Here is a 55580-nt window from a genome sequence, read left to right as displayed (position 1 = left end):
GCGATGGCGCTGCTGCCGATGGGCCTGCACGTGATCCATCGCCGCCGCGCCGCGCTTGAGGCCGCCCTCGGCCGCGAGCCCGCGCCGCCTTGAGCGACGCCGCGACACTGCGTTGCATCGGCGGGCTTTGTTTGCGCGTTTGCGCTCACACTTCCTTATCGCACCGGGCGGGAACATCTGCGGCTTCGCCGCGGCGGAATCCTCCGCCGGCCCGGCTCATCGAACAGCAATCGCTACTGGAGAGAACATGGAACTTGGCATGGTCGGTCTCGGCCGCATGGGCGCCAACATGGCCGAACGCCTGGTCCGCGGCGGGCACACCGTCGGCGGTTTCGATCCCGGTCCGGCCGCGCGCGAGCAGGCCGCCACGCGCGGCATCGCGCCGGCGACCTCGCTGGCCGAACTGGTCGCCGCGTTGCCCGCGCCGCGCGCGGTGTGGCTGATGGTGCCGGCCGGGCAGGTCGTCGACGCGACCCTCGCCGAACTGCTGCCGCTGCTGTCGCCCGGCGATACCGTGATCGACGGCGGCAATTCGAACTACAAGGACACGATGCGGCGCGCGGCCGAACTGGCCGGGCACGGCCTGCACTATGTCGATTCGGGCACCAGCGGCGGCGTGTGGGGCCTCAAGGAAGGCTACAGCCTGATGATCGGCGGCGATGAGGCCGCGGTCGAACGGCTGCGGCCGATCTTCGAAACCCTTGCGCCCGCCGCCGATCGCGGCTGGGGCCGGGTCGGTCCGAGCGGCGCCGGCCATTTCACCAAGATGGTCCACAACGGCATCGAGTACGGATTGATGCAGGCCTACGCCGAAGGCTTCGCGATCATGGGCCACAAGGCCGATTTCGGCCTGGACCTGCACCAGATCGCGGAAATCTGGCGCCACGGCAGCGTGGTGCGTTCGTGGCTGCTGGACCTGAGCTCGGACGCGCTGGGCAAGAACCCGAGCCTGGACGGCATCGCGCCCTACGTCGAAGACTCCGGCGAAGGCCGCTGGACCGTGGCCGAGGCGATCGACCTCAACGTCTCGGCACCGGTGATCACCGCCTCGTTGCTCGAGCGCCTGCGTTCGCGCGACAAGGATTCGTTCGCCGACAAGCTGCTGGCGGCGATGCGCAACGAATTCGGCGGGCATGCGATCCGCAAGGAATGACGGGGTAGTCGCGAGGGCTTTGTCGCGGGCGCTTACGCAACAGCAGGCGCTTGCGACAACGCGCGGCTTCGAGGTCCATGTGGGAGGGCCTTCAGGCCCGACGCGCTTGTTTCAGCGCCCACGTTGAGCGGGGTGTGGGATCGCCAGGCTCTGATCGAAAAGCATCGGGCCTTCAGGCCCTCCCACAGAAGACCTCGGACCCCGCTTGGTCTACGGGTCGCGCCGGTCTTCTCCGGGCTGCCGCATCCACTCGCACGGCTTCACCCAGCCAGGCAACAGCGCCGCGATCGCCGATTGCGCGACCTATGACCTAAGACCTTGGTCGATCTGCGAAGCGGCGCAAGCCACTTTCACGCGCGCGGTCACGGCCGCTCAGGTACGCGCGCAGCCGGGCGCGCTAGCCTGGGTTGCGTTCGTTGCCCGGCATGCGCGGCAACGCGACGCACTCCTTCGCCGCCACACCGGATCGGGTTTTCATTCGCTCATCGTCGAAACGCCGCGCGCGCAGCGCGTCGGCGGACGCCGGGCTGTGCGGCGCCGTCCCGCTTCGTTCCCCACTTCGGAGACGTCCCATGACCACCGTCACCTCCCCCACGCGCCGGCCGCCCTTGCGGCGCTGTATGCAACTGCTCGCCCTGGTCGCCGCGACCGCGGCCGGCGCGGCGATCGCCGCGCCGAACTACCCGTTCGGCAGTCATCGCCAGGCGTATGTGAGCGGCACCTTGAGCCCGAGCGTCGGCCGTGCTTCGGCCGACCAATCCACCGCGTCGTTCTACGGCACCTGGAAACAGCGCTATCTCAAACCGGCGTGCAGGTCCGGCGAGTACCGGATCAAGGCCGACACCGGCGACGCCTACACGGTCTCCGAAGGCCAGGGCTACGGCATGCTGATCACGGTGATGATGGCCGGCAACGATCCGCAGGCGCAGACCTACTTCGACGGACTGCATCGCTACAACCGCGGCCATCCCAGCAACAACGACGCCGATCTGCTGGCCTGGGCGCAGGACGTCAACTGCAACAACGTGGTCGGCGCCGATTCGGCCACCGACGGCGATCTCGACATCGCCTATGCGCTGCTGCTGGCCGACGCGCAATGGGGCTCGGGCGGCGCGATCAACTACGCCAGCGAGGCGCGCAAGGTGATCGCGGCGATCCGTCGCAGCAACGTGCATCCGACCAGCAAGCTGGTGAACCTGGGCGACTGGGTCGACAGCAGTTCGCCGAGCTACTACAACTCCACCCGCAGTTCGGACTGGATGCTCGGCCATTTCCGCGCGTTCGGCGCCAAGCTCGGCGACAGCTACTGGACCGGCGTGCTCGACGCCCACCAGAACCTGATCACCCGCATGCAGAGCAGCTACGCGCCCAATACCGGCCTGCTGCCCGACTTCATCGTCAACACCAACACCACCGCCAAGCCGGCGCCGGCGGGCTTCCTGGAAGGCGACCACGACGGCCACTATTCCTGGAACGCGGGCCGGGTGCCGTGGCGGATCGGCATCGACGCGGCGGTCAGCGGCGACACCCGCTCGCGCGCGGCCGCGCGCAAGCTCAGCCAATGGATCCGGGTCAAGGCGGGCAACAATCCCAACAACGTCAAGGCCGGCTACAAGCTCGACGGCACGGTGATCGACAACTACAACGAAGTGTTCTTCACCGCGCCGTTCGCCGTCGCGGCGACCGTCGATCCCGACGCGCAGGCCTGGCTCGACAAGCTGTGGACCTACATGGCCAGCGGCGCGCCCGGCGATTACTACGGCGACAGCGTCAAGCTGCTGTCGATGCTGGCGGTGTCCAACAACTGGATCAAGCCCTGAGTCCGGCCGCGGGCGGCGCTCCGGCGCCGCCCGCATCGGCGCGGTCGAGCCTGGGCGCTGGCCGGTTCTGCGCGTTTGTGCTGCGGTGCGTCACGAAGCAAGCGAATTTTGCAAAACTTTCGTATCGAGTTAGGTCAAAAGTCTATGGAGTGTGTCTCGGGTCTCCATTAGGATCGAATCGCCGGCACGGTTGGGGCCGTCGGCGTCAGTGGATCCAAGGAGTGCCGCGAGGCGCCGGCCGGCGTCTCGCCTGCGGCCGTGCGGCCGCGACCAACGAGGCAAACGGACATGCGCGCCATCCTATTGGGATTGATGTTGTTCATCGCAATCGCACCCGCGGTCGGCCAGACCCTGCCGGGCGAACCCTTCGACGTCCAGACCGTGCTGGACGAACAAAAGCAGATCGACCGCGACATCGACGCCGGCAACGGGACGTACGCGCGACTGGACGAGATTTCGATGCAGGAACTGCGCGAGCGTCAGCGCAAGCTGGTCGGGCTGCTCGAAGGCCACCAGTACGAGGATCTCGACGAAACCCAGCGCAGCCGCGCGCGCACCCACATGATCTTCATCAAATACCTCGGCAAGACCGACGACGATCAACTGGTCTGCGTGCGCAAGCGCGCCACCGGCAGCAACCGGGTCGAGCGCATATGCAAGCTGGTGGCGCAACAGCGCGACGAAACCAAGAACAGCAAGGACCAGGCCATGCAGATGCTGCAGAACCGCACGATCGCCCCGTGCGGCCCAGGCTGCTGAGGGCGTCGCGTCGCCATGGCGCGGCGGGCCGTTCCGCCGCCGCGTCCATCTTCACCGTGTTCAACCCACGAAGGACGGGCCTTCGTCCTTCACTTCCGCTCGTTTCCAAATCCAGATCGAGAGCCATTGCCATGCGTAAGATTTTTCTGTCCGTCGTGTTGACGGCTTTGTGCGCCACCGCCACCGCGTTCGCCGCTCCCCCGGCGACGCCGTTCGACGCACAGGCCGTGCTCGAACAACAAAAGACCATCCGCGCCGACATCGATGCCGGCAAGGGCGCCTACGGCAAGTTGAATCCGGCCACTCGCCAGGAAGTCCGCGAGCGCCAGGACAAGCTGAGCAAGCTGCTGGAAAACCGTCGCTACGAAGACCTCAGCCCGGCCGAGCAAGATCAGGCGCGGGTCGACATGGCCTGGATCGAATACGCCGGCAAGACCGACGACGATCGACTGGTCTGCGAGCGCGTGCGCACCGTCGGCAGCAACCGGGTCGAGCGCATCTGCAAGACCGTGGCCCAGCGCCGCGAAGAGAAGAAGAGCAACAAGGACAGCGCCGATCGGGCGTTGCAGAACCGCAATCTGTCGCCGTGCGGGCCGGAAGGCTGCAGCTGATGGAAACCGATCGCCGCGCGAGGCTGAGGCCCGCGCGGCGATCGGCCGTTTCAGGCGCGCGGTTTCGGCCGCGCGACCGCGACCGCGCCGACGGCGTGGGTCTTCAATCGCAGCAGCGGCACGGCTGGCCGTTGCCCGGGCTCCAGCCCGGCAGTCCGCCGCAGCGGTCCTGGCAGACTTTGTAACTGCACAGGGCCTTGTCCGGCGGCGCCGACGAAGCGGCCTGCACGCCGAATCCGAACCCGAAAGCGGCCAGCGCGAACGCGGCCAGATAGCCGAGCGTTCTGGATTTCATGGGTGATCCTCCTGCCGTGGCGAGTGAGCCGGCGAACCGAGCAAGGCGCCGATCGCGGCTGCCGGAGCGCGGGCGAGCGCTCGCGCCGCGGCCACTGTAGGTCGGGCGTTGCGCGCGAACTGCCCAATACATCACCAATGGCGGCGAGGGTGACAGTTGTAAGGTTTTCGCCATAGCGCGCGACGCCGGGTGTGAAAGTCGGGTCGCCTGCATGAGGTTCGTGTACTTGAACCGGGGTCATGCAGGAAGATCGCGATGGGCATTCGTCGGCGTGGATCGAAAAGCGTCGGGCGTGAAAGCCCTCCCACACTAAATCGCGTGGCGTCGAAGTCTTTTGTGGGAGGGCTTTCAAGCCCGACGCTCTTCGGTCAGTTCGCAACGAAACCCACAACCCCTCTCGATCGGCTCGCCTTGAAGCCACGCATTCGGCAGATTTGCCTGCGGTTGCGCGATCGCGCGATCATCGCCGCATCCCCCGCCGCACGAGTGCCGCCCCGTGACCTCCGCACTGCACCGCTCGCTGCGCGCCGCCGCGCTGTCGTCGCTCCTGTTCGCGGCCGGCTGCGCCTCGGTCCCGCCGCACAATCCGCTCGCGCAGTGGCAGCCCTCGCCGAACTACAACCAGCGGCGCGCGCAGTTGATCGTGCTGCATCACACCCAGCAGGACAGCGTCGAGCAATCGTTGCAGACCTTGCGTACGCGCAATTCGCAAGGCCAGGTCAGCGCGCACTACCTGATCGGTGACGACGGCCGCATCTATCAGCTGGTCGCCGACGACCAGCGCGCCTGGCATGCCGGCGCCGGTCGCTGGGGCGACATCTCGGATCTCAATTCGGCCTCGATCGGGATCGAACTCGACAACGACGGCACTGAGCCATTCTCCGAAGCGCAGATCGCAAGCCTGATCCGCCTGCTCGCCGACCTCACGAAGCGGTTGAGCATCCCGCCGTATCTGGTCGTCGCGCACGGCGATATCGCGCCGACGCGCAAGACCGATCCGAGCGTGTTGTTCCCGTGGCAGCGCCTGGCGCAGGCCGGTTATGGCCTGTGGCCGCGCGCGCCGCTGAGCGAGCCGCCGGCGGGTTTCGATGCCTGGGCGGCCATGCGGATGGTCGGTTACGACCTGCGCGAGCCCGGTGCGGCGCTGGCGTCGTTTCATCGTCACTTTCGCGGCAATGAGGCGCGTGAGTGGCAGGCCGGCGATGCGGAGATCTTGTTCGACCTGCAACGCCAGTTGATGGCGCTGCCGGAGGGTGCGCCAGCGCCGTTGCCGGCACCGCCGCTGCGTTGAAGCGCAGTGTTGGTTTAGGGATGGTTCGCAGCGATCTGATCGAAGAGCGTCGGGCTTGAAAGCCCTCCCACAAGAGATGCGCAGCTTCGAGGTTTTTTTGTGGGAGGGCTTTCAAGCCCGATGCTCTTCGATCAGCGCTCGAATCACTTGCACGACGAGCAGTTCCGCGACCGATTCGTGCTGCGCTCCATCAAGCCGCAGCGATCGCCTCGATCTCCACCAACCACCCCGGATTCACCAATCCCACCACCTGCACTCGCGTGCGCGCCACCCGCTGCGGTTGCTCGGGCGTGCCGAACCAGCGGGCATAGGCGCGCGAAAAGCCCTCGCTGTCCATGCGCCCGCCCAGCGCCGGGTCGCCGACCACGTACACCCGCAATTGCACCAGGTCGCCCATTTCCAGCCCCAGGCGCCGCAGGCTGCGCTCGATTTCGCGCAGACAGCCGTCGGTCTGTGTATATGTATCGCCGAACGCGGCGATGCTGTCGGCCGGCGCGTCGCGGTCGATCACCGGCGGCGTATGCCCGCTGAGCAAGAGCATCGGGCGACCGGCCGGCACTGTCGCGCCGACCAGGAACGGCAAGGCGCCGCCACTGGACAGCATGCGATCGCCCGATTGCGGGCCTTGCGCGTGATCGTCGTGGTCGAAATCGTGACGCTGCACCGGTTCGCGGGTGGCGCGCTCGAAACCGTTCATGCGGCCATCTCGTACGGCGTGTTGGCGCGGGCATCGCGCAAGGCCAGCGCCCACCAGCTCAGGCGCGACAGCAGCGTGGTCATCGCCTGGTGCGCGGCCTGCGGTTCGCGCAGTTCGCCGTCGGGGCCGAACTGACGCCAGGCGTGTACCAGGGTGACGCAGTCGCGCAAGGTCACCGCGTGCAACTCGCCGTACACCTGACGCAGTTGTTCGATCGCGCGCAGGCCGCCGGAGCTGGCGCCGTAGCTCACGAACGCGACCGGTTTGGCCTGCCACGGCTCGTAGCAGGCATCGATCAAGGCCTTCAGCGGCGCTGGATAGCCGTGGTTGTACTCGGGGGTGATCACCACGAACGCATCGGCGGCCTGCAGGCGTTGCCGCAGCGATTGCAACTGCGCCTCGTCCTGGCGGTTGATGCGGCCCGACAGCGGCCAGTCCACCGGATCGATGGCTTCGATTTCGAAACCGCCGTGACCCAGGATGCGGCGCTTGGCCCAGTCGGCGACCACGTCGCAGAAACGGCCTTCGCGGGCGCTGCCGTAGATCAGCGCCAGGCGGAGATTGGGGGTCATGCAGGCATTCCACAGAAAGGGGATGCGAGCAGGCTAAAACCTCAATCTAGGTTCAGGTCAAGCGAACGAGTGCCGGCGGGCCGCATCCGCGCCGTCGCGGCGTGGATGCGGCGAGGCGTGCGACGCCGATTCAGGCGGTTGTTTCGGGCTCGCGCCGCAGCTTGTAGATCACCGCGCCGATCACCAGCGCGACCGCAGCGGCGATCAGGTTGGCGGTGCTCGCGCTGGCCAGCAGGCCGAGCGACAACACGATCGCGGCGATCGGGATCAACGGCCCGCCCGGCAGATGCAGCGCGCCTTCGCGGCCGTCGTGGCGCTTCTGCAGCACCAGCACCGACACCGCGGTGCCGATGTAGGTGCATAGCCGCGCGACCACCGACAACAGCGCCAGTTGCTGGAACGAACCGGTCAGCGCCAGCGCCAGCGCGATCACGCCGATGAACAGCACCGCGCGCGCCGGCGTGTGGAAGCGCGGATGGATCGCGCCGAGCGAGCGCGGGCCATAGCCGTCCTTCGACAACGCCAGCAGATAGCGCGGCCCCATCATCACCGTGTTGCTGTTGGTGCCGAGGATCGAGATCGCCGCGCCGATGGTCAGCACCAACGCCAGCCCGGTGCCGCTGAAATGCGCGGCGGCCTCGGCCAGGGGACTGGACGATGCCGCGATCCCGGGCAGCGTTCCCAGCGCGACCAACTGCACGGTGAAGTAGATGATCGTGACCAGCACGATCATGGTCAGCAGCGCGAACGGCACGTCGCGGCGCGGGTTGCGGTATTCGCCGGCGGCGGCGGGCAGGTTTTCGAAACCGGCGTAGGCGAACAGCAGCAACAGCGCGGCTTCGCCGAGGTTCTGCACCGGGAACGGCGCATCGCTGTGCAGCAGGCTCGGGTCGAAGTAGAACGCGCCGATCGCCACGAACAGCACCAGCGGCACCAGCTTGCCGATCGCCAGGGCGACGCCGGCGCGCGCGGCGGTGCGCACGCCGAGCACGTTGATCAGCACCAGCAGCGCCAGCGACCCGGCGACCACGAACACCCGCGCCGGCCCGGCCTTGGCCGCGGGCCAGAACAGCGCCACCGCCTCGGCCAGGCCGTTGCTCAGCGAGGCGGCGGTGGAGATGCGGGTGAGCAGCAGCATCCAGCCGACCTCGAACCCGGCGAACGGCCCGAACGCCTCGCGCGCATACAGATAGCCACCGCCGGGTTGATCGAAATAGCTGGCGGCCTGGGCGTAGCACAGCACCAGCAGCGCGACCGCGAACCCCGCCAGCAGCACCGCCCACAGACTCGCCGGCCCGAGCAGCAGCGCGGCCGAGGCCGGCAGCAGGTAGATGCCGCTGCCGATCACGTCGTTGATCGACAGGCCGACGATCTGCCAGCGGCTGACCGCGCGCACGGTGCCGGGCGTTTCGCTGAGGGTGGAGGGGGACGGGACGGACGCGTGCGGCGTCGGCTGGCTCGGCGGCTGGCTCAAAAGGTGATTCCCCTCGCTCGGTGGCGTGCGGCGTTGGCTGCGCCGGTGTGCCTGCACCTTAGAGGGTGTGGGCGCAGGGTTTCAATGTGCGTTGCGCAAACCGCCGCGGCGGCTGCGCGCATGAGGCGGCGGATTCCGGGTCTGTTCCAGGCGCGGGCGAATTCCCTGCTCGGCCGAGGAATTGCGCTGCGGTATGTGTCGGGTACCTGCGTCGCCGGGCGAGGGCGGTCGACCGGCCTGCTTTGAACCGAACCGCGACACAGGCCGCCGCCACCTGAACACGTTCTGCGCAATCGTGAACGCCGGACCGCGGCCCTGACCTGTGGCGCTGGCGCCGGCCGCGCGCGGCCCTAGAATCGCGCCCCATGATCCCCCGTTCGCCCCGCCTCGCGCGCATCGTCGCGGCCGTGCTGCTGCTGAGCCTGATGGCCGGCGCGCAGGCCCGCACGGTGTACCGCTGCGTGCGCGACGGCACGGTCAGCCTGGCGACCGCGCCGGAGCCCGGTTCGCGCTGCACCGCGCGCGAGATCGACGACAACGCGGTCAAGCTGCCCAACCTGTGGGGCGAGATGGGCGTGATCAACGGCAATCTCTACGAGCGCCAGCAGGACGGCAAGACCGTCTACAGCACGCGCAAGCTGCCCGGTTCGGTGCGGGTGATGGGCTTCACCGTCGAGACCCCGCCGGGCGAGCCGGCGCATCCGGGCCTGGGCACGGTCGGCAAGCCGCAACTGGACAAATTCCCCAAGCAGTTCAGCGCCGCCGCCAAGGCCAACGGCATCGACGATGCCTGGCTGCGCGCGATCGCGCATGCCGAAAGCGGCTTCAACGACAAGGCGGTGTCGAGCAAGGGCGCGCAGGGCGTGATGCAGCTGATGCCGGACACCGCGAAGGAATACGGCGTGGTCGATCCGTTTTCCTCGGCCGAATCGATCAATGCCGGCGCGCGTCATCTCAAGTCGCTGATGCGTCGCTACAACAACGACCTGATGCTGGTCGCGGCGGCCTACAACGCGGGCATCGGCACGGTCACGCGCTACGGCGGCGTGCCGCCGTATCGCGAAACCCAGGAATACATCGCCAAGGTGCAGGCGCTGCATCAGCGTTATCAGTTGGCGTTGGGGACGCGCAAGCCGGTGTTGAAGGCGGCGCAGTAGCAGCGGCCCTCATCCGGCCCTTCGGGCCACCTTCTCCCGCTAGCGGGAGAAGGGAGGGTTGCATGCTTTTCTCGATTCTCGATTCTCGAATCCCGATTCCCGAATCGAAAATCCAAACCCTCGAACAGCAAGCCCCTCTCCCGCTTGCGGGAGAGGGGTTGGGGTGAGGGCCAGGTGCAAAGCCCCTCAGATAGGCGTAAGCCGCAACAACCGCGCATTGGCCCCATCCTCCAACAGCCACACATCGCCGTTGGGCCCTTGCTCGACTTCGCGAATGCGCTTGCCCATCGGATAGCGCTCGGCCTCGGCCGCGGTGTTGCCGTTGAAGCGCACCCGCACCAGCGCCTGCGATGCCAGGCCGCCGATCAGGCCGCTGCCGTTCCAGGCCGGGAAGCGCGTTCCCGAATAGATCACGAACCCCGCCGGCGCGATCACCGGGTTCCACCACGCCTCGGGCGCGTTGAGATCCGGGCGCGTGCTGTGGCGCGGGATCGGCGTGCCGTCGTAATGGTCGCCCTGCGACACGATCGGCCAACCGTAGTTGGAGCCGCGCTCGATCAGGTTGAGTTCGTCGCCGCCCATCGGGCCCATCTCGTGGATCCACAGCTTGCTCTGCGCATCGAAGGCGATGCCGAGCAGGTTGCGGTGGCCGTAGGACCACACCGTCGCGGCGACGCCGCCGCGGCTGTAGAAGGGATTGTCGGTCGGCACGCTGCCGTCGTCGTTGAGCCGGATCACCTTGCCCAGCGGCGAATTGAGATCCTGCGCCGGATCGAACTTCTGCCGTTCGCTGGAAGTGATCCACAGCTTGCGGTCCGGACCGAACGCGAGGCGATGACCGTAGTGATTGCTGCCGCTGACTTTCGGCTGACGCCACAGCACCTGCAGATTGCTCAGCGAGCCGCCGGTGCTGGTGAGGGTGAGCTTGGCGCGCGCGACCGTCGCGCCGGCGGTGCCGCTGGTGCTGCCTTTCTCGGCGTAGCTGATGTAGATCAGGCCGTTGGTGGCGTACTGCGGATGCACGATCACGTCGCCGAAGCCGCCCTGGCCGCCGTAGGCCACCGCCGGTACGCCGGTGATCGTCTGCGCGGTGCCGCCGATGGTCAGCACCTTGAGCACGCCGCGTTTTTCGGTGACGAGCAAACGGCCGTTGGGCAGGAAGGTCATCGCCCAGGGTTCGTTGAAACGCGCGACTTCGGTCGCGGTGAACGGATTGGCCTTGGCGGCCTGGGTGATGGCGTCGGCGGTGTCGTTGTCCTGCGCGGTGGTATCGGGCCTGGCCGCCGCCGGCGCGGCGAACGCGGCCAGCAGCGCGGTGGAGCACACGATGGAGAGCGTCGAACGTTTCATCTGCGTTTCTCCGGGAATCGATGGCGTGGGGTTGAGGCCGGCCGAGCGTGCCATCGAAGCCGCGGCGGTCTTGCGACCGGTTCGGCAATTCGCGGCGCAGGCGTGAACGCTGCCGCGATTCGCAACCGCGATCACGTGAACAATGGGGTGTTCGCGCTAGGAAATCGTAAGCGCGCCGTGCAGGGAACACGACGCAGTTCTCATGCGCGACATCGCGCGCATCGTGCAGCGCGATGCGGCACGGACGCGTCGGTGCCGTGCGGTGTGTGCATGGAAGCGTGGGCGGCACACGATGTGACTATCGAGCGGTGTCGGATTGCTCGTTTCAGACCATCGCGGCTTCAAGCCATCGCGCTGAGCGCATCGAACGGCAGCACCTGCACGTCGGTGGTGTTGGCGAGTACGCGCGCCTGCGCTTGCGCGAGCAGTTCGCGATCGCCGTCGATGATCACCAGGATGCGGCCGCGCTGGATCAGCGCATCGAACTTGCGCCGGATCGGATCGGGCAACGCCGAGCCCATCAACGCCGACGCCCAGCAACCCAACAGGCCGCCGGCCACCGTCGCGGCCGCTGCGCCGGCGAGAGTCAGGCCGATCGGCGTGATCACCACCGCAGCCAATCCGGCGAGCAAACCGGCGGCGCTGCCGTAGCCGGCGCCGCGCACCGCCGCGGGCATCAGGTCGGTGTCGGCTTCCTTGCGCTCGTTGGGGATCGATGCCAGTTCGATATCCGAACGCGCGATCAGCAGGATGTCGCGGTCGTCCACGCCGGCTTCGCGCGCCGCGTCCATCGTGGCCTGCGCGGCGACGAGGTCGGGCGTGCTGAATACATGACGGGTTTTCATGACGCTCTCCTGGGCGCTCGCGTGCGGACAGCGAGCGCCATCTGGCCGCGTCGGCGAACGACGCGGATCGCCCGGACCGGCGCGACGGACGCCGACCCGGGCCCTGCACCGAGCATGAGCCGGATCGGGTTAGTCGGCGGTGATGGCGCGCGTTGCGCGTGTGGTCGTCGTGGTCGTGCGGCCGTTGCTGCGCCGCCGCAGAACCTCGGGCATGGGGCCTCGGTCAGTCGGCGCATGGCGTGAGCGACGTCACTGGACGCCCTCGCGCTGCGCCACCATGCTGTGCTCCATTCCTGCCGACCCCGCGAGGCGCGCGATGTTGCCCAGTGTCGAAGTTGACTGTCCCTATTGCGGCGAGCCGATCGAGTTGATCGTCGACGATTCCGCTGGCGATCAGCGCTACATCGAGGACTGCCAGGTGTGCTGCCGACCGATCGTGGTCGCGGTCAGCGTCGATGAAGACGGCGAGCCGCGGGTGGATGTCTACGCCGAGGACGAGGCGTGAGCCACGCACTCGCCTGCGTCGAAGCCGCGTCGTGGCTCGCGCCGCCTGCCGCCGCGGCGACCGCAGGCCGAACGAGGCGGGCTTGAGCGCGACGCCGCCCGCGGCGCGCGCAACAAGCCGCGTTCGCAGCGATCCGTCCGGACGGCTGAGCACGCGCGAGCTCAATCGTGCGTTGTTGGCGCGGCAGTCGCTGCTCGAACGCAGCGCGGTCTCGCCGCTGGCGATGATCGAACAACTCGTCGGCTTGCAGGCGCAGGCGCCGAATCCGCCGTACCTCGGGCTGTGGACGCGGCTGCACGCGTTCGCGCTCGACGATCTGACCCAGGCCATGCGCGCGCGCCGGATCGTGCGCGCGACCATGATGCGCGGCACCTTGCATCTGGTCGGCGCCGAGGATTACCGCGCGCTGCGGCCGGTGCTGCAACCTGTGCTGAAGCGCCTGTCGTTGCAGAGCGCGCATGCCAAGGCCTTGCGCGGCGTGGAACTGGGCGAACTGCGCAAGGCCGCTGTCGAGGCGTTGCGCGCCGGAGCGCTCAGCGCGACCGCGCTCGGGGAGGCCTTGCGAGCGCACTGGCCGTCGCACGACACCGCCGAACTGGCGAAGCTGGTGCGCAGCATCGAGTGTCTGGTGCATGTGCCGCCGGCCGGGGTGTGGGATTCGCACCAGGCCGCGACCTTCGCGCTCGCGCACGATTGGCTCGGTGCGCAGATCGCCGAAGCGGCCGATGAAACCGCCGCCGACGCGATGCTGCTGCGTTATCTCGGGGCGTTCGGGCCGGCCAGCGCGCGCGACGCGAGCGCGTGGTCGGGCCTGACCGGCACCCGCGAACGTTTGCAACGCCTGCGTCCGCGGCTGCGGGTGTTTCGCGACGAAGCCGGCACCGAGCTGTTCGATCTGCCCGACGCGCCACGGCCCGCGCCCGATACGCTGGCGCCGGTGCGGCTGGTGCCCGAGTTCGACAACCTACTGCTGGCGCATCGCGACCGCTCCCGCATCTACGACGAAGCGTTGCGCGGAGCGATCTTCACCCGCAACGGCCTGGTCGCCGCGACGGTGTTGATCGACGGCTTCGTCGCCGGGGTGTGGAAACTTCAGCGTGAGCGCGATACCGCGACGATCAGCATCGATACGTTCAAACGTCCCAAGGCCGCGGATCGGGCGGCCTTGCAGCACGAGGCCGAGTCTTGCCTGCGGGTTGCGGCGCCCGGGTATTCGCGGCATGAGGTGCGTTTGTCCGTGGCCGGTGCATAACGGTCGAGCCGGGCCTTCGGTGCGCGGCGTGTTGTGAGCGCCTGCGCTCGATGCGGCGCCTGCTTGTGTCGCGTCGGATCAGAAAGCATCGGGGCTCAAGCCCCTCCCACAAAAGAACGGTAAGCCCACGTGACCCGAGGGCCACGCGTGGGCTTTTGTGGGAGGGGCTTCAGCCCCGACGCTCTTGTTTCATATCGCCGCAAACCCTCATTCCGATCGACTCGCTCCGCTTGCTTGCCCGAAACCCATCGCACTCGTTGACAGCCAAGTTCGTAAAGGTTGTGTTTCATTCAGCGAAAACATCGCAACCACGCATTCGCAAATTTCCGCCGCATGTCACGTTTTGCAGCGCTTTCGCCCCGCGCCGCGCCGCGGCCCTAACGCGCGCGCCGCGCCGTGTGGTTAAGCGAACGTAGCTTTAACACCCGCGTCCGCCGCTTTGTTCAGACGCGCGGCGGCAAGGTTGGGGTCGTGCGGTAAGCGCCCTGCGCAACAAGCGACGCCGATCGACGGCTCGCACCGCGCAGCACAGCACACTCATTTCAGGAGACACGACTCATGAACTTCACCAACCGCAAGTCGCTGATCGGCACGTTGGCTCTGGTCGCTTCGCTGTCCGCGCCGATGGCGTTCGCCCAAACCGCCGAACAGGCGCCGCCGACCGAAGCGGCGACCCCGGCCAGCGCCGCCCAGGATGCGGGCGCGGCCACCGATGCTGCGCAGTCCACCGCCGCCGCGCCGCAGAAGAAGAGCTGGTCCGACGTCGACGGCGACAAGGACGGCAACCTGAGCAAGACCGAAGCGGCCGCCGTGCCGGCGCTGGGTCAGGTGTTCGATCAGGCCGATGCCGACGCGAACGGTTCGCTGACGCCGGACGAGTACAAGAATTACGTCGCCAAGGTCCAGTCCAGCGGCGGCAGCAAGAAGGGCGGCTGATCCAGTCGCGCCCTTGGGGTGTAGGTTTTACCTGCGTTGTGGGGAGGGCGGCTTCGGCCGCCCTCTTTTTTTGCGGCTCGGGTCAGCCGAGGCTACGATTCGTTTTGGCTGCTGGCTTTTGTGGTCAAGGGCAGCGGCAAAAGCAAATCTCCCCTGGCCCCCCTTTGCAAAGGGGGGGAACCCGGCTTGGGGTGGCGATGAGTCCTCGCTTATCGCAATCGTCGGGCATCGCTTAGCGGGGATGACCGCGATCCGGGCGTCAACTCGGCAACCGCTGCAATGCGCGCGGGCGCATAATGCCGCCCATGAACTCCCGTACCCCCGTGGCGGATTCGCGTATCCGCATGATCGGTTTCGATGCCGACGACACCCTCTGGCGCAGTCAGGACTACTTCGATCAGGCCCAGCTCGATTTCGAACGCATCGTCGGCGGCTATGTCGACCTGCGCGATGCGCGCCTGCACGAGCGCCTGTACGAGATCGAGAAACGCAACATCGGCATCTTCGGCTATGGCGTAAAAGGCATGGTGCTGTCGATGATCGAGGCCGCGGTCGAGATCACCGGCGAGCGCATCAGCGCCGCCGATCTGCACCGCATCGTCGAACTCGGCAAGGACCTGCTGCGTCATCCGGTCGAAATGCTGCCCGGCATTCCCGAGGCGGTGGCGCAGATCGCCGCCGAGTTCGAGGTGGTGCTGATCACCAAGGGCGACCTGTTCCACCAGGAAGCCAAGGTCCGCCAGTGCGGCCTGGCCGACCTGTTCCGGCGCATCGAGATCGTCAGCGAGAAAGACACCCAGACCTATGCGCGGCTGCTGCGCGTGTTCGACCTGCCGGCCCAGCGCTTCGTGATGATCGGCAATTCGCTGCGTTCGGACATCGCGCCGGTGCTCGCGCTCGGCGGTTGGGGCATCCACATCCCGTACCACACCACCTGGGCGCACGAGAACGAGGCCGAGATCGCCGCCGATGCGCCGCGGCTGCGCCGGGTCGACCAAGCCGCCGACCTGCCGCAAGCGGTGCGCGAACTGGCGCGGGTCGCGGCGGCCTGACCTGCGCGGAATCGCCTGGCGCCGGTCGCGTACCGGCGCGCGGCCACGGCAACGCCGGCTGAGCGGCGTCGGCGCGGGGGCGAATCATTAAAAACCGGTTCACTGTCGCAGGCTCACAGTCGCAGCGTGCCTGCCGACGATGCAGGCTTCTCAGGAGACCCGCCATGACCGCCTTGTCCCGCTGGCTTGCCCCCGTCGTACTCGCCCTGGGTTTGGGCGCGGTGGCGATGGTGCCGGCGCCGGCCCGCGCCGATGATCAGCTGGCCCGCGTGATCGTCGACATCGCCGACGTCATCGTGCGCAACAACACGCCGTACTACCGCTACGGCAATTACGGCTACGCCGATCGGCTGATCGTGGTCAACGACCGCTGGGGCCGCCCGACCTATTACCGCAACGTCCCGCGCTACGTCGGCTATCGTCCGGCCCCGCCGCCGCGTTATTACGGCTACAACAACGGTTACAACAACAATCGCTACTACGACCGCGATTGCAACCGCCACGGCAAGTGCCGCGTGACTTACTACGATGCGCGCCGCGATCGCCGCGACGATTACCGTCACTACGACCGCTACGACCGCTACGACCGTCATGATCGCGACGACCATCGCGGCCGCCACGACAACGGCCGCTGGCGCGATCGCCACGACGATTGATTGTCGACCGCCAGACGGTGTATGTACGACGGCGCCCTTGGGCGCCGTCTGCACTTGGGTCGGCCGCGTACTGATGGCCGCGTCGGCTTCGCCGCGATGCGGTAATCGGCCGGTCGCCTTTGCGTCTGATTTGTGCGGCGCCGGATGGTAGCCTGCCGCTTCCCGGCGCCGTGCTACGGCGTTCCCTGATTCCACCCCGAACGATTCCGCCTCGAGGTCCGCCATGCGTTCCATCGCCGCATCCGCCGTCCCTTCCGCCCGTGGCCCGCATCGCATGATCCTGGCCGCCCTGCTGCTGGCCGCGATCGGCCTGCCGGGCGCCGCATCGGCGCGCGACACCATCACCTGCAAGCTCAAGTTCTCGATGTCCGGCTGGTCGGTGTTCTACAAGACCTCCTCCGGCCGCGGCACCATCAGCTGCAGCAACGGCCAGAGCGCGTCGGTGAAGATCAGCGCCAAGGGCGGCGGGCTGACCGTGGGCAAGTCGCGCATCGATCACGGCACCGGCGAATTCGCAGGCGTCCACAACCTCAACGACACCCTGGGCAGCTACGCCACCGCCGAAGCCCACGCCGGCGCGTCCAAGTCGAGCAAGGCCCAGGTCATGACCAAGGGCGATGTGTCGCTGGCCCTGGCCGGCACCGGCCAGGGCTGGGACCTCGGCGTGGCCTTCGGCAAGTTCACCATTTCGCGATGAGCCAAACCCGGCGCGGCCGCGGCCTGAGCGCCGGGGCCGCTGCCGTCGCCACGACGATCGCGCGCGCATCGTCGAGGTGGCTGCCGAATGAATAGCGATGCGCGCCGCGCTTTGATCCGGGCCGGCCGGTCCCAACGTTCTAGACGACCCGGACCGCCACTCGCGCCGGACCGTCCCAGGAGCCCGCCATGACCGACAAGCTCAAGACCCGATTCTTCGCCTTGGCCGCGTCGGTCGCCGCGTTGCTCGGCACGCCGGCGCAGGCGCAGGAGCTGCCGGCGGGCTGGGACCCGCGCAGCGGCGATGTCTGGGTGGACGTGTGGCTCGGCGATATCAGCCGCTACGCCGCGCGTTATCGCGAACCCTTCGTCGACGAGATGGTGCGTTACTACGGCGCGCCGCGCGAACTGGTCGGCGATCTGCTCGATCAACGCCACTGGACGCCGGGCGACGTGTACTACGCCTGCGCGATCGCGCAGGTGCTGGGCCGGCCGTGCCGCTATGTGGTCGACGAATGGGATCGCGAGCATGGCCAGGGCTGGGGCGAGGTCGCGCAGCGGCTGGGCGTGAAACCGGGCTCGGCGGAGTTCCATCGGCTCAAGCGCGGTTTCGTGCCGACCTACGATCGCTGGGGCCGGCCGATCACGATCGATACCGAACTGCACCGCGATTTCCCCAATCGGCCGTACCGCGATTACCCGCCGCCGAAGGCGCCGGTCGTGGCCAAAGCCGAGAAGGGCAAGGCCGACAAAGGCAAAGCCGAGACGGGCAAGGCCAAGGGTGCGGCCGCTAAAAGCCATGCCGCGAGCGAGGGCGCCGCCAAGCGCCAGGGCAAGCCGGCCACCCGCGAGGCCAAGCGCGACTGAGTCGTGCGGGTAGCGTTCGCGACAAATACGGCGGCCGCGAGGTCGCCGTTTTCGTTCCGGCGCCGGCTTCTTGCCGACGTGCATTGCGCTGGTTTGGAATCTGCTCAGACGGATCGGCGATGCTTCTTCGTCCGCCGAAACGGCGCCTCCCGCCCAGGTGGCGGCCGCAGTTTTTGGATACGACTTTGGTACTGCGTCCAGCCGCAGCCGACGCGGCTATCATCGAGGTATGAACCACTCCGCCTCCCACTCCGATACGCCGCCGATCGAAATCGTCGGCAATGTCCGCATCGTCGATTTCCAGCCGCGCTGGCGCGGCGATTTCGCCCGTCTCAACATTGAATGGCTTGAGCGCTGGTTCGTGGTCGAGCCGATCGATCGCGAAGTGCTCAACGATCCGGAAACCCATCTGCTCGCCGGCGGCGGGCGCGTGCTGTTCGCGGTCGACGATGCCGATCGCGCGCTCGGCACGGTGGCGCTGCTGCGTTACGACGACGGGCTGGTCGAGCTGACCAAGATGGCGGTCGAGCCCGGCCTGCGCGGCGGCGGCATCGGCCGCAAGTTGATGGCCGGGGCAATCGCCGCGTTCCAGGACATGGGCGGACGCGAATTGTTCCTCGAATCGAGCCATCGCCTGGGCCCGGCGTTGAAGCTGTACGAAAGCGTCGGGTTTCGCCATCACCCCGCGCCGCGTCCGGGCTCGCATTACCAGCGGGCGGATGTGTACATGATCTGGGAGTCGCCGGCGGCGCCCTGATTCGCTAGCGAGCCTTCGACTGTAGGAGCGGCGCAAGCCGCGACCGCGAAACATCGCTTGCGCCGTGGCCGAGAGGTCGCGATCGCGGCTCACGCCGCTCCTGCAGGGGATTGCATGAGGTCATACGCCGATTTGATCGTTTGGCGTTGTCGCACGCGATCGGGTTGGGTGGTGTCCGACTGTAGGAGCGGCGCAAGCCGCGACCGCGAAACATCGCTTGCGCCGTTACCGAGAGGTCGCGGTCGCTGCTTGCGCCGCTCCTACAGGGGGTTGCATGAGGTTATGCGCCGATTGGATGGTTTGGCGTTGTCGCAGGCGATCGGGTTGAGCGGTGCCCGACTGTAGGAGCGGCGCAAGCCGCGACCGCGAAACATCGCTTGCGCCGTTATCGAGAGGTCGCGGTCGCGGCTCGCGCCGCTCCTGCAGGGCCGGTGTGGCTACACGACGACCTCGTCGGCCTGGCGCTGCTGCAACTCCCACATCTGCGCGTAGATGCCGTTCTTCGCCAGCAACTGCGAATGGGTGCCGCGTTCGAGGATGCGGCCGGCGTCCATGACCAATATCTGGTCGGCATCCATCACCGTCGACAGCCGGTGCGCGATCACCAACGTGGTGCGGCCGACCGCGAGCCGGTCGAGTTCGGACTGGATCGCGCGCTCGGACTTGGAGTCCAGGGCCGAGGTGGCTTCGTCGAAGATCAGGATCGACGGGTTCTTGAGCAGGGCGCGCGCGATCGCCACGCGCTGTTTTTCGCCGCCCGACAGCTTGAGCCCGCGTTCGCCCACCGGCGTGTCGTAACCGTCGGGCAGGCCGACGATGAAATCGTGGATGTGCGCGGCGCGCGCGGCGGCCTCGACCTGCGCGTCGTCGGCGTCGGGCCGGCCGTAGCGGATGTTGTAGCCGATGCTGTCGTTGAACAGAACGGTGTCCTGCGGGACGATGCCGATCGCGCCGCGCAGCGAGGACTGGGTCAATGCACGCAGGTCGTGGCCTTCGATCTCGATCGCGCCGGAGTCGACGTCGTAGAAGCGGTACAGCAACCGCGCCAGGGTCGATTTGCCCGAGCCCGAATGGCCGACCACGGCCACGGTGGCGCCGGCCGGGATGTCGAAATCGATGCCTTGCAGAATCTCGCGACGCGGGTCGTAACCGAAGCGCACGTTGCGGAACGCCACCCGCGGCCGCGCCGAGGCCAAGGTCTGCGCATCGGGCGCGTCGCGCACGTCCTGGCGTTCGTCGAGCAGGCCGAACAGCCGCTCCATGTTGGTCAGCGCCTGCTTCACTTCGCGGTACATCATGCCGAGCATGAACAACGGCGCCGACAACTGCAGCAGATAGGCATTGACCAGCACCAGGTCGCCGACCGTCATCTCGCCGCGCGCCACGCCGCGCGCGGCCAGCCACATCATCGCGGTCACGCCGAGCGCGACCACCAGGCTCTGGCCGAGGTTGAGCACGGCCAGGGTCTTGATCGAGAGGACCTGGGCGTTCTCCAGCTGGCGCAGGTTGTCGTCGTAGCGCCGGGCCTCGTGGTCTTCGTTGTTGAAGTATTTGACCGTTTCGTAATTGAGCAGCGAGTCGACCGCGCGTTCGTTGGCGTGGGTGTCGGCCTCGACCTGAGCGCGGTAGTAGCGCGTGCGCCATTCGGTCACCGAGAACGTCCACAGCCCGTACAGCAGCAAGGTCGCGATCGCGATCGCGGCGAAGCGCCAGTCGTAGATCCACACCAGCACGGTGGTGACCATCGCCACTTCGAGCAGCACCGGGATGATCGTGTAGATCGTCCAGTCCAGCAGGTCGGCGATCGCGCTGCCGCCGCGCTCGACGTCGCGGGCGACGCCGCCGGTGCGGCGGGCGAGGTGGAACTTCAGGCTCAGTCCGTGCAGATGCTGGAACACCTGCAAGGTTACTTGGCGCGAAGTGCGCGCCATCACCCGCGCGAACACCACCTGGCGCAGTTCGGTGAACAAGGTCACGCCGATGCGCGCGGCGCCGTAGGACAGCAGCAGGCCGACCGGCAGCAGCAGCGGGGTCAGCGGTACGTTGAGGCGGTCGATGAGCTGCTTGAGCGCCATCGGCACGTACAGGTTGAGCAGCTTGGCCGCGAATACCATCGCCAGGGCGATCGCGATCCGGCCCAGGTAGGGGCGCAGGTACGGCGCGAGCGCGGTCAGCACCGACCAGTCGCCGCGGTGGCCGGCGGCGCGCGCGAGCGGGGTGACCTCGGCGCTGGTGGCGGCGGGGTCGGCGGAGGAATGCGCAGCGACGGCGGTCGGATCGACCGCGGGCGGTTCGGCGGCGGGCGGACCCACCGGTGGCGTGGCGGACATGCGGTCCTTCGCGAAGCGGTTCGCGCGGTATCGGGCAGGCGAGCATAGGACCTCAAGCCCGCTTCAGGTCAAGGCCGCTCAAGTCGGGTGGTATGTCGGCGGGTACGGAAACTGCGGCCGACCGCGGTCGAATGTGCCTGCCGGGCATGGCATTCTGGTCCGGTCCGCGCGGCACGGACGCAGGCCGGCGCAGGTGCGCCACGGCCCCTGCGGCCGCTCGCGCCCTTCCTGCTAAGGAGTCGTCCAGGCATGAAAGCCTCATTCGTCGTCGTTTTGAGCCTGCTGTTGCTGGGCTTCAACGCCAGCGCCCAGAACCGGGCCAGCCGGCTGCCGTATCCGTACATCGAGCCCGACGCGGGCGCCGACGAGCCGCCCAAGGTCCAGGCTTGTTTCCTGCTCTACGACCTGAGCGCCGGCGAAATCCGCCGCACCCCGTCGCCGGCCTGCAAGCGCCGGGTCACGCCGGCGGCGACCTTCGACATTCCGCACGCCCTGGCCGGGCTCGACGGCAGCATCGTGCGCGCCGGCCAGCCGCTCGCGGGCAGCGGCACCCATTCGCTCGACACCGCGCTGATGTATTCGTCGACCGAGTACTTCCAGTTCATCGCCCAGCGCCTGGGTGACACCCGCGAACGCGAGTACATGAACCGCTTCAACTACGGCAACGCCGACACCAGCAGCGGTTCGACCTTCTGGATGGGCGGCTCGCTGCAGATTTCGCCGGACGAACAGATGCTGTTCCTGCGCCGCTTCTTCAGCGAGCAGTTGCCGGTCAACAAGCAGGCCATGGCCGATGTGCGCGCCGGCCTGCGGCAACCGCCCGGGGCGATGATCGGCAATTACGGTGCGGTCGCGATCGGGCGTTTTCCCGCGCGCGTCGACACTTCGGTGGTCGCCAAGAGCGGCTCGGCGGTGATGGCCGGCAACGAAGCGGTGCGCTGGCAGGTCGGCCAGATCACCCGCGGCACGCGCTCGTTCGTGTTCGTCAGCTGCGTGACCGGTCCGTTGAACCTGCCCGAGGGCGCCGCGGCGACCTTCGCCGCGAACGAATTGCGCGCGGCCAACGTGCTGTGATCTGCGCGGCAGCCGCATTCGCCGCTGCCGTGTTCACTCGATCGACCGGGCGCCGCGACTGAGACATCCGTCGCGGTGTGCGCCCATGCGTGGATTGCCGTTGGCGCACATAAGGCGCCCGCGATGTTTCAGGTTTGAACCGTATTTGCCGCGATCGACGCCGCGCGTCGCCCGGTTGCGTCGTCGCTGCGCGGTTTGGTGACGCGTTTCATGGACCTGTGTCCGTCGCAACGGGTAACCCTGATCGCGCAGCCGCAGGCTGCGGCACAGGGACGGCCCGCAGCCTGGTGGACAACGCCTCGTCGGTTCGCGTCCGTGCCTCTTTCGACCTAACAGGAGGTTTAGTCATGGGTGCTACCCGCCTCGATTTCGAAAAGACGGTGCTCGAAAAGCCGAAGTACATCCCCGCCACCGAAGCGCTGCGCGTCAGCAGCGCCGCGTCCGGCGTGGATTTCAAGGTTGCGATGAGCGAGCTCAATGCGCCGACCGCGCAGGAGCAGGCGTTCCTGGACGAGTTCGCCAAGTAAGCGCTGAACCCGCATGGCGCGCGCACTGTCGCGCGTCATGCGTTCGCTCTCATGCACCGCATGCACCATTGGCGAGGAACAAGGAATGATTCCGTACGAACGAGAGCGCAGCCTGGACGAGGCCAACCGGATCATCCACGCCTGCATCGCGCGGCGCGGCTGGACCGCGGATACCGGTGAGTTCGGCCATGGCCTGGTCACGATCAAGTGCGCCCTGCACGATGCGCAGGGGCGACTGCTCAGTCGCGGTTCGGGCAAGGGCGAGCCGGCCGCCTCGTTGACCGGCGCCTTGTACGAAGCGGTCGAACACTACTACTGCCGCGCGTCCGCGCTGGCCACCGCGCCGCGGTTCGTATCCGCGCGCGAACTCGCCGACGACCCGCGCTGCGCCGGCTTGCCGTTCGTGTCCGAGTTCGCCGATCAATCCCAGCGGCATCTGGCGTGCCGTCAGTACGCGTCGTATTCGGGTCGCCCCGATCTGGACGTGCCGTTGTTCATGGTGTTTCCCGACTATCCGCCCGCGCCGGAGTTGCGCGATCCGCGCGACGATTTCGACTACCACAGCGCGACCCGCTACAGCTCCAACAGCGGCACCGCGATCGGCGCCAGCTTCGAGGAGGCCGCGCTGCACGGCATCGGCGAGATCGTCGAGCGCGATGCCTGGGCATTGTTCATGCTCGCGCATTACCTCGGCGCGCCGGCGCGCTACGGCCGCTTGATCGAGCCGTCGTCGCTGCCGGCCGAGCTTGCGCGCATCCACGACTTGGCGCAGCGCCGGCTCGAACGCCGCGTGTTGCTGATCGAGGTGACCAGCGACCTGGCTTATCCGGCCTTCATCGCCACGACCGAAGAGCGCTTGCCCGAGGAAATCGTGTTTCCGCACGGCTGCGGCGCCTCGCCCTACGCCGCGCATGCGGCGACGCGCGCATTGACCGAGCTGACCCAATGCGTCGACATCAAGGAAAACGCGCCGCATCTGGTCGAACTCGATCAACTCGCGTTGGACCTGCTGCTGGATTACCCCAAGCTGCGCGCCTGCGTGATGGGCGAGATCGATCCGCGACGCCTGCATCATGCGCACTGGGACTATCCGCAGTTGCCGTGGCAGGCCCCGAAGCAGTTGCTGCCGCAGGTCGTGGCCGATCTGGAAGCGCGCGGCATCGGCCTGTACCACGCGATCAATCACCGCGAAGGCGACGAGTTCTGCGTGGTCAGCAGCGTGTCGATGGAACTGGAGCGCTTCTTCCTCGCCAGCACCGGTTTGTTGATGGCGCCGGGGCGGCGCGGGCGCGAGTGTCTGGCGCGTCAGGCGTTGGCGGCGCAGGCGCAGTGCGAGGCACAGCCGCAGGAGGCTTGATCGCCTGGCCTGGTCGCCGTGTGACGCGCCCGGGTCAAGCCCCGGCGCGCAATTGCTCCCAGTCGAGCCCGAACCGCGCCAGGTACTTGCGCAACCGGTCGGCGTCGTTGCTGCTGGCCTTGAGCGAGCGCGACACCGCGAACAGCTCGCGCCCGGCCTGCGAGAGGTTCTTCGCCTGCCGGCATACGCGCAGCACGTCTTCCAGCTGCACCCGGTCGAAGCGATCGAGTTGCGCCGCGCCTTCGCCGAGCAGCTCGTCGAGCAGCGAGCGCTGCGCGTCCGCGCCGTGCCACTGCCGGCGCAGGCGTTCGATTTCCTCGTCGACGAGATCCAGACGGATGCGGCCGCCCTCGGCCAGGGTCGCCAACCGCATCACCGACGCGCCCAGGTCGCGGAAGTTGCCGCCCCAGGTCGCTTCGCCGCTGCGCGCGAACCTCAGATAACGTTCGCGCGCTTCGCGATTGAAGGTCACGCGCTGGCGGTTTTCGCGCGAGTGACGCTCGAGTTCGAAATCCAGGTTCGGCTCGATGTCCTCGGCGCGCTCGGCCAGGCCGGGCAGGCGATAGGTCCAAAGATTCAGGCGCGCGAGCAGGTCGTCGCGAAAACGGCCCTCAATCACCGCGACCTGCAGATCGCGGTTGGTGCCGGCGATGAGCTGGAAATCGCTTTCGACTTCCTTGTCGCCGCCGACCGGCAGGAACCGCTTTTCTTCCAGCGCGCGCAGCAGCATCGCCTGTTCGTCCTGGCCGAGTTCGCCGATCTCGTCGAGAAACAACAGGCCCTGGTGCGCCGAACGCAGCAGGCCGGCGCGATCGGTCGAGGCGCCGGTGTAGGCGCCCTTGATATGGCCGAACAAGGTGCTCATCGCGCCGTCGCCGCGCAGGGTCGCGCAGTTCAATTCGACGAAGCGGCCGGGCAGTTGGTGCTTCTGCTTCTTCAATTCGAACACGCGCCGCGCGAGCTGGCTCTTGCCGGCGCCGGTCGGGCCCATCAACAGCATCGGCGACTTCGAACGCGTGGCCACGGTCTCGATCTGTTCGATCATGCGGTTGAAGGCGGGATTGCGCGTGGCGATGCCGCTCTTGAGCAGGTCGCGATCGTGCAGCCGCTCCTGCGCAAAGCGCTGCGCGATGCGGTCGTAGCGCGACAGGTCCAGATCGATCACCGCATACGTGCCCGGCGCCTCGCCGGTCTGTTTGCGCGGCGGCGCGGTCTGCAGCAGGCGGCCCGGGAACAATCGGCTTTCGGTCAGCAGGAACCAGCAGATCTGGCTGACGTGGGTGCCGGTGGTGATGTGGACGTAGTAGTCCTCGTCCTCGGGCTGGAAATCGTAGGCGCGCACGAAGTCGTGCAGCACGCCGTAGACGGATTCGAACTCCCAGGGATCGGCGAGGAAGGTGTCGTGGCGTCGCACCTGGGTTTCCGGCGAAACCTGGGCCAGATCCTGCGCGACCAGGTGGGCGAGCTTGCCGAAGCGGCGCTCGTCGACGATCAGCTCCAGCCGGTCGAGCAGGAAGTCCTCGTGCATGCCCAGCGACACGGTAGGGCGCCATTTTTCCCAGCGGCCCGGGCCGGAGGCCGCGTCGAGTTGGGTGCCGAGCATGCCGATGACGACCTGGCGCTTCATGGAGATATCTTCATGGATAAATTTATATCTGAAAGTATAGATAAATCTTTACCGGGTTTCGGGGTTGGTGGCCTGTTAAAACTATAAATTCCTATTAATTCAGATGGTTAATGGCTGTCCCGGGAACTTGGCACGGCGCTTGCTCTAGTACAGGCAAGTCCCAACCCGGAATGCCCCGATGGCCAACCTCAACCTCTTCGCCTCGACCCGCGGCCCGGCGCTGCCGGCGGCCACCTCGTGCAACGAGGCCGGCGGCCTGGCCTATGCGCGCCGCCCGGAGTCGGCGCTGGCGCTGTACGCCGCCACCGGCTGCTTGAACAACACCTTCTACGCCAGCGCCGAGCAGCAGCTCGATCACGTGTTGAGGTTGTGCGCGCAGGTCGAGCCGGCGTTCGTCGCCAAGACCGCGATCTACACCCGCCAGCGCGGCCATATGAAGGACATGCCGGCGCTGTTGTTGGCCAGCCTGACCAGTCGCGACGGCGAAGCGTTCGAGCGCGCGTTCGGCCGGGTGATCGACAACGGCCGCATGCTGCGCAACTTCGTCCAGATCGTGCGCAGCGGGCAGGTGGGTCGCAAGTCGCTGGGCTCGCGTCCCAAGCGCCTGGTGCGGCAGTGGCTCGACCGCGCGTCGGTGGACCAGCTGTTGAGCGCGGCGATCGGCAATCAGCCCTCGCTCGCCGACGTGATCAAGATGGTCCACCCCAAGCCGGCCGATGCCGAGCGCGCCGCGTTGTATGCGTGGTTGCTCGGCAAGCCGGTCGACGAGGCGGCGCTGCCGGCCAAGGTGCGGGCGTATGAGGCGTTCAAGCGCTCGCAGTCCGCGTCGATGCCGAAGCTGCCGATGCAGTACTTCAGCTCGTTGCCGTTGACCGATGCGCAATGGATCTACCTGGCGCGGACGGTGTCGTGGCAGACGTTGCGGATGAACCTCAACACGTTCCAGCATCATGGCGTGTTCAATGGCTCGAAGGTGGTCAAGGAGATCGCCGAGCGCATGCGCGATCGCGATGAAATCCGCAACGCCCGCGTGTTTCCGTACCAGTTGTTGAGCGCGTACCACGCCGCCGCCGGCTTGCCGGTGGAAATCGTGGAGGCCTTGCAGGACGCGATGGAGATCGCGACCCGCCAGGTGCCGGCGCTGGAAGGCGATGTCGTGGTCGCGGTGGACGTGTCGGGTTCGATGGCTTCGCCGGTCACCGGTTACCGCAAGGGGGCGACCACCAAGATGCGTTGCGTCGACGTGGCGGCGCTGGTCGCGGCCTGCATCCAGCGCAACCACAAGGGCGCGCGGGTGATGCCGTTCGACACCGAAGTGCGCAAGCTGCGCTTGAACCCGCGCGACAGCGTGATGACCCAGGCGACGCAGTTGGCGGGCTTGTGTGGCGGCGGCACCGCGGTCAGCGCGCCGTTGGCGCAGTTGAATCGCGACAAGTCCCGGGTCGATCTGTTGGTGCTGGTGTCCGACAACGAAAGCTGGCGCGACACCCGCAACGGCGGCGCGACCGCGACGATGCGCGAGTGGGCGCAGATCAAGGCGCGTTGCCCGGATGCGCGGATGGTCTGCATCGACTTGCAGCCGACCGCGACCAGCCAGACGGTCGAGTCGTCGGACGTGTTGCATATCGGCGGCTTCAGCGACGCGGTGTTCGACCTGTTGGCGGTGTACGCGGCGCAGGGCGGGGCGGCGACGCGATGGGTGGAGCGGATCGATTCGATCACGCTGTAAGCGGCAACAGGGCGGTGCCGCGCGGCGCAGGGAGGCGCCGCAACGCGAACGAGGGATACGTTCGCGCGGACGGACCAGGACGGTCCGTCGGCCGCACGCGCCATGGAGGTGCGATGCGGTGCAGGAAGGGCCGGCGGACAATAGGGTCCGCCGGCCGGCCCAGGTTTTTGGTTTGTCGATGTATCGCGAATGCTTGACGAAACTACACCTATCACGTGCCAGGTCGTGGGTTCGAATCCCACCCGTCGCAGGACGGTAGCTCAGTGGATAGAGCAGGAAAACGTTTCGTCGTTTCTAGTCGTGATATGTCGATTTTTTCTAGGCTTTACGAATCTGCCAGTTCGTCATTCCCGCGAACGCGGGGATCCAGCGACTTTCGTGCAGGTCGCGTTAAAGACACTGGATTCCCGCGTTCGCGGGAATGACGATCTGGAAGATTACGGGAAAAGGCTATTCATCGGTCTGCGACACGCTGCAACCGTTTTACCGCTGTATCGCGAATGCTTTGCGGAACTACATTGATCTGTTGTCGCGGGTTCGAGTCCCGCCCGTTGCGAGACGGTAGCTCAGTCGGGTAGAGCACAGGATGTTCCGCGTAAACCTGGTCGCGATGCATCGGCTTTTGCTTCAAACGCGTCACGATGCGAATGCGGGCGGAACTACAACCTTCCAAGTTCAATGTTCCGCTTCTACTGGTCGCATCGTGCCGCGCCCTTTACCGCCGCGAGCGGTCGTCATGCCCGGGCGCTGACCAGCGCTGGCCGCATGCGCCGCGACGCTGCATCCTTCACCTTCCCGTCGTCCAGGAGCGACGGCGGGAGCGAGGGCCGCAAGGCCCGCAACACAGAGAGCAAGACCATGAACGCCAATACTCACGCCACCGTTCAATACGACGTGATCAACGACCCGGGCTCGGTGCCGATCAAGCACTGGACCCGCGGCGTGCCGCTGGAAGACGAGGCGCGCCGCCAGTTGCAGAACATCGCCAAGCTGCCCTTCATCCACCGCTGGATCGCGGTGATGCCCGACGTGCATCTGGGCAAGGGCGCGACCGTGGGCTCGGTGGTGCCGACCGTGGGCGCGATCGTGCCGGCGGCGGTCGGTGTCGACATCGGCTGCGGCATGATCGCGGTGCGCACCACGTTGACGGCAGAGGACCTGCCGGACCGGTTGGGCGAGGTGCGCGCCGCGATCGAGAAAGCGGTGCCGCACGGCCGCACCGTCGGCCGCGGACTGCGCGACAAGGGCGCCTGGGCGAATCCGCCCGAGGCTTCGTTGCAGCGATGGTCGGGTCTGCATGAAGGTTTCGATCGCATCGTCGCCAAGCACCCGAAGCTCGAGCGCAGCAATCATCTGAATCACCTGGGTACGCTCGGCACCGGCAATCACTTCGTCGAGGTTTGCCTGGACGAGGAGAACCGCGTGTGGTTCATGCTGCACTCGGGCTCGCGCGGGGTCGGCAACGCGATCGGCAGCCATTTCATCGAGTTGGCCAAGCAGGACATGCGCCGCTGGATGATCAATCTGCCCGACCAGGATCTGGCTTACTTGCCCGAAGGCAGCGATCACTACAACGACTACGTGCATGCAGTCGAGTGGGCGCAGCAGTTCGCGCGCAGCAACCGCGAGATCATGATGAAGCATGTGGTCGACGCGGTGCGCAAGGTGATCGCCAAACCGTTCGAGGCCCAGGCCGAGGCGGTGAACTGTCACCACAACTACGTCAACCGCGAGCACCATTTCGGCAAGGACGTGCTGGTGACTCGCAAGGGCGCGGTGAGCGCGCGCAAGGGCGAGCTGGGCATCATCCCGGGCAGCATGGGTGCCAAGAGCTTCATCGTGCGCGGGCTGGGCAATGCCGACAGTTTCCACAGCTGCAGCCACGGCGCGGGCCGGGTGATGAGCCGCACCGAGGCCAAGAAGCGCATCAGCCTGGAAGATCACGCCAAGGCGACCGCGCACGTGGAATGCCGCAAGGATGCCGAGGTGGTCGACGAGTCGCCGGCCGCCTACAAGTCGATCGACGCGGTCATGGCCGCGCAGAGCGATCTGGTCGAGATCGTGCATACGCTGCGGCAGGTGGTGTGCGTCAAGGGCTGAGGCCGTCGCACGGATGAGATTCGACCGTGCGTGGATCGGCGATGCCACACGAGTGGCTTTGGCCGTTCGTTGAGAAAACAAGACAAGCAAAGGAGTACGGGCGTCCGCAAGGCCGCCCCGAGTCATGGATCGCAAGATGGAATTGATCGAAATCAGCGGGATCGAGGGCGGCGGACAGCTGCTGCGTACCGCATTGAGTCTGAGCCTGTGCACCGGCACCGCGTTCGAGATGCAGCACATCCGCGCCAAGCGTTCGCGCCCGGGCTTGATGCGCCAGCATCTGACCGCGGTCGGCGCGGCCGCGCAGATCGGCTGCGCGCACGTCGACGGCGCGCAATTGGGCGCGACCACGCTGCGTTTCATTCCCGGCGCGGTCAATCCGGGGCGTTACCGTTTCTCGATCGGCACCGCCGGGTCGGCGACCTTGGTGATGCAGACGGTATTGCCGGCGCTGTGGTCGTGCGACGGGCCGTCCGAGGTGATCATCGAGGGCGGCACCCATAACCCGCTGGCGCCGTGCGCGGACTTCATCGCGCAGGCGTATCTGCCGGCGTTGCGGCGCATGGGCGTGGACACCGAATTCGCCTTGCTGCGACATGGGTTCTTCCCGGCCGGCGGCGGTGCGTTGCAGCTGCGCGTGGCGCCGAACGCGCAGCTGCGCATACATGCATTCGATCGGCGCGACCCGGCGCCGCAATTGGAGGCGACCGCGTTGTTGTCGGCCTTGCACGACCAGATCGGCCAGCGCGAGTTGCAGGTCGTCGCCGAGCGTTTGAGCCTGGCGCCCGAGCATCAGCACCTGCGTCGCGCCGCGCTCGCGCAAAGCCCGGGCAATGTGCTGATGCTGCGCGTGCAGGGCGAGCAGCACACCGAGTTGTTCAGTGCCTTGGGCGAGCGCGGTCTCAGCGCCGAGCAGGTCGCGATCGGGCTGGTCAAGCAGGTGTCGGCGTATCTGGCGTCGTCGGCCGCCGTCGCCGAACACCTGTCCGATCAGTTGCTGTTGCCGATGGCGCTGGCCGGCGGCGGCGAGTTCACCACGGCCTTCATCAGCGATCACTTGTCGAGCAACGCGTGCCTGATCGAGAAGTTCCTGCCGGTGGAGATCGACTGGGTGCAGGTCGATCGGCAGTGCTGGCGCGTCACCGTGCGTTCGTAACCGGGCTGCTGCGCCGCGAACGCGGCGGTGCGGCGTTGGTTGGTCGCGGCCATGCTGCCGCGCTCAGTAATCCGCCGGATTCGAACTGAAACTCACCGGCACGTTCACGCTCACGCAACCGCCGACCGGCAACACCACGCCGGTCACCGAGACTGCGTTGCCGCCGACCGCGCCGCCGCTCACGGGGCAGGTGCCCAGGACCGCGCCGCTGCCGGCGCAGCTCCACGGGCCGCTCAGGGTCACGCCGGCGGGCAGCGGGTCGGTGATGGTCGCGCCGTTGGCCGGGTCCGGGCCGCTCTGGTTGCAGGCGGTGATGATGTAGGTGGCGCTGCCGCCGGGGGTGAAGGTGCCGACGCCGTCGGTCTTGCTGATGCGAAGGCTCACCGACGGACGCACGATCGGCGTGCTCGTCGGCGTGGGGTCGGCGCAGGGCGTGGCGAGCGGGCAGTTGGCGTCGCCGCCGCCGGCCACGCGTGCGGTGTTGACCACCGGTCCGGTGGCGGCGAAGGCGACGGCGACGTTGAAACCGAAGGTCGAATTGGCCGCGGCGGCGATCGCGCTGGCGCTGGTGCAGGTTAGGGTGTTGGAGGCCGCGATGCAGGCCCAGTTGGCGGCGTTGGCGCCGCTCAGCGCGACCGCGCCGTCAGCCACGCTCAGGCCGGCGGGCAATGTGTCGGTGACGGTGAGCGCGCCGGTCGTGGCGATCGTGCCGCTGTTGCTGACCGCGATGTTGTAGGTGCCGGTGCCGCCGGCGGTGAACTGGGTCTGCGCGGTGGTCTTGTCGACCGCCAGGTTGATGCAGTCGACCGCGAAGTTCGCGCTGGCGGTGTTGTTGGCCGCGTTGATGTCGCCGAAGCGGTCGGTGTCGGAGAACAGCGCGCTCGCGGTATTGGTCACGGTGGCGTTGCAGGCGGCGTTGTTGGCGACCGTGCCGGTCACGGTGTAGGTCAGGGTGCCGCCCGGCAGCAGGCTGTAGCCGCCGGTGACGGCGATGTTGCCGGTGCCCGACGGGGCCGGGCAGGTGGAGCCGGCGCTGGCCACGCAGGTCCAGGCGGTTCCGGTGAGCTGGCTGGGAAAGGTGTCGGTGATGTCGGGCGCGTCGGTGCCCGGGATCGACGGCGCCTGGTTGCCGGCGACCACCGGGTTGATGTCGAGGTTGCTGACCACGACTGTGTACGTCACCGGTTGGCCGCGGCGCACGCGCGCGGCCGAGACGGTCTTGGTGATGCCGATATCGGCCGGCACCGAGGCGCTCATGTTGCGTACTTCGTGGACGTTATTGAGGCCGCCGGTCGAACCGGCATAGCCCATGCGCAGGTTGGCCGGGGCGAGGTAGTTGAAGTTGACGTTGCTGAGCACCGTGGTCGGGGTGCCGCCGTTGACGCCGATCGACACGGTCACCGTATAGCCCGGCTGCGGCGTATTGGGCAGCAGCGCCACCATCATGTGTTCGGCGGCCGGCCGGGTGGTCACGCTGGGCGTGTCGATGCCGCCGCTGACGGCGGCGTTGGCGAGCCAGCGGTTGTTGTCGGTCACCGGTCCGCGCAGCACCACGCGTTGGGCCTGACTGCCGGGGCTGCTGCTGTTGGCCGGGCAACCGCCCAGTACGCCGGGCAGCGAACCGGAAAAATTGCCGAACTCGTCCAGGCCGATGCCCAGGTAACCGCCGTTGCCGCCGCAATAGCCCAGGCTGCCGCCCGGCTGGGCGCCGACCATGGTGCCCAGCGCGTCGTACAGGAAGAACGTGGTGCCGTCGGCGCCGTTGCCGCCCCAGTTGACGTAGTCGAACTCGACGATCACGCCCTGCGAGGACGGGAACGAGCCGCCGGTGTACAACGCCAGGCCCTGCTGGTTGTTGCTGTTGGTCGACAGGCGCAGCCAGCCGCTGCCGTTGGCGTCGTTGACGTTGTTGGGGATGGCGCCGTAGCCGCCGGTCAGGATGCCGCTGTCGTTGATGCCGGCATTGTTGGTGCCGGTGATGGTCCAGCCCGGCTCGGTGTTGTTGCGGAAGGTCGAGGACACCTTGAACTGGGCCTGGGCGGCGGACATGCACGACAGCGCCGCGGCCACGGTGGCGATGATCGGCAGGCCGATCCGGCGGTTTGCCTCCGATCTGGACATGCGGCTCCCCCGGGCGCGATCCGGCATCCCCCATGGACGCGTCCGGCACGCACTCAAAATCCGCTTGTTTCGATGAAATTAAGATCAAAAACGACACCGAAAATGTCGTGTTTTTGCGGTTTTCGGGTGCTTAGTCGCAAATCGCGAGTCCCGCCGCGGCCGGCGGCGATGCCCGGGGGGCCGCCGGCTGTCGGCAGGTCGCCGCGGCCCTAGCCATTACAATAGCCGCGATGATCCCCACGCCCGCCATTCCCGCCGCGCAGTTGCGCCTGTCCGTCGCCCCGATGATGGACTGGACCGATTCCCACTGCCGCGTCTTCCACCGCACTCTGGCCCCGCATGCGCGGCTGTACACCGAGATGGTCCACGCCAACGCGGTCATCCACGGCGACCGGGCGCGCCTGCTGGCGATGGAGCCGGTCGAACATCCGGTCGCGTTGCAGCTCGGCGGCAGCGAGCCGGCGTTGCTGGCGCAGGCGGCGCGGATCGGCGCCGAGCGCGGCTTCGACGAGATCAATCTCAATTGCGGCTGCCCGTCCGATCGGGTCCAGGCCGGACGCTTCGGCGCCTGCCTGATGCGCGAGCCGGCGCTGGTGGCGGCCTCGGTCGCGGCGATGGTCGAGGCTTGCGACGTGCCGGTCACGGTCAAGTGCCGGCTCGGGGTCGACGACGACCACCGCTTCGAAGTGTTCCTGGCCTTCGTCGACGAAGTCGCCGCGGCCGGCTGCCGGATGTTCGTGGTCCACGCCCGCAACGCCTGGCTCAAGGGCCTGTCGCCGAAGGAAAACCGCGAAGTGCCGCCGCTGCGCTACGACTGGGCCTATCGGCTCAAGCGCGAGCGCCCGGCGCTGCAGGTGGTCGTCAACGGCGGCATCGCCACGCCGGACGAGGCGACCGCGCACCTGCAGCACACCGACGGCGCGATGCTCGGCCGCGCCGCGTACCACGAGCCCTACGTGCTGCATCGGCTGGACACGGCCTGGTTCGGCGGCGAACTGCGCAGTCGCGCCGAACTGCTGCGCTCGCTGCGGCCTTATGTCGAAAGCCAGCTCGAACGCGGCGTATTCCTCAAGCACATCACCCGGCACATGCTCGGCCTGTTCCACGGCGAGCGCGGCGGCCGTGCGTTCCGGCAGGTCCTCAGCGAAGGCGCGCACAAGCCCGGCGCGGACTGGTCGCTGATCGAGCAGGCGCTGGCGGTGACCGAGTCGTTCGCCGCGCGCGACGCCGCCTGAGCGGCTCCACGCCATCATGATCACCCGCGACCACGCCGCCTTCTTCGCCCACGCCCGCGCGTTGCCGGCCGATTTCGGCGCGGCGACCGCGCGCGCCGCGTTCCTGGTCGCGCCCGACGGCTTCGCCCGCGCCGAGCAATCGGCCGGCGACAACCGCTACATGGCCCAGGCCGACGCGTTCGACCCGGGCCGGGCCAGCGCCCAGCACCGCGAACTGCAACGCGCCTTGTCGGCGGTGCTGCCGACGATCTGCTTCGCCGGTGATCCGGACACCCCGGACGCGCTGTTTCCGAACAACGTCTTCGCCACCAGCGCCGGCGCGGCCACCGGCCCGCGCTGCGTGATCGGGCGCATGCGCCACCCGGTGCGCCAGCGCGAAGCGACCCGGGCCGACATCCGCGCCTTCTTCACCCAGGTGCTGGGCTACGCCGAAGTGGACCTGTCGACCCAGCCGCATCCGTGCGAACTCACCGGCGCGCTGGTGATCGACCGCGCCCGCGGACTGGGCTACGCCGGCCTGTCGGAGCGCTGCGACGAGGCCGGCGCGCGGCTCATGCATCAGGCGCTGGGGCTGCGCGCCACCTTGCTGTTCGACCTGGCGCCGGGCGAATACCACACCAATGTGGTGCTGGCGGTGCTGGCCGGCCGCGCCGCGCTGGTGTGTCCGGGCGGATTCGCCGATGCTGGCGTGGCCGAGGCGATCGCCGGCTTCCATGCGCCGCACGGCTGGCTGCTGTCGGCCGCCGAACACGCGGCGTTCGCGGCCAATTCGATCGCGCTGTCGCCCGACAAGGTCTGGATGAGCGCGGCGGCCGGGCGTTCGCTGTCGCCGTCGACCCGGGTCGGGCTGGCCAACGCGGGCTTCGCCGTGGCGACGGTCGAACTGGACGCGATCGAGGCCGGTGGCGGTTCGCTGCGCTGCTGCGTCGGCGAAATCTACTGATCGGGTCGACGATGGGCGTGGCGCTCCGACCGGTTTTCGCCGCGACAACGTGTGACGGCGGTCGTACCGGCCTGAATGGCGGCTGGGACCGTTCGGAAAAGTTCAGATCGGATTCACCGCTACGTTTCGAAAATGCCTGCACATTGCGATTTGCGCACATTATTGTTCCGCTGGGGTCAACTTCGTCGTCATGAGCATCCGGTCCGCCCGCGTCCTGTCCCTGCTGCTGCTCGTCGCCTCGTCGGCGGCGGTCGGCCAGGCCATGGCGCAGCAGCAAGACGACGGCGGCCGGCCCTGGCGCGGCCACGACCGTCGCGAGGACCATCGCTCCCTGTCCGACGCGATCCGCCGGGTCGAACGCGAAAGCGGCGGCGGCCAGGTGCTTAGCGCCGAACGCATCCCTTTTGACGGCCGTGACGTAAATCGGGTCAAAGTGGTCGATTCCAGTGGCCGGGTCCGTGTTTACATGGACGACCCCCAGCAGCGTGGGCGCCGCGACGACGATCGCCCTACACGCCGCGACGACAACGATAACGACTAACCTTCGCTCCGACGGTCCAAACGATCCGGTCGGACCGACTTCATCAAGGGAGTGCCCATGCGAATTCTGCTGGTCGAAGACGAAGCGCCTCTGCGCGAGACCCTGGCCGCGCGCCTGAAGCGCGAGGGCTTCGCGGTCGATGCCGCGCAAGACGGCGAGGAAGGCCTGTACATGGGCCGCGAGGTGCCGTTCGACCTGGGCATCATCGATCTGGGCCTGCCCAAGATGTCGGGCATGGAGCTGATCAAGGCGCTGCGCGACGAGGGCAAGAAATTCCCGGTGTTGATCCTGACCGCGCGTTCGAGCTGGCAGGACAAGGTCGAGGGCCTCAAGCAGGGCGCCGACGATTACCTGGTCAAGCCGTTCCACGTCGAGGAACTGCTGGCGCGCCTCAACGCGCTGGTGCGCCGCGCCGCGGGCTGGAGCAAGCCGACCCTGGAATGCGGTCCGGTGATGCTGGACCTGGCCGCGCAGACGGTCAGCGTCAACGGCACCAACGTCGACCTCACCAGCTACGAGTACAAGGTGCTGGAGTACCTGATGATGCATGCCGGCGAGCTGGTCTCGAAGGCCGATCTCACCGAGCACATCTATCAGCAGGACTTCGACCGCGACTCCAACGTGCTGGAAGTGTTCATCGGCCGCCTGCGCAAGAAGCTCGATCCCGACGGCGCGCTCAAGCCGATCGAAACCGTGCGTGGCCGCGGCTATCGTTTCGCGATCCCGCGCAGCGGCGACTGATACCGGAGTACCACCGGAGCCTTATGCGGCCCGCGTCTTTTCCTGATGCGGGCCGCGTTGCCCGCCCGATGCCATGAGCTGGGGACAGCCGCGCTCGCTGCGCGCGCGCCAGTTGCTGGCCGCAAGTCTGGGCCTGTTGGCCTTCCTGGCCCTGGCCGGTTACGCGCTCGACCGCGCGTTCCTTGAGACCGCCGAAAGCAATCTGCGCCAGCGTCTGACTAGTTACGCGTTGGCGTATGCGGCCGACACCGATTTCGGCCGCGGCGGCGAAATCATCCCGCCCTACGATCCGCCGGACCCGCGTTTCGACCGGCCCGGCAGCGGCCTGTACGCCGAAGTGATCCTGCCCAACGGGCACTGGGATTCGATGTCGGCGCAAGGCCCGGTGCTGCCCGACGGCGGCATGCTCAAGCCCACAGAGGAAACCTTCGAAGGCCCGTTGCCGGTCACCGAGATCAGCGGCCGCACCGGCGAGGCGTATCGCTATGGGCGCGGCCTGATCTGGAGCGTCGACGGCGACGCCAAGTCCGAATTCCAGTACACGATCTACATCCTCGAAGACACCAGCGCGCTGCGCCATCAGGTCGCGGTGTTCCGTCAGGCGCTGTGGCGCTATCTCGGCGGTGCCGGCGTGATCTTGCTGTTGTTGCAGGCGCTGATCATGCAGTGGAGCCTGCGCCCGCTCAAACGCGTGATCGAGGAGCTCAAGCGCGTGCAGCGCGGCCTCGCCTCGCGCATGAGCGAGCGCCATCCGCGCGAGCTCGAACCGCTGACCGAAAGCATCAACGCCTTCATCGAAAGCGAACGCGAAAACCTCGATCGCCAGCGCAACACCCTGGCCGATCTCGCGCACAGCCTGAAAACGCCGCTGGCGGTGCTGCATGCGCGCCTGGACGACGAGAACGGGCCGGTGCCGATCGATCCGGAGTTGCGCGAAGACGTCAGCGTGCAACTGCGGCGCATGAACGATCTGGTGTCGTACCAGCTCGCGCGCGCCGCGTCGGGCGGACACGCCTTGTTCGCCGCGCCGATCGCGATCGAATCGCATGCCGAGGAAATCGTGCGCGGCCTGGAAAAGGTCTATGCCTCCAAGGGCGTGCTGTGCGAATTCGATCTCGCCGACGGCGTGCAGTTCCACGGCGAACCCGGCGACTTGCAGGAACTGCTCGGCAACCTGCTGGAAAACGCGTTCAAGTGGGCGAATTCGCGGGTGCTGTTGACGGTGCAGCCCGGCGAGACCGCGGCCAATCGCCGGCCCGGCCTGTTGCTCGCGGTCGACGACGACGGCCCAGGCATTCCGCCGGACAAGGTCGCCTCGATCCTGCAGCGCGGCGTGCGCGGCGACGAGCGCGTGCATGGCCACGGCATCGGCCTGGCGATCGTGCAGGACCTGGTGCGCGGGTATCGCGGCACTTTGGATGTCACGCCCTCGGAGGAACTGGGCGGGACGCGGTTCGAAGTGAAGCTGCCGCCGGGGTTGTAGGCGTCGGCTGGGCGCTGTTTGCGCGGGCTCGTTGTTGATTCGCGCTCACGCTCATCGACCTGTGAGCCACGAAGTCATTTGTGGGAGGGGCTTCAGCCCCGATGCCTTTCGCTCGGATCGCCATGAACATTCGAAGTGATCTGAAAGGAAAGCATCGGGGCTGAAGCCCCTTCCACAAAAGACCTCGTGCTTGCGTTCAAGCAAGATGCCTTTCGCTCGGGTCGCCATGAACATTCGAAGTGATCTGAAAGGAAAGCATCGGGGCTGAAGCCCCTCCCACAGAAGACCTCGTGCTTGCGTTCAAGCAAGATGCCTTTCGCTCAGATCGCCACGAACATTCGAAGTGATCTAAAAGGAAAGCATCGGGGCTGAAGCCCTTCCCACAAAAGACCTCGTGCTTGCGCTCAGGCGAACGGCGACGGCCCATAGAACCGGGTCAAATGCGCAGCCACCTGCGGCATGCGCGCCAGCAGCGCGCCGGGATTGCTGAAATGGCATTCGCTGACCACGGCGAAGAATTCTTCCGGCGCATCGGCCGCGGTGGTGCGGATGCCGTGCAGGTAACCGGCTTGTTCGTCCTCGCTCAGCACCAGGTCCGGGTCGTCGTCCACCGCGTCGAGCAAGGCATCGACCTCGTCGCCGAAATCCTCATAAGCCGCCTGGAAATCGCGCGCCCATTCGAGCTGCCATTCGCGCGGCAACGGCGGCGTGCCGTCGATGAGGCCATCGAGAAAATCCAGCTTGTGCGCCATCTCGTGGATCACCACCATGTCGCCGCGATGCGGCGCGGCGCATTCGGCGACGACGTCGGCCCAGGACACGATCAGCACGCCGTTGTCGTGCGACTCGCCGCTGATTTCCTCGTGCCACTCGTGCTGCACGTCGTTTTCGTCGAAGTCGACCAGCTTGACCCGGAACTCGTCGGGATAGACCAGCATCTGCGACCACCCGTGCAGGCCTTCGGGGCCGAATTCCAGCAGCGGCAGGCAGCACATCGCCGCGAGCATGCCGTGCTGCACTTCGTCCAGATGCAAACCCTGCACCGGGGTGATGGTCTTCTCGTGCAGGAAGCGCGTGCTCAGCTCGCGCAGCCGCTGTTGTCGCGACGCATCCAGTGCGTGCGCCCACGGCAAGGCGGCGACGGTGATCCGCCACAGTTCGTCGTCGATGGATGGGGCGGGGCGCCGCAGACGGCGCAGGAACTCGAACAAGGGTGCGGCGGCCTAGGCGGTCAGTGGAACATCCGGTCGGCGAAGCGATCGGTTCGGCGCGGCCGTCCGATCAGCGGAACATGCCCGGCAGGAAATTGTGCCAGCGCGGCGACTGCAAGCGGTTGGTGCTGTCCGAATCGCTGTGCATGCTCGGCTTGGCCTTGGTGTCGCGCGCGGTTGGCGGCGGGGCGCTGGTGCGCGCGGCGGGACGGTCGGCGGCGGTCTTCTGCGAGGCCGAGCAGGCGTCGGCCTGGCTGAGCTTGTTGACCTCGCGCGCACTCACCTCCGCGACGACCAGGACACTGGCGAGGGCGAGCAGCAGGCAGGTGCAGATCCGTAACATGGCGGAATCCTTGGAGGTCGGCCCGGCGATGCGCCCGGGACCATTGCCGACTATAGCGCGAAACCGTTACCGAATCCGGCCGTTCGGCCGGATCATCGAGTGTGCCCTTCCGTTCGCCCCGATCGACCCGCAGCGTGCCCGGCCGCGTCGCCCGGATTACCCGTGATCCGCACCGTTCGCCCGCGCCGTCGCTTGTGCGCCGCAGCAAGCGCCGGCCCCGGTTTGCGCCAGACTGGGCCCATGCCGAACGCACGCCTGCCGCTGACCGCGCCCGCCCTGCGCCGGGCCTTGATCTCCGGCGCGCGCCGGGTCATCGCCGGCCGCGACCTGCTCAACCGGATCAACGTGTTCCCGGTGGCCGACGGCGATACCGGCAACAACCTCGCGCATACCCTGGGCAGCCTGCTGAACGGGGCGCTGAGCCGGCGCAGCCGCCACATCGGCGAACTGCTCAAGCGCATCGGCGACGACGCGATCGACGGCGCGCGCGGCAATTCCGGGGCGATCCTGGCCCAGTTCCTGCACGGCGTGGCCGAGCACGCGCGCGCCCAGCCCGAGCTGGACGCGAGCACCCTGGCCGCGTCGGTGCGCCACGGCGCGGCCAACGCCCGCGCCGCGCTGGCGCACCCGGTCGAGGGCACCATCCTGAGCGTCATCAACGCTTTCGCCGACGCGCTGGAGGAAGCCGCCGCGGCCAGCGCCGACGGCGACCCGCGCCCGGGCTTCGTCAGCGCGCTGGCGCGGGCGCGCGCGGCGCTGGCGTACACGCCGCAGCAGATGGCGCTGCTGCAGAAGGCCGGCGTGGTCGATGCCGGCGCGCAGGGTTTCGTCGACCTGCTCGAAGGCATCGCCGAATTCGTCGACGGCGGCCCGCGCGCGCTGCGCGTGCATGGCGCCGGCATCGCCGCGAACGAGGGCTGCGGCGGGCATGGCCACGCCGCCGATCACACCGATCCGGCGATTCCCGCCTTGCACGAGACGGTCGATCCGTTGCGGCGTTGGTGCAGCGAATGCCTGCTGGTCGGCGAGCACCTGCCGCGCGATCGCTTGCGCGACGCGCTCGAAGCGATCGGCGCCGATTCGCTGGTGCTGGCCGGCGGCGCCACGCGCCTGCGCGTGCATGCGCATGTCGGCGCTCCGCAGATGCTGTTCGATGCGTGCGCGCGGTTCGGCGTGGTCGAGGGCATGAAGGCCGACGACATGCTGGCGCAGCAGCGCAGCATCGAACGCGTGCAGCGCGTGGCCGTGGTCACCGACAGCGCCGCCGACCTGCCCGAGGAACTGGCCGAACACTACGGCCTGCACGTGGTGCCGGTGCGGGTGTCGATCGACGGCCGCGATTACCTCGACAAGACCGGCCTGGCGACCGCCGAGTTCTACCGGCGCATGGCGGCCAGCGCCGACCTGCCGCGCACCAGCCAGCCGCCGCCGGGGGATTTCCGCCGCACCTTCGAATTCCTGCTCGGCCATCGCGCCCAGGTCCTGTACGTGGGGCTGTCGCGCGCGGTGTCGGGCACCTTGCAGTCGGGCGAACAGGCCGCCGCCCGCGCCGACGACAGCGGTGCGCGCCGGATCCAGGTGTTCGACACCTTCAACGCCGCCGGTGGCCAGGCCCTGCTGGCCTGGCGCGCGGCCGAGCTGGCCGCCGACGGGATCGAGCTGCCGGCGATCGTGGCCGAACTCGAACGGCTGCGGCCGTTGACCCTGACCTGGGCGATGGCGCGCGACATCTCGCATGCGGTGCGCGGCGGCCGGGTGCCGCCGTGGGCGGTGCCGCTGGTGCGGTTCACCGGGCTGACCCCGATCGCGAAGATCAAGCCCGAGGGCCGGTTGGGCGTCAGCGGCGGGGTGTTCGCCAAGGCCGGCGCGCCGGAAGCGTTCGCGCGCTACATCGCCCGGCGCGCGCCGCGTGGGCAGCGCTGGCGCGCGATCATCGGCCATTGCGATGCGCGCGCGGACGGCGAACGGCTGCTCGAAGCGTTGCGCCGACGGCTGGGTCTGGAGCGGGCCTGGCTGGTCGAGACCGGCCCGGCGCTGGGCGCGCATGCGGGGCGGGGCGCGTTGCTGGTGTCGTTGCAGCCGGTGCCCGGGGCGGTTTGAGGCGCGGCGTCGACGCGGGTGCAGCTCGTGTCGTTCCCGCATGGCCTAGGGGCCGTCGCTGCGACTACTGAATGGCCTGCCTGTAGGAGCGGCGCGAGCCGCGACCGCGCCAATGCGGCTAAGACGCAGGTTCTGTGCAGCCGGCGTCGTTGCCGGGGTTTCGCGGTCGCAGCTTGCGCAGCTCCTACAGTCGGATACAGGGCCGCCGCGGCGACTCCCGAATGGCCTACCTGTAGGAGCGGCGCGAGCCGCGACCGCGCCAATGAGGCTACGACGCAAGTTCTGTGCAGCCGGCGTCGTTGTCGGAGTTTCGCGGTCGCAGCTTGCGCAGCTCCTACAGTGGGATGCGGGGCCGTCGCGGCGACTCCTGAATGGCCTGCCTGTAGGAGCGGCGCGAGCCGCGACCGCGCCATAGCGGCTACGACGCAGGTTCTGTGCAGCCGGCGTCGTTGTCGGAGTTTCGCGGTCGCAGCTTGCGCAGCTCCTACAGTCGGATACGGGGCCGCCGCTGCGACTCCTGAATGGCCTACCTGTAGGAGCGGCGCGAGCCGCGACCGCGCCATAGCGGCTACGGCGCGGGTCCTGTGTGGCCAGCGTCGTTGTCGAGGTTTCGCGGTCGCAGCTTGCGCAGCTCCTACAGTGGGATACGGGACCGCCGCGGCGACTCCCGAATGGCCTGCCTGTAGGAGCGGCGCGAGCCGCGACCGCGCCATTGCGGCTACGACGCAGGTTCTGTGCAGCCGGCGTCGTTGCCGGGGTTTCGCAGTCGCAGCTTGCGCAGCTCCTACCGTCGGATACGCGGCCGCCGCGGCGACGGCGAACTGCGCGTGACGGCGCAATCAACCAGCACGCCGGTCACAGCCCGTACGCCACCAGTGCCTTGCGCGGATCGCCGATCGATCCCCGCCGCGTTCGAACCCGCGCCGGCTCCCGCATAATCCGCGCATGCCGTTCGATCCACTCTCTCCGCAGTTGTCCGTGGTCACCCAACTGGCGCCGGTCTCGGTGGCGCTGCTGGTGGCCGCCTACGCGATCGGTTCGCTGTCGGGCAGCCTGCTGCTGGGCAAGCTGCGCGGGGTCGACATCCGCAGCCAGGGCAGCGGCAATGCCGGCGGCACCAATGCCTTCCGCACCCAGGGCCTGCGTTTCGCCGTGGGCGTGGTGGTGTTCGATATCGGCAAGGGCGCGCTGGCGACCTGGCTGGCGCTGCGCTACGCGCCGGTCGGGCATGCCTTGTCGGTGACCTCGCATGGCTACCTGGCCGCGTTCGCCGCGGTGCTGGGCCATGTCTGGCCGATCTGGCACGGCTTTCGCGGCGGCAAGGGCGCGGCGACCCTGGTCGGCGGGCTGGCGGTGCTGTGGCCGTTCGCGCTGCCGATTCTGCTGGCGCTGTGGGCGCTGGTGATCGTACTCAGCGGCTATGTCGGCCTGGCCACCGTGACCGCCGCGCTGTGCCTGCCGCTGCTGGCCTGGCTCGGCGATGCCGGCCTGCCGCGGCTGTATTTCGCCCTGGCCGCGGCGGCGCTGATCGTGTTCACCCATCGCGGCAATCTCGCCCGCCTGCGCGCCGGCACCGAGTCGCGCTTCAACGGCGCCCGCCTGTTGCACCGTTGGCGCCGGAGCTGATGGACGACCGCGCGCTGCTGCAACGCCTGATCGAAGGTCCCGCCACCGGCGACGCGCTGGCCGGCGCGGCCGGGCAGACCCGCGCCGCGGTGTGGAAACGCATCGAGGCCCTGCGCGAAGCCGGGGTCGCGATCGAGGCCAAGCCCGGTCGCGGCTATGCCTTGTCGCAGCCGCTCGACCTGCTCGACGCGCAGGCGATCGGCGCGGTCATGCAGGCCGACGCGCGTGCGCGCCTGGCGGCGCTGGACGTGGCCTGGACGATCGATTCGACCAACAGCGAGCTGCTGCGCCGGCCCACGCCCGCGCACGGCGCCGCGGTGCTGCTGGCCGAACGCCAGACCGGCGGGCGCGGGCGGCGCGGCCGGGTCTGGGCCTCGCCGCTGGCCGCGCATCTGTATCTGTCGTTGTCGCGCAGTTTCGGCGGCGGCCTCGCGCGCCTGGGCGGGTTGAGCCTGGTCGCCGGCATCGCCGCGGTCGAGGCCTTGCAGCGGTTGGGCTATGCCGATGTGCGATTGAAATGGCCGAACGATCTGGTCGTGCTCGACGGCGCCGGCCTGCGCAAACTCGGCGGCCTGCTGGTCGAGGGCGGCGGCGAATACGCCGGCCCGGCGCGGGCGGTGATCGGCCTCGGCCTCAACGTGCGCATGCCGGCCGCGGCCGCGGCGCAGATCGATCAACCCTGGTGCGATCTGGCGACGTTGGCCGCGCAGCGCGCGTTGTCGCGCAATACCGTCGTCGCCGCCTTGCTCGACAGCCTGCTGCCGGCGCTGGACGAGTTCGACGCCGCCGGCCTGGCGCCTTTCATCGATCGCTACGCCGCGTTCGACGCCTTGGCCGGGCAGGCGGTGACCGTCCACGGCGCCCAGGCCGATCATGCCGGCACCGCGATCGGCCTGGCTGACGACGGCGCGTTGCGGGTGCGCCTGGCCGACGGCGAAGAACGCCGCTTCCACGCCGGTGAAGTCAGCGTGCGCCGCGGCGCGGGAGATGCGCGATGAGCGCCTGGCTGTTCGATCTGGGCAATACCCGGCTCAAGTGCGCGCCGCTGGATGCGCGCGGCCGCCCCGGCCCGGCGCTGGCGTTGCCGCATCGCGAGGAAGACGTCGCCGCGGCCTTGGCCGAGGCCTTGCCGGACGAGCGCATCGAGGTCGCCTATCTGGCCAGCGTCGCCCATCCGGCGCTGCGCATGGCGGTGGTGCAGGCGTTGACCGAACGCTGCGGCCGGATCTCGATCGCGCGCACCCAGCCGAGTTTCGAGCTGGACGGTTTCGGCCGCGTGCGCATCGCCTACGCCGAACCGCGCAAGCTCGGCGTCGATCGCTTTCTCGCCCTGCTGGGCGCGCACGCGCGCGGCGAAGGCGCGGCCTTGATTTGCGGCGTCGGCACTGCGTTGACGATCGACCTGCTCGATGCCGGCGGCCTGCATCACGGCGGTCTGATCGCACCGTCGCCGACGCTGATGCGCGAAGCGCTGCACGGCCGCGCGCCGCAGTTGCCCGAACTCGGCGGCCAGCGCATGTCGTTCGCTTCCGATACCGAGGATGCGCTGGCGTCGGGCTGCGACGGCGCGGCGTTGGCGCTGATCGAGCGCAGCCTGACCGTGGCCAAGTTGAAGCTGGGCACCGTGCCGCAGTTGCTGCTGCACGGCGGCGGCAGCGACGCGCTCGCCGCCGCGCTGCCGTCGCCGATCGCCGCGCCGACCTTGGTGCTGGAAGGTCTGTCGATCTGGGCCGGAATCGAAACTTCGCGTTGAGCGGGGCGGCGACCGGGCAGGCTAGAATCCGCGCATGCTCGTTCGTGCCCTCATCGTCCTGCTGATCGCGCTCAACCTCGGCGTCGCCGCGTGGTGGATCGCGCGGCCCGTGCCGCCTGCGCCGCCACAGGAACGACTTCCGCTCGGCGTGGCGCGGTTGCAGATGGTCGGCGAGCCGCGCAGCGCCGCCAAGCTACGCGCGGTTACGCCAGCGACGGCAACGGCAACGGCAACGGCCGGTGCTGCGCCGGCGGCATCGTCGCCGGCACCGTTGCCCGCGTCGGCTGCGCCTGCGAGTTCGGCACCGGCGCCTGCGGTGGAGAAACCGCAGACCCCGCCGGCCGCATCGCCGCCGCCGGCTTCCACGGTGGCGACCGCTGCGCCATTGCCGTCGGCGCCCGCACCCGCGACCACACCGATCGCACCGGCGCCCGAAGCCAAGCCGCAATGCTTCAGCATCGGGCCGTTCGCCGACACCGCCGCGGCCGCCGCGGCACGCGCGAAGTTGCAGCCTTTGGCCCAGAAACTGGCCACCCACACCCAGGCCAGCACCAGCAATGCACGCGGTTGGCGCGTGTACATGCCGCAGGCGAGCGCCGAGGCCGCGCAGGCCACCGCGCAGCGCATCCGCGCGGCCGGTTTCAGCGATCTGTTCGTGATGAGCGGCAGCGAAGCCAATGCGATCGCGCTGGGCCGTTTCCGCAGCGAGGAATCGGCGCGCAAGCGCGGCGCCGAATTGAGCGCGGCCGGCTTCACCGCGCGGGTCGAAGCGCTCGGCGAAAGCGGCGAAGGCCCGACCTGGATCGACGTCGCCACCACCACCTCCAACGGCGATGCGCTGCGCCGCGCCGCCGGTGCCTCGCGCTGGCGCGGCCGTTCCTGCGCCGGGCTGGGCTGATCGCGACCGGCGCGTCGCGCTGTCGCGATGAGACCCGGGCGCGATAGAATGCGCCGGCGCCACCGACCCGCTCGCTGGTCGCCCGTCACGTCAAGCTGCCGCTTTAGCTCAGTTGGTAGAGCACTCGCCTTGTAAGCGAGCGGTCGTCCGTTCGATTCGGACAAGCGGCACCACGTGACCCCGAGAAAAAACAACCGCCTGGCCAACCCATCCGAAGGCCGCGCCCATTCCGGCCGCCAGTTCACATGCCGCCTTAGCAGCGCACCTCGCACGGCTCGAATACCTCCCCGCGGCAACCACGAAAACCACAGCTCGCCTTCGCACGCGACCGCCGCTCGCGCACCGAGCCGCAACACCGAACATTCAGCATCGCTCGATACACCGAATAGCGTATCTTTGGCACGGCGAGTCAGCATGCGCTAAAAGCCACTGGCACTCATGTCATGCCGAACGCGTGGAAATACGTTGACAGCCCAGTTTTCGGCCCAGCGCACAGTTCCTGTTCGGCCTCGACCGCAGCATTGCGCATGCGCTTTCCCGGCAGGAGAATCGCCGGTCCCGCCAAGCAGGCTTGGCCGGGATCGTGCCCGACGGTCGATGGCCGCGCCGCGGCTTCGTCCTTGTTTCCCACGCGTCAGTTGATCGAGCGAACTCATGGCCATGGAGCCGATACGCGCGTTGATGACTTGCTGTCTGATCGGCCTGATGGTGTGCGCCCAGGATGTCGCAGCGCAAACGCCGACCTTGGTCGCCGATTACGAAACCGGCACCACCGATTCGGGCATCGCGCGGATCGAGACCACCGCCGCGACCGCGCCGGACGCGGTGTTCGTCGGCCGCCGGTACGCACGATCGGGCCTGTATTCGGTCGGCCACAAGGTGAACCTCGACGATCCGGCGTATGTGTCCTACGGCAAGCCACGCAGCGAGACGGCGACCGATCGCGTGCCGGCGGCGCTGTACCGCGACGGCGACCATCGCTTGTACAGCTTCAGCGTGTTGCTCGACGACTGGCAGGATTGGACCGGCGGCTCCACGCCGCTGGATATCGTCTGGCAATTCAAGCACGTCAACGGCGCGGCCGATTTCCTGATCGGCGTGCGACGCAACCAGATGGTCCTGCGGTACGGATCGCGGCAGATCGTGCTGATCGACGACATAAGGCCGTACGACAACCGCTGGATCGACTTCCGCTTCGACATCCTGTGGTCGCGAAATTCCGATGGCTATTTCATCGCCGACATGCGCCTGGATACGCAGGCCGATTTCACCCGCAAGGCCACGATCATCGATTACCCCACGTTCGATCCGGCGAGCGCCGGTCAGCACGGCGTGCTGCAGTGGGGCTTGTATCGACCCGATGCCACCACCGCGGGCGGCGCGCCGCTGACTCGCATCGTCTACCACGACGACATCACCGTGACCGCGCCGCCTTCGCCGATGATCCGCCTGAACAAGGCGTTCGCGGCGAGCGGCCGTTTCAACCCGACCGATCAGTTCACCTTGTCGATCGCGCCACGCGGACCGGGGCAGACGGTGAGCGCCGATACCGCGGGAACCCGGTCGCAGGTGACATCGCATGCCGCGGTGCTGATCGCCCCGATCGCCGGCACCACCTACGAATTGTCGGAAGCGCCTGCGTCCAGCGCGCCCGGTACGAGTCTGTCCAATTACCTCAGCCGTTACGCCTGCACCAACGCGAATGCCACCGGCCCCGCGCCGCGCGGCGACGGCAGCTCGTTCCTGGTGACGGTGTCGGCGCACGACGAACTGAGCTGCACCTTCACCAATACCCGCAACGCCCGTGCCGACCTGGCCGTTGCGGTCACCAACACCAGCGCGGCCGGCGGCCACGATCAGGCCGACGACACGGTCGCGCGCGATTCGACCAGCCACTACCGCATCGTCGTTTCCAACCACGGCCCCGATGCGGCGATCGGCGCGGTCGTGCGCAGCCAGGCGCTGGCGGGCCTGAGTTGCGCGGGGCCGGCGTCGTGCAGCGGCTCGGCGTGTCCGGCGCCGACCGTGCCGGTGGATGCGCTGCGCAGCGGCGCGGTACTGGGACGGCTGGGCGACGGCGAGCAGGTCGATCTGAGCCTGGATTGCCGGGTCGATTGAGCGCGCGAAGGCGCTCGCGACCTGCTGTCTGCTTCCCGCGATCGGCCCGGCCCCGACAAGCCGCCGGCCCCGCGGTGACGACCCCGCTCAGCACGAACGGACTAGAATGCCTCCATCGTCGGCGGCCGCAACGGCCCTGTTGCGGCGATCGCGCGATGCCGCGGGCATCGTCAGCGTTCACCTATCGATGCCGCGCGCTCATCCGTCAGCCATCGCGGCAGAGGACATCCTTATGAGTCGTACCTATCCCCCGGTTTCGTTGATCGGTGCGCCGACCGACGTCGGTGCCGGCCATCGCGGCGCGCGCCTGGGACCCGAAGCCCTGCGCATCGCCGGCCTCGGCGAAGCCCTGGCCGCGCGCGGCGTCGACGTGGTCGATCGCGGCAATCTCGACGGCCCGCGCAATCCCTGGCAGAAACCGGTCGAAGGCTATCGCCACCTGCCTGAAGTGGTGACCTGGAACCGTCTGGTGATGGACGCGGTCGGCGCGGAACTGCGCGCCGGACGCATGCCGATCCTGCTCGGTGGCGATCATTGCCTCGGCCTGGGTTCGATCACCGCGGTGGCGAACTACTGCCGCGAAACCGGCAAGCAGCTGCGCGTGCTGTGGCTCGATGCGCACGCCGACTTCAACACCAGCCAGGTGACGCCGTCGGGCAACATCCACGGCATGCCGGTGTCGTGCCTGTGCGGCATCGGCCCGCAGGAACTGACCACGCTCGGCGGCCCGGCGCCGGCGATGCGCGCCGAGGATATCCGCCAGATCGGCATCCGTTCGGTCGATCCGGGCGAGAAGCAATTGATCCAGCAACATGGCCTGGACGTGTACGACATGCGCTACATCGACGAGATCGGCATGAAGCGGGTGATGGAGGAAGCGCTCGAAGGCGTGGACGACAACACCCACCTGCACGTGAGCTTCGATGTCGACTTCCTCGATCCGAGCATCGCCCCGGGCGTGGGCACCACGGTGCCGGGCGGGCCGAACTATCGCGAAGCCCAGTTGGTGATGGAGATGATCGCCGACAGCGGACGGCTCGCGTCGCTGGACATCGTCGAACTCAATCCGATCCTCGACAAGCGCAACCGCACCGCGAAGCTCTCGGTGGACCTGGTCGAGAGCCTGTTCGGAAAATCCACCTTGATGCGCGAGTGAGGCAAACCGCGCCGACGGCGGCCGCGGCGATGAATCGCGGCTGACGGCGGGCGCCGATGAACTCGCGTAAGGCATTGTTTCGCGTGGCTTTCGCGACTCAATGCACGCGGGCTTCACGTTCGCTCGCGTCTGATCGGCCCCAGGACGCGACGAGTGGCGCGGCCGCTATGACCAAGGAGATTCTATGAAGCGTTTGACTGCCCTGTTGCTGCTGGCCCTGTTCTCGATGGGCACCCTGAGTGCTTGCAACACCGTGGCCGGCGCCGGTAAGGACGTAAAGAAGGCCGGCGAAAAGGTCGAGCAGAAGGCCGAAGACGTACGCGACGGCAAGTAAGTCACGCCGCGCGAACTAAGATGCAAGCAAGAAGGCCGGAGCAATCCGGCCTTTTTGTTTGCCCGCGATTTTGTTCAAAGGTTTGCGACGGCGACGTTCCGCAACGCAATGCGCAATTCGCGGCTGAAGGATTCACTTCGTTCATCGACATCAAGTGCGGGCTAACGCAATCGTGATCGGATGCGAATGTCGCGGCTGCGAAGCTGGCTTCGTGATCTCGGCAGGCCGATCACGCACTACGCAGCGATACGGGCAAGTGCGCGGCGCCGAATCCGAATCCCCCAACTGAAGGAGTGGACACCGATGAACAAAGACATCATTGCCGGCAAGTGGACCCAGATCAAAGGCAAGGCCAAGGCCAAGTGGGGCGACCTGACCGACGACGTATTCGATGTCGCCGAAGGCAATTCCGAATACCTCGCCGGCAAGCTGCAGGAACGCTATGGCTGGGAAAAGGACCGCGCTGAAAAAGAAGTGCGCGAGTTCGGCAAGACCTTGAACTGAGCCCGCGGGTCTGGATGATGCGACAAGCCGCGCCGATCAAACCTGCTGATCGCCGCGCCGTGCAGTGATCGCGCAGGCGGAGTTGTGGACAGCCGCCCGCGCGAGGTACGAGGAATGTCGTTGAAATGAAACGGGCCGGATGCGAATCCGGCCCGTTTTTATTGCGCATCACTCACCCGGCGATGCAGGCTGGTCCCGATTCCCGATTCCCGATTCCCGAGCCTCACCACCCGCGCGACGGCGGATCGGCGACGAAGCCGCTGGGAAACGCGTTGGGTTCGTTGCGGTTGCGGTAGTACGGATCGCGGTAACGCGGCACCACGCCGCGCGCGACCAGGCTGCCGTAGTCGTCGTAACGCAGTTGCACGATCTGCGCGGGCGAACGCGAGGCGCGCACGAACTGGGTCTGCGACACCGGCGACCATTCGCGCGAGCCGTGACCGGTGCCGATCGATTGCGCGGCCGCATCGGCGGCGGCCGATTCGCGGCCCAGCCCGCTCGCGGCCGGCGCGGGCGCGGCATTGCCCGATGCGCGGCGCTCGGCCTTGGCCGCTTCGCCTTCGCGCGCCACCGGCGGATACCCGTAGGGATACGGCGTGGGATACGGGCGCGGCGGTTCGCGATAGGTTCGCTCCTCGAACACCGCCACGCCGATCACGCCGACGTTGTCGGGCCGGCCGGTGCGCGCGGCGTAGCTGTCGGGCAGATCGGTGAACACGAACTGGGCCACGTCGTCGAGCGACTTGCGCCAGCCGTTGATCTCGGTCGACTGCCAGGCATCGAGCACGTAGCCGGCCTGCGACGGGTTGGCGGTCTGGCCGCTGACCGCGTTGACGCCGTCGACCGACAGCACCACCAGCACGCGCTGGCCGCTGGTGTTGGTCAGGCGCACCGAGTAGCGGTGGCCCGGGGTGCCGGCGATCCATTGCTGGCCGCGGTGGGGCCAGCTCGGCAGCCAGTCGCCGCTGTCGCGGTCGACCACGGCGACATCGACCAGCGGGCGGGCGTAGCTCGGGGTGCAGGCGCTTGCGGTCAACGCGGCGCCGACGAGCAGGACTAGCGAGCGGAACATGGCGGAGTCTCCTGGTGGTCGATGGGGTGGTCGATCCTGCAAACGCCCGCCCGATCGAAACGGGGTTGTGGCTGCGATCACAGCTGCGCCCGCGCGTCCGCGCCGGCCGACGGCGCTCAGCTGCCGCTCAGGCAGACGGCCCGGCGGACCGCCCGCCCCACGGGGTCGGCCGCGGCGGCCAGCGGGTACACTGGCCGACCACGATCCACCCGCGATTCACCATGACCCAGACCCGCGTCCTCACCGGCATCACCACCTCCGGCACTCCCCACCTGGGCAACTACGTCGGCGCGATCCGCCCGGCGGTCGCCGCCAGCCTCACGCCCGACGTCGAGAGTTTCTACTTCCTCGCCGACCTGCATGCGCTGATCAAGGTGACGCAACCCGAGCGCGTGCAGCGCTCGACCCTGGAGATCGCCGCGGCGTGGCTGGCCTGCGGCCTGGACCCGGCCAAGGTGTGGTTCTACCGGCAGAGCGAAATCGTCGAGATTCCGGAGCTGAGCTGGTTCCTGACCTGCGTCGCGGGCAAGGGCATCCTCAACCGCGCGCACGCCTACAAGGCCGCGGTCGACAAGAACCGCGCCGAGGGCGAGGACGACGACGCGGCGATCAACGCCGGCCTCTTCATGTACCCGGTGCTGATGTCGGCCGACATCCTGGTGTTCAACGCGCACAAGGTTCCGGTCGGCCGCGACCAGGTCCAGCACATCGAGATGGCGCGCGATTTCGCCCAGCGCTTCAATCATCTGTACGGCGAGCATTTCGTCCTGCCCGAAGCGCTGATCGAAGAAAGCGTGGCGACCTTGCCGGGCCTGGACGGCCGCAAGATGAGCAAGAGCTACGACAACACCATTCCGTTGTTCGCGCCGCGCGAGCAGTTGAAAAAGTTGATCTATTCGATCGTCACCGATTCGCGCGCGCCCGGCGAGCCCAAGGACACCGAAGGTTCGGCGCTGTTCCAGATCTACCAGGCGTTCGCTAGCGTCGAGGAAACCGAAGCGATGCGACGCGCCTTCGCCGACGGCATCGCCTGGGGCGAGGCCAAGCAGGCCTTGTTCGAGCGCATCGATGCGGAGATCGCTCCGTTGCGCGAGAAGTACGAAACGCTGATCGCGCAGCCGCACAAGATCGAGGCGATCCTGATCGACGGCGCGCGCCGGGTGCGCGAGCGTTACGCGCATTCGACCATGAAGCGACTGCGCGCGGCGGTGGGCCTGCGCGATCTGGCGTCCACGGCCGATGGCGGCGAGAACTACCGTTCTGTGCCGGACACGCTGAAACCTGTCTCGAATGTGCCGGCGTTCAAGCAATACCGCGAGTCCGACGGGCTGTTCTATTTCAAGCTCGCCCATGAAGACGAGGTGCTGCTGCAAAGCCGCGGTTTTGCCGCGCCCAAGGAGATCGGCCAGTTGCTTGGCCGCGCCAGGGCCGACGATTCGGCGATGGTGTTCGATGCCTTGCTGGCGGCGTGCGAGCCGATCGACGCGGACGCACGGGTCAAGGTGGTCAATGCGCTGAGCGCCATCCGCCTGGCGGAGGAGACCGAGCGACAGGCCAAGGCCGCGGCGAAGGAGCGCGCTGCCTCGTGAGCCGCTTCGTCGAGCTCAACCTGGCGCTGATCCTGTTCCTGCCGTGGTTTGCGATCCTCGGCGCCTTGTTCTGGCTGTATCCGCGCCGGCCGCGCAACCCGGCGCGGCAGTTGTTCGATGCGGTGTCGCTGGCGGTGTCGGTGTGCGCGTTCGTGCTCACCGTGCATTGGGCGCACCTGCATGCCGGGCGCGGGCATGGCGCGATGTGGCCGCAGATTCTCGCCACGTCGCTGGGGTACGGCGTGTTCCTGCTGGTGCTGGCGATCGCGTGCGCGGTGCGCTGGCGGTGGTTGCGTGGGGTGGTGGATCATCGCGAGTGATGGGTTTCGCGATTGAGTGACACATCGGCTGGCGAAGCTGCGAGGTCTTTTGTGGGAGGGGCTTCAGCCCCGACGCTGTTCGACCAGCAGCGGTGAAGTTTCGCTGCGATCGGAACGAAAAGCATCGGGGCTGAAGCCCCTCCCACAAAAGACCTCGGTAGACTTCAGCGCTTTGCGCCGGGCCGGTCGACCAAAGCCGCATCGCGATGGCGACCCATCAAGACTTAGACTGCAATCCAGTCACAGCCCGATACTCGCCATGACCTCAGCTTCCGATCCGAGCCCGCACGGCATCGTCACCGTCGACACCGGCTTTCATCGCCCGATCTTCGACGCGGCTTATCTGATCGTCGAAAACGGCCGCGCCGCCTTCGTCGATTGCGGCACCCAGCATTCGATCCCGGCCTTGCTCGATGCGCTCGCGCAGCAGGGGCTGACCCCGGCCGAGGTCGACTGGCTGATCCTCACCCACGTGCATCTCGATCACGCCGGCGGCGCCGGCGCGCTGATGCGTCGCCTGCCCAATGCGCGCGCGGTCGTGCATCCGCGCGGCGCGCCGCACATGATCGATCCCGAAGTGCTGGTGGCCGGCGCGACCGCGGTCTACGGCGCCGAGGAAATCGCCCGCAGCTACGGCGAGATCGTGCCGATCCCGGCCGAACGCGTGGTCGTCGCGCGGGACGGCCATGTGGTCGATCTCGCCGGACGGCCGCTGCTGTGCGTGGACACGCCCGGGCATGCGCGCCATCACCTGTGCGTGTGGGACCCGCGCAGCCGCGCCTGGTTCACCGGCGACACCTTCGGCCTGTCCTATCGCGAATTCGATGCGCCGCGCGGGCCGTTCGTGCTGCCGACCAGTTCGCCGGTGCAGTTCGAACCCGAGCCGCTCAAGGCCTCGATCCGCACCTTGCTGGCGCGCGACCCCGAGGCGATGTACCTGACCCATTACGGCCGGGTCGGCGACGTGCAGCGGCTCGGCGCGGAACTGATCGAACAGATCGATGCGATGGTGCGGCTCGCGCGCGCCGCGGCGGCGGCCGGCGGCGATCGACCCGCGCGACACGCGCGGCTGATCGCGGCGCTGACCGACTACTTCCTGGCGCGCGCGCAGGCGCACGGCAGCGCGCTTAGCCCGACGCAGGTGCAGGCGGTGCTCGCGGTCGATATCGAACTCAATGCCCAGGGCCTGGAAGTCTGGCTGGATCGCGGCGGTTGAGCGCTCGTGCGTACGGCCGATGCGGTGTTCCTGAATCGACGCCGGATCGCGGCGATCACGCCCGGCCGCCGTCACGGGTAGTGAATCGTCGCCGGAGTAGCGTGGCCGGTAACCTGTAGCGTCCTTTCCCCCAGAGCGCCGATGCCTGTCGTGCCGCTGCGACTTCGCCACTTCCTGCCGCTGTCGATCCCGGGCCTGCCCGCGCAGGACGAGGCGCTCGCGCATGCGGACGATCCCTCGCCGCACGACGGCCGCCAATCCGCACTGGAAGCCTACGGCCTGCTCGACAGCGTGCCCGAGGCCGCCTACGACGACCTGGTGCGTCTTGCCGCGACCCTGTGCGGCACTCACGGCGCGGCGATCGCCCTGATCGATCGCGACCGGGTCTGGTTCAAGGCGCGGCATGGTGTCGACGCCGAAGAACTGCCGCGTTCGCATTCGATCTGCAACCAACTGATCGGGCAGGCGCGGCCCGATCAGTTGCTGTTGATCGGCGACATCGCGCAGGACCCGCGTTTCGCCGCGCTGGGATTGAGCCTGCAAGGCGGGCGGCCATTGCGCTTCTATGCCGGCGTCGCTCTGATGAGCCCCGACGGCCATCCGCTCGGCACGATCTGCGTGCTCGACACTCAGCCGCGCGCGCTGTCGGCGGCGCAGGCCGATGGCCTGGCCGCGTTGGCGCGTCAGATCCAGCATCTGTTCGAGCTGCGCCGGTATGCGATCGAACAGCGCCGCCTGTTGTCCGAACGCGAGGCGTTCGCGCAGCAACTGGAAAACGCGCAGGCCGATCTGCAGCGGCGTCACGACCTGCTGCAGCACAGCGCCAGTCACGATGCGCTGACCGGCCTGCTCAATCGCAGCGCGTTGGCGCAGTTGCAGGACAGCCCGGATGCGGTGCAGCGGCTGGGTCGCGCCGCCTACACGCTGATGCTGATCGACGTCGACCACTTCAAGCAGGTCAACGACCGCCATGGCCATCTGCTCGGCGATCGCGCCTTGCGCGCGGTCGCCGATGCGGTGGCCGGGTCGATCCGCGAAGGCGATGTCGCGGTGCGCTACGGCGGCGAAGAATTTCTGGTGGTGTTGCCGGGCACGCGTCTGGCCACGGCCAGCGAAATCGGCGAACGCATCCGCCAGCGCGTCGCGCGTTCGGCGTTGCCGTTCGCGCTGACCGTGTCGATCGGCGTGGCCGGCGGAGAACCGGGGCGCGATGCGCCCGATCAGGTGTTCGATCGCGCCGATCAGGCGCTGTATCGCGCGAAGGCGTCGGGGCGCGACCGGCTGGTGGTCGACGACAGCTGAGCGCCGTCGTCGTTCGCGATGGCGCGCCGCGGGCGTTAGGTGCGCGGGCCCGATCCGCCGCTCAGTCCCACTGGTTCGGCGGCGTCCCCGACTCGGGATGCTTCATCCTGACGATGCAGAAGCGATGGCCGGTCGGGGCCTGCATCACCCACCAGCGCTTGATGAATTCCACCCGGGTGGCGCCGAGTTTTTCCAGGCGATCGGCTTCGGCGTCGAGGTCGTCGCTTTCGATGTCCAGGTGGACGCGCGAGGGGTGCGCGACCTTCTGCACTTCGACGTGCAACTGGCCGGCGGCGTCGGCGAGCTGCGCGTACTGCGCGCCGTCGTCG

The 55580-nt window shown here is 68.0% G+C and carries 53 protein-coding genes, 1 tRNA gene and 2 pseudogenes (1 of these 56 cut by a window edge); 40 read left to right on the top strand and 16 right to left on the bottom strand.

Annotated features, from left to right (window positions below; translation table 11 throughout):
• Positions 1-247: 247 nt before the first annotated feature.
• The 4 genes from gnd (at position 248) to KME82_RS21270 (ending at position 4343) form a co-directional block, all read left to right on the top strand.
• Positions 248-1153, top strand: a complete 906-nt coding sequence (gnd, locus tag KME82_RS21285; protein WP_215495771.1) for a phosphogluconate dehydrogenase (NAD(+)-dependent, decarboxylating) — start codon at positions 248-250, stop codon at positions 1151-1153.
• A 572-nt stretch (positions 1154-1725) separates the two neighbouring features.
• On the top strand, positions 1726-2973 hold the full coding sequence (locus KME82_RS21280) for a glycosyl hydrolase family 8 (protein ID WP_215495770.1): 1248 nt from the start codon (positions 1726-1728) through the stop codon (positions 2971-2973).
• A gap of 288 nt (positions 2974-3261) precedes the next feature.
• Entirely contained in the window at positions 3262-3732 is a 471-nt protein-coding gene (locus KME82_RS21275; RefSeq protein WP_215495769.1) for a hypothetical protein, read from the top strand.
• A 131-nt stretch (positions 3733-3863) separates the two neighbouring features.
• Entirely contained in the window at positions 3864-4343 is a 480-nt protein-coding gene (locus KME82_RS21270) for a hypothetical protein (RefSeq protein ID WP_215495768.1), read from the top strand.
• Between the two features lie 103 nt (positions 4344-4446).
• Here the strand turns inward: KME82_RS21270 and KME82_RS21265 are convergent, their stop codons facing one another.
• Positions 4447-4638: a hypothetical protein gene (locus KME82_RS21265; protein ID WP_215495767.1), complete on the bottom strand. Its 192-nt coding sequence runs from the start codon at positions 4636-4638 to the stop codon at positions 4447-4449.
• Positions 4639-5134: 496 nt separating this feature from the next.
• Here KME82_RS21265 and KME82_RS21260 point away from each other — a divergent pair, with 496 nt between their 5' ends.
• The gene (locus tag KME82_RS21260) at positions 5135-5929 is read left to right on the top strand and encodes an N-acetylmuramoyl-L-alanine amidase (RefSeq protein WP_215495766.1); all 795 of its coding nucleotides are present in this window, start codon (positions 5135-5137) and stop codon (positions 5927-5929) included.
• Between the two features lie 190 nt (positions 5930-6119).
• Here the strand turns inward: KME82_RS21260 and KME82_RS21255 are convergent, their stop codons facing one another.
• The 3 genes from KME82_RS21255 to KME82_RS21245 all read right to left on the bottom strand — a co-directional run bounded on the left by KME82_RS21255 (position 6120) and on the right by KME82_RS21245 (position 8594).
• Positions 6120-6626, bottom strand: coding sequence for a RidA family protein (locus tag KME82_RS21255; protein ID WP_215495765.1), 507 nt, complete (start codon positions 6624-6626; stop codon positions 6120-6122).
• Complete coding sequence (locus KME82_RS21250; protein ID WP_215495764.1) at positions 6623-7198, bottom strand: NADPH-dependent FMN reductase; 576 nt, start codon at positions 7196-7198, stop codon at positions 6623-6625. Before KME82_RS21250 ends, KME82_RS21255 begins: the two co-directional genes overlap by 4 nt.
• Before the next feature lie 130 nt (positions 7199-7328).
• Complete coding sequence (locus KME82_RS21245) at positions 7329-8594, bottom strand: APC family permease (protein ID WP_252255855.1); 1266 nt, start codon at positions 8592-8594, stop codon at positions 7329-7331.
• A 443-nt stretch (positions 8595-9037) separates the two neighbouring features.
• Here KME82_RS21245 and KME82_RS21240 point away from each other — a divergent pair, with 443 nt between their 5' ends.
• On the top strand, positions 9038-9829 hold the full coding sequence (locus tag KME82_RS21240; RefSeq protein ID WP_215495762.1) for a lytic transglycosylase domain-containing protein: 792 nt from the start codon (positions 9038-9040) through the stop codon (positions 9827-9829).
• Positions 9830-10015: 186 nt separating this feature from the next.
• On the opposite strand, the gene KME82_RS21235 is transcribed toward KME82_RS21240, so the two are convergent.
• Together KME82_RS21235 and KME82_RS21230 are read right to left on the bottom strand one after the other, a co-directional pair.
• Positions 10016-11179: a PQQ-dependent sugar dehydrogenase gene (locus tag KME82_RS21235; protein ID WP_215495761.1), complete on the bottom strand. Its 1164-nt coding sequence runs from the start codon at positions 11177-11179 to the stop codon at positions 10016-10018.
• 341 nt (positions 11180-11520) lie between these two features.
• Positions 11521-12024 carry a hypothetical protein gene (locus KME82_RS21230; RefSeq protein ID WP_215495760.1) on the bottom strand — a complete coding sequence of 168 codons (504 nt, stop codon included), beginning with the start codon at positions 12022-12024 and terminating at the stop codon, positions 11521-11523.
• A gap of 316 nt (positions 12025-12340) precedes the next feature.
• Between KME82_RS21230 and KME82_RS21225 the strand changes: the two genes are divergently transcribed.
• Together KME82_RS21225 and KME82_RS21220 are read left to right on the top strand one after the other, a co-directional pair.
• Positions 12341-12529 (top strand): CPXCG motif-containing cysteine-rich protein, encoded by a 189-nt coding sequence (locus KME82_RS21225; protein ID WP_036106593.1) that lies wholly within the window; start codon positions 12341-12343, stop codon positions 12527-12529.
• An 82-nt stretch (positions 12530-12611) separates the two neighbouring features.
• Positions 12612-13781, top strand: coding sequence for a winged helix DNA-binding domain-containing protein (locus KME82_RS21220; RefSeq protein ID WP_215495759.1), 1170 nt, complete (start codon positions 12612-12614; stop codon positions 13779-13781).
• 78 nt (positions 13782-13859) lie between these two features.
• On the opposite strand, the pseudogene KME82_RS27240 reads toward KME82_RS21220, so the two are convergent.
• Positions 13860-13970, bottom strand: a pseudogene (locus tag KME82_RS27240) (DUF6053 domain-containing protein); the annotation flags it as partial.
• Between the two features lie 369 nt (positions 13971-14339).
• On the opposite strand from KME82_RS27240, the gene KME82_RS21215 reads away from it, so the two are divergent.
• The 6 genes from KME82_RS21215 (at position 14340) to KME82_RS21190 (ending at position 18745) form a co-directional block, all read left to right on the top strand.
• Positions 14340-14717 (top strand): EF-hand domain-containing protein, encoded by a 378-nt coding sequence (locus tag KME82_RS21215; RefSeq protein WP_215495758.1) that lies wholly within the window; start codon positions 14340-14342, stop codon positions 14715-14717.
• 305 nt (positions 14718-15022) lie between these two features.
• Positions 15023-15769, top strand: coding sequence for an HAD family hydrolase (locus tag KME82_RS21210; protein ID WP_252255459.1), 747 nt, complete (start codon positions 15023-15025; stop codon positions 15767-15769).
• A 164-nt stretch (positions 15770-15933) separates the two neighbouring features.
• Positions 15934-16425: a hypothetical protein gene (locus KME82_RS21205; protein WP_215495757.1), complete on the top strand. Its 492-nt coding sequence runs from the start codon at positions 15934-15936 to the stop codon at positions 16423-16425.
• A gap of 274 nt (positions 16426-16699) precedes the next feature.
• Positions 16700-17122, top strand: a complete 423-nt coding sequence (locus tag KME82_RS21200) for a hypothetical protein (protein WP_046657912.1) — start codon at positions 16700-16702, stop codon at positions 17120-17122.
• 188 nt (positions 17123-17310) lie between these two features.
• On the top strand, positions 17311-17988 hold the full coding sequence (locus KME82_RS21195; protein WP_215495756.1) for a hypothetical protein: 678 nt from the start codon (positions 17311-17313) through the stop codon (positions 17986-17988).
• Positions 17989-18217: 229 nt separating this feature from the next.
• Positions 18218-18745, top strand: coding sequence for a GNAT family N-acetyltransferase (locus tag KME82_RS21190; RefSeq protein WP_215495755.1), 528 nt, complete (start codon positions 18218-18220; stop codon positions 18743-18745).
• A 437-nt stretch (positions 18746-19182) separates the two neighbouring features.
• Here the strand turns inward: KME82_RS21190 and KME82_RS21185 are convergent, their stop codons facing one another.
• Entirely contained in the window at positions 19183-21075 is a 1893-nt protein-coding gene (locus KME82_RS21185) for an ABCB family ABC transporter ATP-binding protein/permease (RefSeq protein WP_215495754.1), read from the bottom strand.
• A 249-nt stretch (positions 21076-21324) separates the two neighbouring features.
• Between KME82_RS21185 and KME82_RS21180 the strand changes: the two genes are divergently transcribed.
• The 3 genes from KME82_RS21180 to KME82_RS21170 all read left to right on the top strand — a co-directional run bounded on the left by KME82_RS21180 (position 21325) and on the right by KME82_RS21170 (position 24033).
• Positions 21325-22149 carry a penicillin-binding transpeptidase domain-containing protein gene (locus tag KME82_RS21180; RefSeq protein ID WP_215495753.1) on the top strand — a complete coding sequence of 275 codons (825 nt, stop codon included), beginning with the start codon at positions 21325-21327 and terminating at the stop codon, positions 22147-22149.
• 347 nt (positions 22150-22496) lie between these two features.
• Complete coding sequence (locus tag KME82_RS21175) at positions 22497-22676, top strand: hypothetical protein (RefSeq protein WP_215495752.1); 180 nt, start codon at positions 22497-22499, stop codon at positions 22674-22676.
• Positions 22677-22761: 85 nt separating this feature from the next.
• Positions 22762-24033, top strand: a complete 1272-nt coding sequence (locus KME82_RS21170) for a YcaO-like family protein (protein ID WP_215495751.1) — start codon at positions 22762-22764, stop codon at positions 24031-24033.
• Between the two features lie 34 nt (positions 24034-24067).
• Here the strand turns inward: KME82_RS21170 and rtcR are convergent, their stop codons facing one another.
• Positions 24068-25660 carry an RNA repair transcriptional activator RtcR gene (gene rtcR / locus KME82_RS21165; RefSeq protein WP_215495750.1) on the bottom strand — a complete coding sequence of 531 codons (1593 nt, stop codon included), beginning with the start codon at positions 25658-25660 and terminating at the stop codon, positions 24068-24070.
• Between the two features lie 178 nt (positions 25661-25838).
• Between rtcR and KME82_RS21160 the strand changes: the two genes are divergently transcribed.
• The 3 genes from KME82_RS21160 to rtcA all read left to right on the top strand — a co-directional run bounded on the left by KME82_RS21160 (position 25839) and on the right by rtcA (position 30645).
• The gene (locus KME82_RS21160) at positions 25839-27389 is read left to right on the top strand and encodes a TROVE domain-containing protein (RefSeq protein WP_215495749.1); all 1551 of its coding nucleotides are present in this window, start codon (positions 25839-25841) and stop codon (positions 27387-27389) included.
• Positions 27390-28247: 858 nt separating this feature from the next.
• On the top strand, positions 28248-29489 hold the full coding sequence (locus tag KME82_RS21155; protein ID WP_215495748.1) for an RtcB family protein: 1242 nt from the start codon (positions 28248-28250) through the stop codon (positions 29487-29489).
• A 136-nt stretch (positions 29490-29625) separates the two neighbouring features.
• Positions 29626-30645: an RNA 3'-terminal phosphate cyclase gene (gene rtcA, locus KME82_RS21150; RefSeq protein WP_215495747.1), complete on the top strand. Its 1020-nt coding sequence runs from the start codon at positions 29626-29628 to the stop codon at positions 30643-30645.
• A 63-nt stretch (positions 30646-30708) separates the two neighbouring features.
• On the opposite strand, the gene KME82_RS21145 is transcribed toward rtcA, so the two are convergent.
• On the bottom strand, positions 30709-32766 hold the full coding sequence (locus tag KME82_RS21145) for a DUF11 domain-containing protein (RefSeq protein WP_215495746.1): 2058 nt from the start codon (positions 32764-32766) through the stop codon (positions 30709-30711).
• A gap of 230 nt (positions 32767-32996) precedes the next feature.
• Here KME82_RS21145 and dusA point away from each other — a divergent pair, with 230 nt between their 5' ends.
• From dusA to KME82_RS21120, 5 genes are all read left to right on the top strand, one after another.
• Positions 32997-34001, top strand: a complete 1005-nt coding sequence (gene dusA, locus KME82_RS21140; RefSeq protein ID WP_215495745.1) for a tRNA dihydrouridine(20/20a) synthase DusA — start codon at positions 32997-32999, stop codon at positions 33999-34001.
• Between the two features lie 16 nt (positions 34002-34017).
• Positions 34018-34944 (top strand): arginine deiminase-related protein, encoded by a 927-nt coding sequence (locus tag KME82_RS21135; RefSeq protein ID WP_215495744.1) that lies wholly within the window; start codon positions 34018-34020, stop codon positions 34942-34944.
• A gap of 190 nt (positions 34945-35134) precedes the next feature.
• On the top strand, positions 35135-35485 hold the full coding sequence (locus KME82_RS26690) for a hypothetical protein (RefSeq protein WP_228464837.1): 351 nt from the start codon (positions 35135-35137) through the stop codon (positions 35483-35485).
• Between the two features lie 57 nt (positions 35486-35542).
• Positions 35543-36226: a response regulator transcription factor gene (locus KME82_RS21125; protein ID WP_036106626.1), complete on the top strand. Its 684-nt coding sequence runs from the start codon at positions 35543-35545 to the stop codon at positions 36224-36226.
• A 73-nt stretch (positions 36227-36299) separates the two neighbouring features.
• On the top strand, positions 36300-37709 hold the full coding sequence (locus KME82_RS21120; RefSeq protein ID WP_215495743.1) for an ATP-binding protein: 1410 nt from the start codon (positions 36300-36302) through the stop codon (positions 37707-37709).
• A 404-nt stretch (positions 37710-38113) separates the two neighbouring features.
• Here the strand turns inward: KME82_RS21120 and KME82_RS21115 are convergent, their stop codons facing one another.
• Both KME82_RS21115 and KME82_RS21110 read right to left on the bottom strand, forming a co-directional pair.
• Positions 38114-38920: a zinc-dependent peptidase gene (locus KME82_RS21115; RefSeq protein WP_215495742.1), complete on the bottom strand. Its 807-nt coding sequence runs from the start codon at positions 38918-38920 to the stop codon at positions 38114-38116.
• Between the two features lie 70 nt (positions 38921-38990).
• The gene (locus KME82_RS21110; protein ID WP_215495741.1) at positions 38991-39263 is read right to left on the bottom strand and encodes a hypothetical protein; all 273 of its coding nucleotides are present in this window, start codon (positions 39261-39263) and stop codon (positions 38991-38993) included.
• Positions 39264-39503: 240 nt separating this feature from the next.
• Between KME82_RS21110 and KME82_RS21105 the strand changes: the two genes are divergently transcribed.
• The 4 genes from KME82_RS21105 to KME82_RS21090 all read left to right on the top strand — a co-directional run bounded on the left by KME82_RS21105 (position 39504) and on the right by KME82_RS21090 (position 44742).
• On the top strand, positions 39504-41363 hold the full coding sequence (locus KME82_RS21105) for a DegV family protein (RefSeq protein WP_215495740.1): 1860 nt from the start codon (positions 39504-39506) through the stop codon (positions 41361-41363).
• 945 nt (positions 41364-42308) lie between these two features.
• Positions 42309-42989 (top strand): glycerol-3-phosphate 1-O-acyltransferase PlsY, encoded by a 681-nt coding sequence (gene plsY / locus KME82_RS21100; RefSeq protein WP_215495739.1) that lies wholly within the window; start codon positions 42309-42311, stop codon positions 42987-42989.
• Entirely contained in the window at positions 42989-43987 is a 999-nt protein-coding gene (gene birA, locus KME82_RS21095; RefSeq protein WP_215495738.1) for a bifunctional biotin--[acetyl-CoA-carboxylase] ligase/biotin operon repressor BirA, read from the top strand. The genes plsY and birA overlap by 1 nt, the downstream gene beginning before the upstream one ends.
• On the top strand, positions 43984-44742 hold the full coding sequence (locus KME82_RS21090; protein ID WP_215495737.1) for a type III pantothenate kinase: 759 nt from the start codon (positions 43984-43986) through the stop codon (positions 44740-44742). The genes birA and KME82_RS21090 overlap by 4 nt, the downstream gene beginning before the upstream one ends.
• Before the next feature lie 21 nt (positions 44743-44763).
• On the opposite strand, the gene KME82_RS21085 is transcribed toward KME82_RS21090, so the two are convergent.
• Positions 44764-45324 carry a hypothetical protein gene (locus KME82_RS21085; RefSeq protein ID WP_215495736.1) on the bottom strand — a complete coding sequence of 187 codons (561 nt, stop codon included), beginning with the start codon at positions 45322-45324 and terminating at the stop codon, positions 44764-44766.
• Here KME82_RS21085 and KME82_RS21080 point away from each other — a divergent pair.
• The 6 genes from KME82_RS21080 to KME82_RS21055 all read left to right on the top strand — a co-directional run bounded on the left by KME82_RS21080 (position 45248) and on the right by KME82_RS21055 (position 49752).
• Positions 45248-45640: an SPOR domain-containing protein gene (locus KME82_RS21080; RefSeq protein WP_345777996.1), complete on the top strand. Its 393-nt coding sequence runs from the start codon at positions 45248-45250 to the stop codon at positions 45638-45640. The two genes, KME82_RS21085 and KME82_RS21080, sit on opposite strands and share 77 nt — an antisense overlap.
• A gap of 97 nt (positions 45641-45737) precedes the next feature.
• A tRNA-Thr gene (locus KME82_RS21075) sits at positions 45738-45813 on the top strand.
• Positions 45814-46294: 481 nt separating this feature from the next.
• Positions 46295-47758 carry a heparin lyase I family protein gene (locus KME82_RS21070; protein ID WP_215495735.1) on the top strand — a complete coding sequence of 488 codons (1464 nt, stop codon included), beginning with the start codon at positions 46295-46297 and terminating at the stop codon, positions 47756-47758.
• 232 nt (positions 47759-47990) lie between these two features.
• Positions 47991-48914, top strand: coding sequence for an arginase (gene rocF / locus KME82_RS21065; RefSeq protein WP_215495734.1), 924 nt, complete (start codon positions 47991-47993; stop codon positions 48912-48914).
• 184 nt (positions 48915-49098) lie between these two features.
• Complete coding sequence (locus tag KME82_RS21060; RefSeq protein ID WP_215495733.1) at positions 49099-49248, top strand: entericidin A/B family lipoprotein; 150 nt, start codon at positions 49099-49101, stop codon at positions 49246-49248.
• 303 nt (positions 49249-49551) lie between these two features.
• Entirely contained in the window at positions 49552-49752 is a 201-nt protein-coding gene (locus KME82_RS21055) for a CsbD family protein (protein WP_036106652.1), read from the top strand.
• A 223-nt stretch (positions 49753-49975) separates the two neighbouring features.
• Here the strand turns inward: KME82_RS21055 and KME82_RS21050 are convergent, their stop codons facing one another.
• A complete protein-coding gene (locus KME82_RS21050) occupies positions 49976-50824 on the bottom strand; it encodes a hypothetical protein (protein WP_215495732.1) in 849 nt (282 codons plus the stop codon).
• Between the two features lie 221 nt (positions 50825-51045).
• Here KME82_RS21050 and KME82_RS21045 point away from each other — a divergent pair, with 221 nt between their 5' ends.
• Positions 51046-52413 (top strand): tryptophan--tRNA ligase, encoded by a 1368-nt coding sequence (locus tag KME82_RS21045; protein WP_215495731.1) that lies wholly within the window; start codon positions 51046-51048, stop codon positions 52411-52413.
• Positions 52410-52733 (top strand): hypothetical protein, encoded by a 324-nt coding sequence (locus KME82_RS21040; RefSeq protein WP_252255457.1) that lies wholly within the window; start codon positions 52410-52412, stop codon positions 52731-52733. Before KME82_RS21045 ends, KME82_RS21040 begins: the two co-directional genes overlap by 4 nt.
• On the opposite strand, the gene KME82_RS27235 is transcribed toward KME82_RS21040, so the two are convergent.
• Positions 52721-52879 carry a DUF6053 domain-containing protein gene (locus tag KME82_RS27235; RefSeq protein WP_430538749.1) on the bottom strand — a complete coding sequence of 53 codons (159 nt, stop codon included), beginning with the start codon at positions 52877-52879 and terminating at the stop codon, positions 52721-52723. The genes KME82_RS21040 and KME82_RS27235 overlap by 13 nt on opposite strands.
• Between KME82_RS27235 and KME82_RS27230 the strand changes: the two are divergent.
• From KME82_RS27230 to KME82_RS21030, 3 genes and pseudogenes are all read left to right on the top strand, one after another.
• A pseudogene (locus KME82_RS27230) lies at positions 52833-52961 on the top strand (DUF6053 domain-containing protein); the annotation flags it as partial. The gene KME82_RS27235 and the pseudogene KME82_RS27230 overlap by 47 nt on opposite strands.
• Before the next feature lie 31 nt (positions 52962-52992).
• Positions 52993-53949, top strand: a complete 957-nt coding sequence (locus KME82_RS21035) for an MBL fold metallo-hydrolase (protein WP_215495730.1) — start codon at positions 52993-52995, stop codon at positions 53947-53949.
• A gap of 141 nt (positions 53950-54090) precedes the next feature.
• Positions 54091-55251, top strand: a complete 1161-nt coding sequence (locus tag KME82_RS21030; protein WP_215495729.1) for a GGDEF domain-containing protein — start codon at positions 54091-54093, stop codon at positions 55249-55251.
• 61 nt (positions 55252-55312) lie between these two features.
• Here the strand turns inward: KME82_RS21030 and KME82_RS21025 are convergent, their stop codons facing one another.
• Positions 55313-55580: the 3' portion of a VOC family protein gene (locus tag KME82_RS21025; protein WP_215495728.1), read on the bottom strand. Its footprint extends 116 nt past the window's final position; only the last 268 of its 384 coding nucleotides appear in the window; its start codon lies off the right edge, out of view — the gene reads right to left on this strand; it ends in the stop codon at positions 55313-55315.

It is taken from the genome of Lysobacter capsici, assembly GCF_018732085.1.
In the GTDB taxonomy this organism is placed as follows: Bacteria; Pseudomonadota; Gammaproteobacteria; order Xanthomonadales; family Xanthomonadaceae; genus Lysobacter; species Lysobacter capsici_A.
Note: the sequence above shows the minus strand (reverse complement) of the source record. Positions and strands in the feature narration are given on the sequence as shown.

Excerpts from the sequence above, each read along its gene's own strand:
- gnd (WP_215495771.1), top strand. The coding sequence starts at position 248 with ATGGAACTTGGCATGGTCGGTCTCGGCCGCATGGGCGCCAACATGGCC.
- KME82_RS21280 (WP_215495770.1), top strand. The coding sequence starts at position 1,726 with ATGACCACCGTCACCTCCCCCACGCGCCGGCCGCCCTTGCGGCGCTGT.
- KME82_RS21275 (WP_215495769.1), top strand. The coding sequence starts at position 3,262 with ATGCGCGCCATCCTATTGGGATTGATGTTGTTCATCGCAATCGCACCC.
- KME82_RS21270 (WP_215495768.1), top strand. The coding sequence starts at position 3,864 with ATGCGTAAGATTTTTCTGTCCGTCGTGTTGACGGCTTTGTGCGCCACC.
- KME82_RS21265 (WP_215495767.1), bottom strand. The coding sequence starts at position 4,638 with ATGAAATCCAGAACGCTCGGCTATCTGGCCGCGTTCGCGCTGGCCGCT.
- KME82_RS21255 (WP_215495765.1), bottom strand. The coding sequence starts at position 6,626 with ATGAACGGTTTCGAGCGCGCCACCCGCGAACCGGTGCAGCGTCACGAT.
- KME82_RS21250 (WP_215495764.1), bottom strand. The coding sequence starts at position 7,198 with ATGACCCCCAATCTCCGCCTGGCGCTGATCTACGGCAGCGCCCGCGAA.
- KME82_RS21240 (WP_215495762.1), top strand. The coding sequence starts at position 9,038 with ATGATCCCCCGTTCGCCCCGCCTCGCGCGCATCGTCGCGGCCGTGCTG.
- KME82_RS21235 (WP_215495761.1), bottom strand. The coding sequence starts at position 11,179 with ATGAAACGTTCGACGCTCTCCATCGTGTGCTCCACCGCGCTGCTGGCC.
- KME82_RS21230 (WP_215495760.1), bottom strand. The coding sequence starts at position 12,024 with ATGAAAACCCGTCATGTATTCAGCACGCCCGACCTCGTCGCCGCGCAG.
- KME82_RS21225 (WP_036106593.1), top strand. The coding sequence starts at position 12,341 with ATGTTGCCCAGTGTCGAAGTTGACTGTCCCTATTGCGGCGAGCCGATC.
- KME82_RS21215 (WP_215495758.1), top strand. The coding sequence starts at position 14,340 with ATGAACTTCACCAACCGCAAGTCGCTGATCGGCACGTTGGCTCTGGTC.
- KME82_RS21210 (WP_252255459.1), top strand. The coding sequence starts at position 15,023 with ATGAACTCCCGTACCCCCGTGGCGGATTCGCGTATCCGCATGATCGGT.
- KME82_RS21205 (WP_215495757.1), top strand. The coding sequence starts at position 15,934 with ATGACCGCCTTGTCCCGCTGGCTTGCCCCCGTCGTACTCGCCCTGGGT.
- KME82_RS21200 (WP_046657912.1), top strand. The coding sequence starts at position 16,700 with ATGATCCTGGCCGCCCTGCTGCTGGCCGCGATCGGCCTGCCGGGCGCC.
- KME82_RS21195 (WP_215495756.1), top strand. The coding sequence starts at position 17,311 with ATGACCGACAAGCTCAAGACCCGATTCTTCGCCTTGGCCGCGTCGGTC.
- KME82_RS21190 (WP_215495755.1), top strand. The coding sequence starts at position 18,218 with ATGAACCACTCCGCCTCCCACTCCGATACGCCGCCGATCGAAATCGTC.
- KME82_RS21185 (WP_215495754.1), bottom strand. The coding sequence starts at position 21,075 with ATGTCCGCCACGCCACCGGTGGGTCCGCCCGCCGCCGAACCGCCCGCG.
- KME82_RS21180 (WP_215495753.1), top strand. The coding sequence starts at position 21,325 with ATGAAAGCCTCATTCGTCGTCGTTTTGAGCCTGCTGTTGCTGGGCTTC.
- KME82_RS21175 (WP_215495752.1), top strand. The coding sequence starts at position 22,497 with ATGGGTGCTACCCGCCTCGATTTCGAAAAGACGGTGCTCGAAAAGCCG.
- KME82_RS21170 (WP_215495751.1), top strand. The coding sequence starts at position 22,762 with ATGATTCCGTACGAACGAGAGCGCAGCCTGGACGAGGCCAACCGGATC.
- rtcR (WP_215495750.1), bottom strand. The coding sequence starts at position 25,660 with ATGAAGCGCCAGGTCGTCATCGGCATGCTCGGCACCCAACTCGACGCG.
- KME82_RS21160 (WP_215495749.1), top strand. The coding sequence starts at position 25,839 with ATGGCCAACCTCAACCTCTTCGCCTCGACCCGCGGCCCGGCGCTGCCG.
- KME82_RS21155 (WP_215495748.1), top strand. The coding sequence starts at position 28,248 with ATGAACGCCAATACTCACGCCACCGTTCAATACGACGTGATCAACGAC.
- rtcA (WP_215495747.1), top strand. The coding sequence starts at position 29,626 with ATGGAATTGATCGAAATCAGCGGGATCGAGGGCGGCGGACAGCTGCTG.
- KME82_RS21145 (WP_215495746.1), bottom strand. The coding sequence starts at position 32,766 with ATGTCCAGATCGGAGGCAAACCGCCGGATCGGCCTGCCGATCATCGCC.
- dusA (WP_215495745.1), top strand. The coding sequence starts at position 32,997 with ATGATCCCCACGCCCGCCATTCCCGCCGCGCAGTTGCGCCTGTCCGTC.
- KME82_RS21135 (WP_215495744.1), top strand. The coding sequence starts at position 34,018 with ATGATCACCCGCGACCACGCCGCCTTCTTCGCCCACGCCCGCGCGTTG.
- KME82_RS26690 (WP_228464837.1), top strand. The coding sequence starts at position 35,135 with ATGAGCATCCGGTCCGCCCGCGTCCTGTCCCTGCTGCTGCTCGTCGCC.
- KME82_RS21125 (WP_036106626.1), top strand. The coding sequence starts at position 35,543 with ATGCGAATTCTGCTGGTCGAAGACGAAGCGCCTCTGCGCGAGACCCTG.
- KME82_RS21120 (WP_215495743.1), top strand. The coding sequence starts at position 36,300 with ATGAGCTGGGGACAGCCGCGCTCGCTGCGCGCGCGCCAGTTGCTGGCC.
- KME82_RS21110 (WP_215495741.1), bottom strand. The coding sequence starts at position 39,263 with ATGTTACGGATCTGCACCTGCCTGCTGCTCGCCCTCGCCAGTGTCCTG.
- KME82_RS21105 (WP_215495740.1), top strand. The coding sequence starts at position 39,504 with ATGCCGAACGCACGCCTGCCGCTGACCGCGCCCGCCCTGCGCCGGGCC.
- plsY (WP_215495739.1), top strand. The coding sequence starts at position 42,309 with ATGCCGTTCGATCCACTCTCTCCGCAGTTGTCCGTGGTCACCCAACTG.
- birA (WP_215495738.1), top strand. The coding sequence starts at position 42,989 with ATGGACGACCGCGCGCTGCTGCAACGCCTGATCGAAGGTCCCGCCACC.
- KME82_RS21090 (WP_215495737.1), top strand. The coding sequence starts at position 43,984 with ATGAGCGCCTGGCTGTTCGATCTGGGCAATACCCGGCTCAAGTGCGCG.
- KME82_RS21085 (WP_215495736.1), bottom strand. The coding sequence starts at position 45,324 with ATGTACACGCGCCAACCGCGTGCATTGCTGGTGCTGGCCTGGGTGTGG.
- KME82_RS21070 (WP_215495735.1), top strand. The coding sequence starts at position 46,295 with ATGGCCATGGAGCCGATACGCGCGTTGATGACTTGCTGTCTGATCGGC.
- rocF (WP_215495734.1), top strand. The coding sequence starts at position 47,991 with ATGAGTCGTACCTATCCCCCGGTTTCGTTGATCGGTGCGCCGACCGAC.
- KME82_RS21060 (WP_215495733.1), top strand. The coding sequence starts at position 49,099 with ATGAAGCGTTTGACTGCCCTGTTGCTGCTGGCCCTGTTCTCGATGGGC.
- KME82_RS21055 (WP_036106652.1), top strand. The coding sequence starts at position 49,552 with ATGAACAAAGACATCATTGCCGGCAAGTGGACCCAGATCAAAGGCAAG.
- KME82_RS21050 (WP_215495732.1), bottom strand. The coding sequence starts at position 50,824 with ATGTTCCGCTCGCTAGTCCTGCTCGTCGGCGCCGCGTTGACCGCAAGC.
- KME82_RS21045 (WP_215495731.1), top strand. The coding sequence starts at position 51,046 with ATGACCCAGACCCGCGTCCTCACCGGCATCACCACCTCCGGCACTCCC.
- KME82_RS21035 (WP_215495730.1), top strand. The coding sequence starts at position 52,993 with ATGACCTCAGCTTCCGATCCGAGCCCGCACGGCATCGTCACCGTCGAC.
- KME82_RS21030 (WP_215495729.1), top strand. The coding sequence starts at position 54,091 with ATGCCTGTCGTGCCGCTGCGACTTCGCCACTTCCTGCCGCTGTCGATC.